This window comes from Georgenia sp. Z1491 (genome assembly GCF_049856175.1).
In the GTDB taxonomy this organism is placed as follows: Bacteria; Actinomycetota; Actinomycetes; order Actinomycetales; family Actinomycetaceae; genus JB111.
Window position 1 is genome coordinate 1 of the sequence record NZ_JBNDNA010000020.1, and the last position, 42,140, is coordinate 42,140.

Genomic DNA, 42,140 nt, shown 5'->3' on the forward strand with positions numbered 1-42,140 from the left:
GTCGTGCTGGTGGGCCCGGGCCAGGGCGGTGATGCGCCGATGTTCCCGGTGCTCATGGGCCACCTGCGCGTCGCTCGCTGCGAGTCGGGCCGGCCCAGGACCCGACCAGAGCGGGTCCGCGGGGACAAGGCCTACTCCTCCCGAGCGATCCGTCACCACCTACGCCGGCGCGGGATCGGCGCTGTCATCCCTGAACCGTCCGACCAGCAAGGACACCGCAAACGCCGTGGCCGCAAGGGCGGGCGGCCCGTCACCTACGACATCGAGGACTACAAGGGCCGCAACGTCGTCGAACGCGCCTTCAACGAGGACAAGCAATGGCGTGGCCTGGCCACCCGCTACGACAAGCTCGCCCTGACCTACCGCGGCGGCGCCGTCCTGCGGGCCATCACCCTCTGGCTCAAACGGTTAGGAGACACGCCCTAGCCCTTCATTCTGCTTCGGGCTGCTCTGTCTGTATGACTCCAGATTACACGTGTGTGACTCCCGTATCTAGTGGTGAGTGGGAGTCAATGCACAACATCTTGTGGATAAGAGTCGAATGGCCTTTCTTGAACCTGCGCTCGAGGGCTACGGTCTAAGGATGGGGACGACACGACGCAAGGCAGCCACCACGCGGCTCGAGCCCGGTGAGCACAGCATCGATCGCAACACCCCGACCAGGCGCACCCTGAAGGGGCGCGAGGTCATGGTGCTTGACTGGAGCGTCCGCCTGCACGACGGACGCCTGCTGCCAGACCGTCGCACGCAGGGCGCAACGGCGGCTGAGGTCCGTCGCAAGGCAAAGAGGCGCGCCGACGAGCTGCTGGCCACCGGTGGGCACGCCGTGTGGAAGGGCTCCGACAAGATCGAGCGCTACCTCGACGAGGTCACTGCCCCACTGATCGAGGACGCCGGACGCCCGGCGACGGTGCTCCAGTACCGCCGGGTCCTGAAGATGGTGCGCTCCCGTCTGGCCGGCCATTCCATCGTCTCCGCGTGGCACTACGACGTCCTGACCAGAGCCCTGCACGCTATCGCCTCCGAGCACGGTGCCGAGAGCGCCCGGCAGGCCAGGTCGGTGCTGGGCAAGTACGTCGGTCAACCCATGCAGCGACACCGGCTGGTCGACAAGAACCCCCTCGAGGGAGCGCGGCTGGATCTGAAGAAGAACGCACGCCCGGTTACCAAGCCGAAGGTTGGCGGTCGCGCACTGAACGCCGCCGAGCAGGAACGGGTGATCACCTGGTTGCTGTTCGCCGATCCAGCCCAGGGCGTCGAGCCGCCCAAGCGGGGGCGGTGGACGCTGGCAGATCGGGTCTCGAAGCGTCGGGGCACCATCGATCTGACGATCCTTCAGGCCGGCACCGGGCTGCGGATCAGCGAGGCCCTGCAGATCACCTGCGACCTGCTCTACGTCGGCGACGACGGGGTGCTGAGGGTTAACGTCACCAAGGAGATCGCCAAGACCGGAGTTGCCCGCCAGACCCCGGTGGCCGACCCGCGCATCGAGGCGCACTTGCTGGCGCGACTCAACCGAGCCAGGTCGCCCAAGGAGTTCGTCGTCGGGTCACCTGCGGACCCGATGAAGCGCTGGAGCAGCAGCGGCAACGGTGGTGCTGGCGGGCAGGTGGCCATTCTCTACCGTCGACTGGCCGAGGAGCTCGACATCCCACTGATGGAGCACGCGCGCACGCACTTGTGGCGCACCACCCTCTCGAGCCGGTACGCCGAGGCCGGGGTCGACCGCGAGGACTACTCGGCGGCGCTGGGCCACGACGAGCAGACCAACGAGGCCTCGTACACCGATCGAACCGACACCAGCGCCCTGGTGCAGGCGTATCGCCGCATCCACGCCAGTTGAACATCTACGGGCAAGACTACGGGCTAGATCAGTAATCTACGGTCAAGGCGAGTCACTTCGAGTAAGGAAGCGTGGCCCGAAAACCGTTGATGTGTCGGGCAAAGATGAGGTGTCGGCTCATCGAGGGGAATATTGGTCTCCTAACCCGGAGGTCGCAGGTTCGAATCCTGTCCCCGCTACCACGCGCAAGGCGCCACGAAGGCCCGGACCACATGGTCCGGGCCTTCGTCGTGCGTCAGGTGCCTGCCGGTCGGGTGCGCGCCACCTGCGGCACAGCCGGGACGCCATGCCCGGGCACGCAGCCTCGGCGTCGGCGTCCCCACCGAGTGGTGAGCGGCGAGCGGCGGCAGCGGCCGACGAGCCGCCGGCCGGCTCACACGTAGAAGCCCTCGCGCAGGTTGATGCCGTGCTCCACCCACGCCTTGAGCGCGTTGAGCATGCTCGTCCAGCCCTCGCAGTTGTCGAAAGCGGCGCGGGCGCCGGCCTCCGTGGGCAGCCAGGACTCCTCGGTGATGGTGGCGAGCGTGCGGGAGCCGCCGTCGATCGGCTCGAGCGCGAAGGTCGTCCGCGTGGCTCCGGAGGTGGTGGTGCCCTCGTCGGCCCCCCACTGGATGACGATGCGGTGCGGCGCCTCGCTCTCGAGCACGGTCACCGGGAACCGCCCGGGGAAGTCGGCGAAGTCCCACGTGACGTCGGCTCCGGCGTCGAGCCGGCCGCGTGCGCCGCCGGTGGTGAAGTATCGAGAGAGCTGGTCGGGATCGGCGATGGCCTCGTAGACCTCGGCGCACGGTCGTGCGACACGTCCGGAGACGGTGAACGACAGGTGCTCGGGCGGGTTCTCCATTGACATGTGATAGTTTTACAACATGTTGGCTCGGCGTGACAAGGGGTTGCCCGACATCCGCGACGACATCCGCGACGACATCCGCGACGACGTCGGTGGCGACGTCGGTGAGGGCACCGGTCACGACGCGGGGGACGCGGCCGACGACCTGGTGTTCAAGGCGCTCGCCTCGCCCGCCCGACGGCGCATGCTGGACGCCCTCAAGGAGGCCCCCCGTACCACCGGCGAGCTGTGCGCGGCCGTGTCCTTCCTCGACCGCACCACGGTGCTGCAGCATCTACGGGTGCTCGAGAGGGCAGGGCTCGTCACGGGACGCAGGGTCGGCCGGGAACGTCACCTCGCCCTCGCGCCGATGCCCATCCGGCGCATCCACGACCGGTGGATCAGCTCCTACATGCGTGCCGCGGTCGACCTGCTCGACGAGCTCGGTGCCGAGTGATCGGGCCAGGCTGCGTGGAGCCTGGACGTGGTTCGTTGCTACAGGCGCCGCCCGCGGAGCAGGCGCGTCACGATCCCGCCGATGCCGCGACCGCCGGCGCGTGGACCACCTGCCCTCGGCGCCGCCGGGCCGGCGCCGGGTCCGGGGCGGGTCGTGCGGCGAAGGAGTCGAGCTATGCGGCCGAGAATCATCGTTCGCTCCGATCAATGGTCGGTGGGGCCCGTGCACCTTAAGCCTGAGGTCCCGTGTTCGGCGCGGTGAACCTGTGCGGGCTGCCTCGGCCACCTGCGCGTTGCCCGCCGTGCGACGAGCCTGGTGCGGCACCTCCGAGGCCGGCCTCGTCGTCGTCGGTCCGTGCCGGCAGCATCTCGGAGATGGTTACCGGAACCACGCCCGGCGCATGAGGCGGGACGTGAACCGGCCGAGGAAGCGGTTACCGATCCGCCGTCCGATCCGGCCGCGCTTCACGGCGTTCACGTCACGGACGGTGCGGTTCGTGAGGTGCAGGAACCGGGACAGCTTGTTGAGGCTCATCGTGTGCTCCGTTCGGGGTGCGCTCTCGCGACCGTATCCGGCATGAGGGACATGGGGAGCGGATGAGTCCGAGATGTCGGGACCTGGGGGTGAGCGGGTGCGCCAGGTCGTCGGCGAGCCGCACGTCGATCTCCGTGACGACCACGCGGCTCACGTGCGCCAGCACGGCGGCGTACACCTGACCCCGCCCATGACCCAGCCGCCCTCGCCGGCGAGGCGGAGCGCCTCGGCGAGATCCGACGTCGCGGCCCTCGAGCGTGGTCAGCAGGATTGGTCGCTATTGACCATCCAGGGGACCTGGACCCCTACCTGCAGCCAGCTACTCCGGGCGCATCCCGCAGCAGGAGCTGACGACTTACCAGCGGGCTGACCGTGATGTCCTGGCTAAGGACCGCCACATACTTCAACTACGCTGTCAGGTGTCGAGAATGTGCATCCGGATGCGGGTGATGTCCTCGACCTTCGTCTCGCGACGGGGGATCTCGTCCAGTACCCGGCTGCCGGCGCGGTCCACGAGGAGTACTCGGTGGGAGTCGATGAGCAGCCCGGGCACCACGAGATCACGGACGTATCCCCTGAGCTGTGCGAACTGCTTCGTGCTTGTCCAGTCGCCGTCCGTGGGGGCTGGGGCCGCGATCTTGACCTCCACCACGGCGAGCGGCTGCTCGTCTCGCAGCACTGCGTAGTCGACCTGCTTGCGGCCGACCCTGAACTGACGAACCAGGTCGAGACCAGTCCCCTCGAGCACCTGCCGGAGCAGCGGCTCGACAACGTACCGTTCGACCGTCGCCTCGAGCCCGAGCGCTCCCGAAGCGATCGTGCGCCACCTGTCCAGGTCGAAGACGCTGGGATCGGGCAGTTCGGGATCGCCGGACGGAGGCCTGATGATCCTCTCGAGCTCAGCTTGGTCCGCAGTCCTCGCGGCACGGAACTGCAGCCGTTCGATGACCTCAGGACGGAGGTACTTGCCGGACTGTCCCTGCATGACGAGGGCGGAGTCCGACGCGCGGCGGAGGTCGGACAGGGGGATCGGCTCGATCTCGACGGGTGCCGTGAGATACGTCCAGTGCTGCGCCCTGCCGGCAGGAGAGTCACCTTCGACCTCCAGGTCGGTCGAGAAGAATGACTCGCTCGCCGTGCGCGCGACGAACCGGACCTCCTTGTACGGAGTGGTGAGGTAGATGAGCGCGAGGTCTCCGGGCTGAGCACGCTGGTTCGAGGTCCACATGAGTTCAGCACCTGCCCGTCGATAGCTGGCGAGACTCCGGGTGTCGAGAAGTGCGTCCGACGCGCCGAGCAGCAGCCAGGCGTTCATGGGCTCGGTCTCGACCGGCGCCAGCGGATCGATGGCCGACCGTCCGCGTGGAGCCCGGCGGACCCGGTTCCCGGTCCGTACGAGACCGTGCTGGTCGTGGGAGTCGGCCAGGCTTCGACGAAGGCGCTTCCTCATGGTGACGATTATTCCTGAGGGGTCTGACATCTGATTGCTGCCAGCACGAGCGAGGCCGTGACGTGGCGAGCGGATGCCTTCAGAGGGATCCACTCGAGCGGTCAGGACTCCACCCGCGCCGAAAGTGGCACGATCACGCCGCCGGGATCTGCTTCCGGAACGCGTTCGCCTGCTCGTAGGACTCCAGGCCGGCATCGGAACCGAGCCCGGTGGCCACGAGCGACCCGCACGCCATGCCCAGGCGAGCGGCCTCAGCGACGGGCTCCCCGTCGAGCAGCCCCCGGATGAATCCGGCGGCGAAGGCGTCCCCGCATCCGGTGGTGTCGACGACGTCGACGGTCGTCGTCGGGTAGCGCACGTCGATGCTGTCCTTGGTGCTGATCGAGACGCCCTCGGCGCCGAGGGTGATGATCGCTGTGCCCACGCCGCGGTCGAGGAACCAGCGGGCGGCGTCGGCGTATGTGTCGGCGCCGGTCAGCAGCAGGGAGTCGTCGTCCGACGGCAGGATGTAGTCGATCAGCGGCAGGATCGGGTCGAGGGCTGCATGGTCGGACTCGCCGCCGTCGGTCGGCAGGAGGTCCACGGTGACGGTGATCCCGCGGTCCTTCACGCGGCGGAGGAACTCGACCGACGCGTCGCCGTCGATCCCGGGCATGAGCCCGACGCCGCCGAGGTGGACGTGCTCGATCCCCTCGAGGATCTCCTCGCCGAGGTCGTCTGGGGTGATGTGACCGTTGGCGCCCACCACGTGCAGGGCCGGGCGCGAGCCGTCGCGACGGATGTTGAGCATCGAGGCGGACGTCGGGGCGTCGCCCGAGGCGCGCAGGCCGCTCACATCGACACCCTCGTGGGTCATCTGATCGCGGACGAACTGGCCGAGGGCGTCCTCGCCGACGACCCCGGTGGTCGCGATCGGTACCCCGAGGCGGGCGAGGTTGACAGCAGGGGCGGCGGCGGTGCCGGCCACCGTCAGCTTGATCTCGTCGAGCAGCGTGAGGCCCTGCCCGTCGGGGATCGCCTCGACGTAGCGGCCGAGGACGTCGGCGATGTGCAGGCCGATGGTGCGGACTCGAGCGGTGCTCATGGTGACTCCTGGGCATCGTTGGACGGAGAATCCGCGCTCTGTGGCGCGGATTCTCGAGTGTACGAGCAGGTCAGCGGTGTGTGGCCGCGCCCACGCTTCGGCTCGTGCCCAGCAGCGTGTCCCGCGCCAGGGCGCCGGCGGCCGCACCGACGGGCCGGTCGCCGAGGAGGCTGCGATGCTCCTGCGGACGGCCCCCGAGGACCATGTTGCGCAGGACCGTCGATGCGGGCAGCCAGCGCACGTCGTAACCGTCCGTCGCGGTGCCGTCGTCGTGGACCCAGCCGAGGTCGCCGAGGAGGGACCCCACGACGTCGTAGGCGGGGGGTCGGTCGGGCGTGGCCGCGGCGTGTGCGAGCAGCAGGAGCGTGGCCGTCGCGTCGAACCCGGTCCCGGCAGGGACCAGACGCGTCGCGAGGTGCTCCCACAGGAGGCGCGGGTCGTTCTGTGCCGCGCGGCCTGCATTCGTCAGGTGCAGCTCTCCATTGACGGTGCGCAGGAGGCCGTGGGTGCGCAGGGTCCGGCGCAGCTCGAGCAGCGGGATCGCGTGGGACTCGCGGTTGTTCGCACCGATCCACTCCCACAGTGTCGGGACCAGAGGGGCCACCGCCATGACGTCGCCCGGCCGCAGGTAACCGGCCGACGTCAGCCGGATCGGCTCGTCGGCCGCGCGGTCGAGGAACCAGCGATGGGGGGTCAGGGCGTCGGCGAGCTGAGCGTCGGTGAGTGCGCTCGGTGACTCCAGCGCGTCGGCGACGGCGCCGGCCAGCCCGCGGGTCGGCGGGAACGACTCCGTCGCCACCAGCAGGTCGACCAGGCGCGGGTCCGCCCGGAGGCCCGTGAGCCGGAGCGGCGGGGAGGCGAACGACGCGTCGACGGCCGCGACGTCCAGGTGATCCGGGTCGTCGAGGACCAGCGCGAGCGCCGCGCGGTCCACGGCCCCACCGGAGTCTTCGGGCGGCGCAGCCCGTTCGCCGTCGACGAACCGGGCGACCGGCGACCCGGGCTCGACGTCGAGGACCGCCGACAGCACGACGGTTACCTCCCACGAGTCGCCGTAGTCGTAGACGTAGCGCAGCACGTCGGCCGGCTCCTGCAGCGTCTCGTCGAGCCGGACGTCGGCCGCCGGGCTCCCGTCGTCGTCGGGCTCCTTCTCCTCGAGGTCGAACGGGCACAGGAACAGCTGGCTGTCGAGGTCGAACGGGTAGCCGCCGAGGGAGAACCGGTGGAGATGACGGTCCTCCCAGCCGAACGCCGCCTGGATCACGCGGTGCGCCGCATCGAGGGTGAGGTCGGACCGGACGTCGACCAGGCGCCAGATCGGTGGGTCGGACTGGTCGAGGTGCAGCAAGAGCCGGAAGGTGCGGGCCTCCTGCCGGGGTGGGCGGCGATGCTCGGGGCGCCCGGTGGCAGGTGCGTCGGGGCGGGGCCGACGGCGGACGGCCTGAAGCCTCGACCGGTCGCCGGCGCGGAGCTGGTCGAGGAGGGTGCTCGGACGGAGGGCATCTGCCATCGCACGAAACTATGCACCAGGGGCGCGCTCTGCCTACCGCCGGTGCAGCTCGCGGAACCGGTATCGCGCGCCCGACGACGACACGTGCCAGCCCTCGGCCGGCTCACGGCGCACCTCGGTCCACTCACCGGGGTCCAGGGTCGGCGCTCGCACGAGCGTCGGGTCGTCGCCGAGCCGCACGTCGATCTCCGTGACGACCAGGCGGCTCACGTGTGGCAGCGCGGCGGCGTACACCTGGCCCCCGCCCATGACCCAGCCGTCCTCCCCGGCGAGGCGGAGCGCCTCGGCGAGGTCCGACGTCGTCGTCGCGCCGGGGAAGCGCGCCGGGTCACCCGAGGTGAGGACGACGTTGAGCCGGCCCGGCAGCGGGCGGAACCGCTCCGGGAGTGAGTCCCACGTGCGCCGGCCCATGACGACCGCGTGCCCGCGCGTGGTGGCGCGGAAGTGGGCGAGATCCTCGGGCACGTGCCAGGGCATCGAGGTGCCGTCGCCGATGACGCCGTCGAGGGACTGGGCCCAGATCGCGCCGAGCCCCGGGGCGGACCGCCCGTCGCCTGTCGCGGCGTGCTCGCCGAGAGACATGCTCAGACGGCGACCGGCGCCTTGATGGCCGGGTGGTGCTCGTAGCCCTCGACCGTGACGTCGCCGATCTCGTGCTCGAAGATCGACCCGCGCGGGGCGAGCCGCAGGGTGGGGAAGGGGTGGGGTTCCCGCGTCAGCTGCTCGGTGACCTGCTCGACGTGGTTGTCGTAGACGTGGCAGTCGCCGCCGGTCCAGATGAAGTCGCCGACCTCGAGGCCGACCTGCGCGGCGACCATGTGGGTGAGCAGCGCGTAGGAGGCGATGTTGAACGGGACGCCGAGGAAGAGGTCGGCGCTGCGCTGGTAGAGCTGGCAGGACAGCTTCCCGTCGGCCACGTAGAACTGGAACATCACGTGGCACGGCATCAGCGCCATCTTGTCGAGCTCGGCCACGTTCCAGGCCGAGACCACCATCCGGCGCGAGTCGGGGTTCGTGCGTAGCTGCTCGAGCACGGCGGAGATCTGGTCGACGTGGCTGCCGTCGGGTGTGGGCCAGGAGCGCCACTGCACGCCGTAGACGGGACCGAGGTCGCCGTCCTCGCCGGCCCACTCGTTCCAGATGCGGATGCCGTTGTCCTGCAGCCACCGCACGTTGGAGTCGCCCGCGAGGAACCAGAGCAGCTCGCCGACGATCGACCTCAGGTGCACCTTCTTGGTCGTGATGAGCGGGAACCCCCGGGACAGGTCGAAGCGCAGCTGGTGTCCGAAGATCGAGCGCGTCCCCGTGCCCGTGCGGTCCGACTTGCGCGTGCCGGTCTCCATGACCAGGCGGAGCAGGTCCTCGTAGGCGGTGCTGACGGTCGAGGGGGCTGTGGTGGTCACCAGTGCATCGTAGGCGCCCGACGACGCCGGCCCACGGTGGCGTGCGCGACCGCGTCGTGCCTGCCGGGGCGCGTGCCCTGGCCGGGCCTCGCGGGGAGGTCCACGCACGACGACGGCCGGAGGCGTGTGCATCCGGCCGTCGTCGTGGAGCCGGGCCGTCCCCGGGGTCCGGGTCGGGCCCAGGTGTGGGCGTCAGGCCCGGGCGTGGGTCAGGCCCGTGAGTGGGCGTCAGGCCCGGGCGGCGGCCGCCTCGGACGACGTGGCGTCGATCGGGGTGGCACCGGCGCCGTGCGTGACGGTGATCTTGCGGGCCCGGTTCTCCTCGGCGACGGGGATCGTCAGCGAGAGCACGCCGTCGGTGTAGGTGGCCTCGATGCGGTCGAGGGCCACGCCGTAGCCGAGCGTGAGCTGGCGGGCGAACGTGCCCGACGGGCGCTCGTGGGTCAGCCACTCGGCGTCCTCGGGGGCACCCGCGGTGCGCTCGGCGCGGACGGTGAGGGTGCGGTCCTCGACGTCGACGTCGATCGATGCCGGGTCCACGCCGGGCAGGTCGATCGTGGCGACGTAGGAGTCGCCCGTGCGGTACAGGTCCAGCGGCATCCCGGGCGAGCTGGGCGACTGGCGCATCGGGTTGAGCATGCGCTCGAGCTCGCGGAACGGGTCTGCGGTGCGGTAGGTGGCCATGAGTGGTGTCCCTCCTTGGTCGGGGCCGGGTGGGTCGCCCGGCGTCATGACTCCATTGTTGCCGCCCTGAGCGGTCCAGGTCAGTAAAGTTGAGCCATGTTCGCTCAAGGCTGACGGCCTGGCTGTGGCACCGTTCGTCGAGGGCGCGGATCGTCGTCGAGGACGCGGTGTGTTTCCCAGGGCGCGGATCGTCGTCGAGGACGCGGTGTGTTTCCCAGGGCGCGGATCGTCGTCGAGGACGCGGTGTGTTTCCCAGGGCGCGGATCGTCGTCGAGGACGCGGTGTGTTTCCCAGGGCGCGGTTGGTCGCCGAGCGCGCGGTCGACCTGCTGAGGGCGCGGTGTGCGGCCGAGCGCGCGGTTGACCTACCGAGTGGAGGTCCGGCGGCCGTCCACTCGGTGCGTCGATCGCGCCCTCAGTGGCAGACCGCGCTCTCGGCGAGGAGTAGGCGGAGCAGGCGGCGCGGCTCGGCGCGGCTCGGCCGGGCCCGGTGGGGGTGCTGTCGGCCGGCGTTACTCCTGATCGGCGAACAGCTCCGGCGGCGGTCCGAACGCGGTGCGGGTGCCTTCGACGACGTCGCGCCCGAGCGCGCGGGCGCCCCGGTAGCCCAGCACCATGCCGACGCCGAACGGGGCGAGGCGGCCGAGGGCGAGCCGGAGGCCACGATTCGCGCCGGCCCGGGCGAGCTGCGCCGTGAGCGCGCGGTTGAGGGACCGCACGCTGCCGGACGAGAGCTGGCCGAGTGCCGTGCGCGCCCAGCCGAGCCCGCTGAGCCCGAGCTCACCGGACACGACCCGGGCCCCCTCCTCGCCGAGCAGGGCGGAGAGCAGCAGGGAGCGGCGCTTCTCCAGGTCGTCGACGTGGACACCGTGCACCTCGGCGACGGCGAGCACGTAGCGCGCCGAGGCGTCGACGAACGCGGCCATCTGGGCGCTCGTCATTCCCACGGCGACGGCCGTGCCGAGGACGGGGAACGCGGCCGTCGCGCCGACCGCACCGCCCAGGCGCGAGACCGACCGGACGTAGTCGCGCTCGAGATGACGCAGCAGCCGCTCGGGACTCGGCCGCCACATGCGCTCGCGCGTCTTGCGCACCTTGGTCCGGGCGCGGCGCCCCTCGACCCGGATCGCGGCGTCGACCATGCGCCGGAAGCGTCCCGGCGTGACGACGTCGTCGTCCGGGGTCTCGACGTCCGCGCTCACGTCGTCGGCGTTCTCGACGTCCGCGCTCACGTCGTCGGGGATCTCGTCGTCGGCGTTCTCGACGTCCGCGCTCACGTCGTCGGGGATCTCGTCGTCGGCGTTCTCGACGTCCGCGCTCACGGCGCCGGGGCCCCTGCTGCGCTGTCGGTCACCGTCAGGGTCGTGCGGGCGCCGGCGCGCAGCGTGCGACCGACGGTGCACTGCCGCTCGATCGCCTTGTCGATCCGCTCGAGGAGCCGGTCGCGCGCACCTTCCTCGAGCCCGCCCACCCCGAGCGCGAGGTCGACGTGCAGGTCGGTGTACCGGTTCTCCGCCGAGTCCTTCTCGCGGCGGACGCGCGTGACGACCTCCGCGTCGTCGCCGAGAGCGTGGGCGATCCGGTGGTCGGCGGACAGCGCCTCGCACGCCGCGAGGGCGATCTGCAGCAGCTCGCCGGGCGTGAAGGCCCCGGGCGCGCCGTCGCCGCCGATCCGCACGCTCGCGCCCCGGGCGTTCGTGCCGGTCGCCGTGCGCACCCCGGTGCGCGTGACCGTGAGGTCCGGGTCGTCGTCGGGCTGTGCCGTGGCGGGGAGGGGATCGGTCATGACGACGATCGTGGCACGCGTGGGCCCGCCGTGCGCGGCCGGGGCTCGGCGCGCTGTGCTTCGTGGGCCCGCCGTGCGCGGCCGGGGCTCGGCGCGCGGCACGTACGCGTGCTCTAGGTTGGTGACGTGAACGTAAGCCGCGCCAGTGCCGCAGACATCTCCACCCCCAAGGCCGTCATCATCGTGCTGTACGGCGCGTCCGGGGACCTGGCCCACCGCATGGTGATTCCCGCGATCGCCGAGATCCGCACGCGTGGACTCATGCCGGAGAGCTGGGCGATGGTCGCCTCGGCGCGCGAACCGCTGACCGACGACGAGTTCCGGGGCCGGGTGCGGGAGAGCCTCGCGGAGAGCAGCGGCGGACTGCCGGAGGACGCCGAAGAGATCCTCACGCACATGTACTACGCCTCGGGCCGCTTCGGCCCGCGGGACGAGTCCGAGCTGCCGGAGATGCTCGACCGCCTCTACCGCGACATGTGGTCCACGGCGGGCCAGGAGCCTCTCGTCATCCACTTCCTCGCGGTCCCGCCCAGCGGGTTCCGTTCGGTCACGGAGGGCCTGAAGGTCCACGACCTCGTCACCGAGTCCACCAGGGTGGTCTTCGAGAAGCCCTACGGGACCGACCTGAAGAGCTTCGAGCAGCTCGACCGGGACGTCAAGGAGGTCCTGGCGGAGGAGCAGATCTTCCGGATCGACCACTTCCTCGGCAAGGAGGGCGTCCAGACGATCTACGTCCTGCGATTCGCCAACCACCTGTTCGGGTCGGAGTGGTCCCGGCACTCGGTCTCGCAGGTGCAGATCGACGTCCCGGAGGACCTCGACGTCGCGGACCGCACGGACTTCTACGAGCAGACCGGCGCCGCGCTCGACATGCTCGTCACCCACCTGTTCCAGGTCCTCGGCCAGGTCGCGATGGACCCGCCGTTCGACATCCGCAACCCGGAGCAGATCCTCGCCGAGCGGGAGCGGGCCCTGCGCGCGCTGCGGCTCGACCCGGCGGAGGTCGTCCTCGGGCAGTTCGAGGGCTACCGCGACCTCGAGGGGGTGCCCGACGACTCCACGCAGGACACGTTCGTCGCGGCCCGCGTCTGGGTGGACACCGACCGGTGGCGAGGGGTCCCGTTCCTCCTGCGCACCGGCAAGCGGATGGCCCTCAAGGCCCAGCGCATGACCCTCGTGCTGCGCCGCCCGGACGGCCCGCTGTTCGACGAGGACCTCGAGCCCAACACGATCGAGGTCAACTTCGCCGGCGCCGGCGCGGTCTCGCTCAACATCGCGGTGAAGAAGCCCGGACCGGAGTTCACCTTCTCCTCCGGCCGCGCCCGTCTAGACCTCAACGACGTCCCGCTGAGCGAGGCGCTGAGCCCCTACGCGTCGCTGATCCACGACGTGCTCACCGGCGACCGCTCCCTGTTCACCACCGCGGACGGCCTGCGCGCCGCGTTCGAGGCCTTCGCCCCGCTGCAGGGCGACGAGCGCCCCGATCCGCAGCCCTACGCGCCCGGCTCGTGGGGTCCCGCCGCCGCAGCAGAGCTCGCCTTCCCCCACCGGTGGATGCTCGGACAATGACAGAGGCAGCCCCGGTCGACGACGCGGTCGAGCTCGCCCGCACCTGGGCCGAGGCGAGCGCCGAGGGGGAGCGTCCCGAGGAGCGGGCCGCCACACGTCGCCTGGCCGACCTGCTCGCCGACCCGGGAGGGCTCGACCTCGCGGTGCGCTTCGTCGACCGGGTCGCCCGGCCCGAGGACGTCACCGTGGCCGCGCGCGAGCTCGCCCGCATCGGCTCCGGGGCGGACGCCGCCTTCCTGTCGGGGTTGGACCGGACGCTCCTGCGTGCCGGGGCCCTCGTCGGCCGGCTCGCGCCCGGCGTCGTCGTCCCGCTCGCCCGGCGGCGCCTGCGCCAGATGGTCGGCCATCTCGTCGTCGACGACACCGACCAGGCGCTGACCGAGCGCCTGGCTCGCGCGGCGGGCGACGGGGAGCGCCTCAACCTCAACCTGCTCGGTGAGGCGGTCCTCGGCGAGGAGGAGGCGTCGGACCGCGCGCGGCGCACCCTCGAGCTCGTCTCGCGCCCGGACGTCGAGCACGTCTCGGTCAAGGTCTCCACGCTCGTCCCGCAGATCTCCACCTGGGACACCGAGGGCACGGTCCAGCGCGTCGGCGAGCGGCTGCGCCCCGTCTACCGCGCCGCGCTGGCCCGGGACCCGCACGTGTTCGTCAACCTCGACATGGAGGAGTACCGGGACCTCGACGTCACCGTGGAGGCGTTCACCGCGATCCTCGCCGAGGAGGAGTTCACCGGCCTGTCCGCCGGGATCGTCCTGCAGTCCTACCTGCCCGACTCCTCGCCCGCGCTCGACCGGCTCCTCGCCTTTGCCCGCGGCCGCCGCGACGCCGGGGGCGCGCCGGTCGGCATCCGCCTGGTCAAGGGCGCGAACCTGTCGATGGAGCGCGTCCAGGCCGAGGTGCGCGGCTGGCCCCAGGCGCCGTTCACCACCAAGGCCGAGACCGACGCCGCCTACCTGCGCCTGCTCGAGCGCGCCCTGCGCCCGGAGAACGTCGGTGCCGTGCGGATCGGCGTGGCCTCGCACAACCTCTTCCACGTCGCCCACGCCCACCTGCTCGCCGGGGAGCGGGGCGTCACCGGGATGATCGACGTCGAGATGCTCCAGGGCATGGCGCCGGCGCAGGCCCGCGCCGTCGCCGCGGACGCCGGACGGATCGTCCTGTACACGCCGGTCGTCGCGCCGAAGGACATGGACTCCGCCATCGCCTACCTCGTGCGCCGCCTCGAGGAGTCCGCCGCCCCGGAGAACTTCGTCCACGCGTTCGCCACCGGCGACCCCGGCGCGCTCGACGGCCAGGAGGACGACTACCGGGCCGCCGCCCTGGCGGCGGCCGCGCCCGCACCGCCACCGCGCCGCACCGGTACCCCCGTCCGCTCCGCGCAGCGGTTCGTCCAGGCCGTCGACACCGACCCGGCGCTCGCCGCCTCGCGGGTGTGGGCGGCCGAGCACGTCGCCGCCCCCCGGCGCGAGCCCACCTCCCCGGTCCCGTCGACCACCGGGGCGATCGACGACGCCGTCGCCCGCGGCCTCGACGCGCGCGCCTCGTGGGCGGCGCTCGAGCCGGGGGAGCGGGCCGCCGTGCTGCGCGGCGCGGCCGACGCGCTGGAGGCCAGGCGTGGGGAGCTCGTCGGGCAGGCGGCCGCCGAGGCGGGCAAGGTGATCGACGAGTCCGACCCGGAGATCTCCGAGGCGGTCGACTTCGTCCGCTACTACGCCGACCGTGCCGAGGACCTCGGGCTGTTCGCCGACCACCTCGACACCGACGGCGCCCGGTTCGTGCCCGACCGGCTCGTCGTCGTCACGCCGCCGTGGAACTTCCCCGTGGCCATCCCCACCGGAGGAATGACCGCCGCGCTCGCCGCGGGGTCGGCCGTCATCGTCAAGCCCGCGCCCCAGACCCCGGTCCTCGCCGAGATCGTCGTCGAGACGCTGCGCACCGCGCTCGCCGACGCCGGCCTGGACCCCGACGTCCTGCAGGTGCTGCGGGCGCGGGAGAACGAGGTGGGCCGGCGGCTCGTCACCCACGAGGACGTCGACCGGGTGATCCTCACCGGCGGTACCGACACCGCGCGGCTGTTCGCCGGCTGGCGGACCGACCGCGCGGGCGGGCACGGCGTGCTCGCGGAGACCTCTGGGAAGAACGCCATGGTGGTCACGGCCTCCGCCGACTACGACCTCGCCGTCGCCGACCTCGTGCGCTCGGCGTTCGGCCACACCGGCCAGAAGTGCTCGGCAGCCTCCGTCGCGGTGCTCGTCGGACAGGCCGGGACCAGCGAACGGTTCCGGCGCCAGCTCGTCGATGCCGTGGGGTCGCTGCGGGTCGGCACTCCGGACGACCTGGGCGTGACGACCGGGCCCCTCACAGAGCCCGCCGCCGGACGCCTCCTGCACGCGCTCACCGAGCTCGACGAGGGCCAGACCTGGCTCGTGCGACCACGGCGCCTCGACGGCGAGGGGCGGCTCTGGTCACCCGGCGTCCTCGACGGCGTCCAGCCGGGCTCCCGCGCGCACCTCACCGAGTTCTTCGGCCCCGTCCTCGCGCTCGTGCGCACCGAGACGCTCGACGAGGCGATCGAGGTCGTCAACGCCACCGACTTCGGCCTCACCTCCGGACTGCACTCCCTCGACGGCGAGGAGATCGAGCGGTGGGCGGAGGGGATCGATGCCGGGAACCTCTACGTCAACCGGCACAGCACGGGCGCGATCGTGCGCCGGCAGCCCTTCGGCGGCTGGAAGGACTCCAACGTGGGCCCGGGCGCGAAGGCCGGCGGACCCAACTACGTCACCCAGCTCGGCAGCTGGGTCGAGGACGGCCTGCCCTCGCGCCTGGCTGAGCCCGAGCCCCGCGTGCGCGCGGCGCTCGCCGACCTCACCGGCATCGTCCCCGTCCAGCCCGAGCGCCGGTGGCTGCGCGCCGCCGTCGGCTCGGACGCGCACGCCTGGGCGAACGACCTCGGCCTCGCTCACGACCCGACCGGGCTGGCGGCCGAGTCCAACGTCCTGCGCTACCGTCCGCTGCCCGTGCTCCAGGTGCGGGCCGGGCCGGACGCGCGGACGGTCGACCTCGTGCGCCTCCTGCTGGCCGGCGAGCTGACGGGGACGCTCGTGCGGGTCTCGCTGCACCCGGACCTGTCCGCCCGGCTCAAGGGCTGGGCCACCGAGGGCGAGCCCGCCCGACGGGCGCTGCGCCGGCTCACCGAGCACGTCTCCGCCGTCGAGACGGCGCAGGACCTCGCCGCGCGACTGGCCGGCGGGCGCGGGCGCGTGCGCGTGCTGGGCTCGGAGCGGGCCGAGCTCGGGGACCTGCTCGCCGACGTCCGGTACCACGTGTCCGTGGCACCCGTGCTGGCGACCGGGCGTCGCGAGCTGCTCGGGATGCTGCGCGAGCAGGCGGTCTCGACCACCCGCCACCGCCTCGGCCACCTGCCCGCCGAGGCGTAGGGCCGCGTCGGCGGCGCCCGGTCCGCGGGCGGCCCCGACGAGCGCGGGAGCGTCCGGCCGGGTCGTGCCCGGCGGGGCCGCGAGCCGCCTCAGGCCTGGTCGTCGGCGCCCAGGCCGCCCTGGCCGCCCTCCTGCTCGGCGAGGTAGGCGAGCCCGACCCGCCGCTCGGCCTCGAGGACCGTGTCGACCGCCCCGACCACGGCCGACTCGATCTTGCGGCCGAGCAGCGGGATCGAGCAGGTGACGTCCCCCCGGTAGTCGAGCGCGGTCGCACCGCCGGCGATCGGACGCAGCGCCTGTGTGCCGTTGACGCGCGCGGGCACGCCGGAGACGTTGAGTCCGAACTCCGCCGTCCGGCCGCCGTCCGCGCCGGGCGCCGACCACTGCTCCTCGATGCGGACGACGAAGCTGTCGCCGACGAGACCGCGGTAGGTCGCCGGGATGATCGTCGTCGGGATCGTGGCCTCGACGTCGAGCAGGAACGAGCCGTCGTCGGACTCCGTGATCGACGCAGTGTGGCGGGTGGCTCCTGCCGCCCGCACGCGGCGGTCGGTGAAGTCGCGGTCGGCGAGCATCCGGGCGACCTCCGTGGGGGAGGCCGGGAACTCGACGGTGTGGTCGAAGCGCATGCGTGCTCCATCTCTTGCAGGGTCTGGTGCCAGCGTAGGCGCAGCGGGTTCGCGGCGCGGTTCGCGGTCGGGCGCGTGGCTTCCGGGCGGCGGATACCCGGTCCGGTGCGCCTGCCGCGCCCCGTACGCTGTGCGTGTGCCGACGCTGTCCAACATCCTCACCGACTCATACCCGGGCTCCTCGGGGGACGTGGAGTGGTTGCACCAGCTCGTGGGGGACTGGCAGGTCATCGCCGACCTCATGTTCGCGGACCTCCTGCTGTGGGTGCCCGACGGCGAGGGGGGCTTCGCGGTGGCGGCCCACTGCCGTCCGCAGACCGGGGCGACGGTGCACTACGACGACGCCGTCCGGTCCAGGCCCGACCGGCAGCTGGCGGACCTCATCGGTCACGCGATGGCCGACGGCGGCACGCACACCCGCGAGGTCGTCCGCGACGACGGCCACCAGGTGCGCACCGTGCTCCAGCCCGTGCTGCACGAGGGGAAGAACGTCGCCGTGCTCGGCCGGGAGCAGGTGGTCTCGCCCGCGATGATGCGTTCGCGCATCGAGGTCGCCTACATGGAGCTCGGCGACGCGCTCGCGGCGATGGTCTCGCGGGGCGAGTTTCCGCAGACCGGCGCACCCACCGGCGACCGGCACGGGACGCCGCGCGTGGGTGACGGCGTCATCCGACTCGACGTCGAGGGGCGGGTGACGTTCGCCAGCCCCAACGGGCTGAGCAACCTCCACCGGCTCGGGCTTATCGGTGACCTCAACGGGGAGGTCCTCGCCGAGGTGCTCACCGACCATCTCGAGGAGGCCGGCGCGATCGAGGAGACGCTCGCCGTCGTCGTCATGGGGCGGGCCGCCTGGCGCACCGAGGTGGAGGCGGGTCGCGTCATCCTCTCGCTGCGTGCGATCCCCCTGACCGACCGCGGCGAGAGGCGCGGCGCGCTCCTGCTGTGCCGCGACGTCTCGGAGATGCGCCGCCGGGAGCAGCAGCTGCTGACGAAGGACGCGACCATCCGGGAGATCCACCACCGGGTGAAGAACAACCTGCAGACCGTCTCCGCGCTGCTTCGCCTCCAGGCCCGGCGCAGTGGCAACGAGGAGACCCGCCAGGCGCTCGGGCAGGCCGAGCGGCGCGTGACGACGATCGCGCTCGTGCACGACACGCTCGCCCAGGGGCTCGACGAGGTGGTCGACTTCGACGAGGTCTTCGGCCGCGTGTTCGCCCTGGCCGCCGACGTCGCGGTGCCTGACGCGCACGTCACCACGCGGATGGACGGGCAGTTCGGCCTCGTACCGGCGGACGTGGCCACGGCACTGGCCGTGGTGCTCACCGAGCTCATCACCAACGCGGTCGAGCACGGGCTGTCCGGCCGGCCCGGGAGCGTCGTGGTGCGGGTGGAGCACCACGAGGAGTCTCTCGAGATCTACGTGACGGACGACGGCGTCGGGCTGGCCGAGGGCAAGGTCCTCACCGGTCTGGGCACACAGATCGTCAAGACCCTCGTGGCCGGGGAGCTCGGCGGCGCCATCGAGTGGCGGGGCGGCACCGACGGCGGGACCGAGGTCCATCTCCGGGTCCGGGTGGGACGCCCGCGGTCACTGGGCTCCGCCCGGACGGACCGGCTGGGCCGGCCGCTGCGCTGAGCGGGTCCGTGGCCCGTGCCGGACGGCGTGGGACGCGCGGGCCGAGACGGCTCCCGCCTGACGGTGTCGAGGCGGGCGGGCGGGCGGTGCGGCGCGGGTCGTGACTACCGGATGCGGACGGGACTGCCGACGCGGGGGGTGGGTCAGCCGGCGCGGCGGGCGCGGGCGGTGCGGCGCTTGAGTGCGCGGCGCTCGTCCTCGGAGAGGCCGCCCCAGACGCCGGAGTCCTGGTTGTTCTCCATCGCCCACTTCAGGCAGGTGTCCATCACCGAGCACGATGTGCAGACGGCCTTCGCCGCGTCGATCTGGACGACGGCCGGGCCCGTGTTCCCTATCGGGAAGAAGAGCTCCGGGTCCTCGGTCAGACACGCTGCTCGGTGACGCCAGTCCACTTGTTCCTCCAAGCACGCACGGCTGCCCGTACCGGTTGTCGGGGTTTTCGTCGTGCGATGTAGTCGCTGCGAGCACCAACAATCCCACGGGCACCATCCGGTCACAAGGCTCGTCCTCGACCGTTGCTCAGGTGAGCGGCGTGGGTTTGCTCACAGCATGATCGTCGTCTCGTCCCTGTCGGGTGACCCCTCGGGCGTGCCGTGGTACGCGCCGTGCAGGACCTAGGGTGGCGCCGTGCCGACCCCGCAGACCCCACCGAGCGTCCCGCTGTCCGTCCGCATCCTGCAGGCGGTGTGCGTGGTCCAGGCGGTGGCGCTGCTCGTGGTGGCGGGTGGCCTCGCCGCCGATCTCCTCTCGGGCGAGGCGGTGGTGCGGGCCACGGTCGTGATGCTCGTGGTCGTCTACGCCGTGCTGGCGGCCCTCCTCCTGCTCGGTGCCCGGGCCGCCGGCCGCGGGCGGGCCGCGGTGCGAGGGGCGCTCATCACCTGGTGGCTGCTCGCGGGCGTCTCGGCGGTGACGATCGACCTCGCGCTCGGTCTCGCCCTCGCTGCCGCGGCCACCTGCGTCGTGGGCCTGGTGGCGATGTTCTGGCCGGACACGCGACGTTTCATGCGGTACAGGCGCGGTCGGTAGCCCGCCGGACGTCCGCGCCCGTCTCGTCGTCCCGGGCACCCGCACTGCCCTCCACGTGCCGGCCTCTGGCGTCGCCCTCGCGCACGATCTGGACGGGCAGGGACCGGCCGGACCGGACGAGCGCCGCCCGCCCGGGGACCGTCGCGGCCAGCGGGTCCGCGCCGGCCCCGAGGCCGCCGGGGACGAGCCGGCCCGAGATCGGCAGGTCGGGACGCAGCACGACCATCGGGCCCGTGATCCAGGTCGTCAGCGGCGCCCGATGGGCGGAGAGCACGGACATGGTGGCCGCCGCTGCGAGGACCCGGGCGCCGCGGGTGGGGAGCTCGACCACGTGGTCGAGCGCCTGAGGTCCGAGCCGGTCGACGTCGTCGGCCACGACGACCCGGCCCGGATCGCCGGACGGGTCAGCCGCTCCGGCGCGCACGACCTCCGCCCCGGCGGCCGCGAGCCTGGCCGCGAGGGCCGCGAGCGTGGCCGTCCGCCCTGACCCCGGCGGGCCCACGACCAGCAGCACGCCGCCCGCAGCGAGCGGCACCGTGACCGGGTCGGCAGTGTCGCCCCCGACGCCGAGGGCCACCTCGGTGCCGGCGCGCTCGCCCGCGGTCGCGGGCAGCTCGGGCGCCTCACGCGGCAGGGGACGCAATGTGGGCGACCGCTCGGTGGGGACGGTGGGCGCCACGGCGGGTGGGACGGGTTCGGCGTCGACGACCTGGACGACCCGCTGTCCCGACGGGCGCACGAGCACGGCCCGCCCGGGGACGGCGGTGCCGACGGACATCGACCGGTCGACGCCCGCGAGCGTGGCCTCCGTCGCGTCGCGCGGACTGAGCACGAGCCGGCTGCGCCCGACCTCGGCCCAGCGCGCCGACGCGCTCGCGGGCGACCCGGCGAGCGCCACGTGGTGGCCCCGGGAGAGCACCCCGCGCAGCGCGGTGGGCAGCGCCGCGAGCGACTGGCCCGGCCCCAGCGCGGCGTCGAGGCGGTCGAGGAGCAGCTCGACGTCGTCGATCAGCAGCATCTGCCCCGGCGCTGCCGCTGCGCCGCCGAGGACCTCGAGCAGGCGCAGGACCAGACGCGGGTCGTCGGGCGGGGCGAGCGTCCCGGTCGCGGCGCCGGATCCCACCGCGTCGTGGCCGCCGACGACGTGCACGGTCCGGCCGTCCCGCGCGGCCGCGGCCCCCAGCGCGCGCAGGGCCGTGGTCCGACCGGTGCCGGGCCCGCCGAGCACGAGCAGCGCCGACCCGTCCCAGCACCACGGCTCCAGCGCGAGCCTGCCCGGCTCGTCGACGAGCGCCACGGCGGTCGACGGGAGCGGCACACCGGTCGCCGGATTGATCCCGCCGGCAGCGACGGCCACGGGGAGCTCGGGGGCCCACGGCACGGCGGGCGCCGCCGTGCCCTCCGCGGCCGCCCGCACCGCGGCCACGGCGTCGGCCGGCAGCCCCGAGCCCGTCGGCCCGAGCCAGGCGACCTGCACCTCGCGCGCCGCATCGGTCCGCAGCACCGCCCGGCCCGGCACCGCGGGCAGCTCGGCGGCCCGCGCCGTGCCGACGACGTCGCGCGAGTCGGCGGCCTCGAGCACCCGCAGGCAGAGCCGCACCGTGATGTTCGCCCGCACGTCCGGCCCCACGATCCCCGACGGCCGTTGCGTGGCGAGCACGAGGTGCAGCCCGAGCGAGCGCCCCTGGGCGGCCAGGCGGACGAGGTCGGCGAGCAGCTGCGGGTGGTCGTCCGCCAGGGCCCGGAACTCGTCGACGACGACGAGCAGGCGCGGCAGCGACCCACCGCGCGCGTACAGCTCGCCGAGGTCCTTGGCCCCGGCGTCCGCGAGCACCCGTTCGCGCCTGCGCAGCTCGGCGCCGAGGGAGGTGAGCGCCCGCACCGTGGCGGCGGGGTCGAGGTCCGTGAGCACGGCGGACACGTGGGGCAGCGGGGCGAGCGGCGCGAACGCGGAGCCGCCCTTGTAGTCGACGAGCACCATCGCGAGGTCCGTCGGCGAGCAGGTGGCCGCGAGCGCGACGAGCCAGGAGGTCAGCGCCTCGGACTTGCCGGCGCCCGTGGCTCCGGCGAGAAGGGCGTGGGGCCCCTCGGCGACGAGGTCCACCTCGACCGGGCCTTCCGTACCCCGCCCGACCGGGACCCGCAGGCCGTGCCCGGCCGACCAGCGCCGACGCACCGCAACCGGGGTCAGGGGGCCGAGGAGGTCGGTGAGGTGCACCGAGGAGGGCAGGGACTCGCCCTCGCCCCCGGCGACCTCGAGGGCACGGGCATGCCGGCCCGCCCACGTGGGCGACACCCCGTCGTGCGGGCCCGTCACCACGATCCTCGTGCACCACGCCGGCGGCCGGTCACCTGCGACGGCGAGGACGAGGTGCCGGCGCCCGGCAGCGGCCTCGGGCGCCCGCGCGTCGGGCCCGGCCGCCACGACCGAGACGTGCCAGGGCTGCCCGCGCGGACCGGGCTGCGCCGCAGCGTCGGACCCCGAGGTCCCCGTGCCCGAGGGGGCCCGGCGCGCGGATGGGAGCGCCCACCCCGCCGGGACGGACGCCGTCGCCGTCGGCTCGTGCGTGAGCACCTGGGCGAGCAGCCAACGGGCAGCTCGGGCGCCGCCCGGTCCGGTGAGCCCGACGACGTCGCCGGGGGACAGCCTGAGGTCCCCGGTGCTCCGGGAGCCGCCCCCGCTCCTGCGCCGGGAGGCACCGCCGCGCCGCGCCTCCCCGCGGCGTCGGGGCTCTCCTCCGGGCAGGTGGCGCCGACCGCCCCGGAGGGCGCGGCCGCGGCGGTGCGGCCCGGACCTGAACCGCAGGACGAGGACGTCGGCGGGTCCGCCGACCGGGCGCAAGCCGGCAGCGGCGAGCAGGAGCACCTCGGAGGCAGCCGGTCGGGGCGGGACGCGGGAGGCCGGGTCCCGCTCGGCGAGCAGCCAGATGCCGACGGCCAGGACCGGGACGCCCAGGATGGCGAACCGCCACGGCCCGGCCGACGAGCCGAGCAGCAGCGGCACCATGACCAGCGGGGCGAGCAGCATGGGGGCGAGCCGGGCGACGGCACGCAGCCCGCGCCGTCCACCGGGCGGCAGCACGACGGGCCGGGGCGCGGCCAGGCTGCCGGCTCCGCCGGTCACCCGCACGGATCCGGCCCCGGCGAGGAGGGTCGTCCCGAGCGCCACCGGCTCCCAGCGCGGTCCGAGGAGGCGCCCACGCCGGCCGGGCACGGTGCCGGCCCTACGTGTGCCGTGCCTGGACCCCGGGTCGCGCGCCTCGACCCGGCCGGAGCGGGCACGCAGCTCGAGGTGGTCCCGCGAGAGCAACGGGTCCTCGAGGTCGACCCGGCCGGGACCTCGCCCGACGCTCACGACCCGTCGGCCCACCGCGAGCACCCGCCCCGCCCCGGGACCGTCGTCGACCAGCGCGAGCTGGTCCGCGGCGAGCACGTCGGACAGGTCCTCGGCGTCGGGCGAGGAGTCGAGCTCGTGGGCGGCCATGCACCCACCGTGCCGGGCGCGGCGGACGGCCGAGGAGACGCCTGTGGACAGGAGTGTGCGGGCGCGCAGGTCACAGGCTCGCGTGACCGGGGATGTCGTCCGGCGTGCCCGCCTGCCGCCGCCTCGGCTACTCGGCGCCGAGAGCCGCCACCGGCGAGACCCGCAGCGCGCTGCGGGCCGGCACCACGGACGCCAGGACGCCCGCGACGAGGGCGACGACGAGCGTGAGGCCGAGCCCGCCCCACGGGACCGCGAGCGCCGTCATCTCGGTGGCCGCGAGCAGACACGTGATACCGATCCACCCCACAGCGAGCCCGAAGGCTGCGCCCACGACCGTCCCGACCACGGTGAGGAGCACGCCCTCGACGGCCAGGGCACCTCGGACCTGGCGCCCGGACATTCCGACCGCCCGCAGCGTGGCGAGCTCCCGGCGCCGTTCGACGACGGACAGCGAGAGGGTGTTCGCCACGCCCACGAGCGCGATGACGATCGATACCGCGAGGAGGCCCACGACGACGACGAGGATCCGGTCGATTGCCTGGTCGTACACGAGCCGCTCGGCCCCGGCTCCCTCGACGGCGACCGACGTCCCTGCGGTCGCCGCCGCGTTCGCGGCCTCACGCACGTCGGAGACGACCTCCTCGGCGTCGGCCGAGTCGTCGATCCGCGCCCACACGTCGGTGGGCCCCGAGGAGGGGTAGAAGGACCGGACGGCGTCCTCGGTGAGCAGCGGCGAGTCGCCGTGGTCCGCGACGATCACGGACATCTCCCGCTGCGTGGACTCGTCGACCTGCCACGTCTCCGGGTCCGGCACGCCGACCGCCACCGTGTCGCCGTCCGCGACGCCGAGCGCGCGAGCCGTGTCCCGCGGTAGCACGATCGTCTCGTCCGTCAGGCCCTCCGGGTAGCCGTCCCGCAGGACGTCCCCGGCGTCGGCCGGCAGCCCGTAGGCGATCGAGCCGATACCGGACCCGTCGCTGTCCGCCGAGATCGACCGCGCCTCGACCATGAGGTCCGCGGAGGTCACCCGCACGGATGCGGACAGACCGGGGACCGACCCGACGGCCGAGGCCACCGGCTCCTCGAGCGCGACCGACCCGTCCGGTCCGTAGGTGGGGTCGTGGACGGCGAGGTCGACGGGGAACCGCGAGGCGAGCTCGACGGCGAGCGAGGCGCGGACCGACTCGGTCCCCGTCGTCACTCCGGTCACGAGGCCGATGCCGATGACCAGGGCCATCGTCGTCGCCGACGTCCGTCGCGGGTTGCGCGTGGCGTTCGCGGTGGCGAGCCGCACGGTGGCGCGGGCCGGGCGCGGGGAGAGTGCGGCGAGCCCCGCACCGAGACCGCGCGCGACGAGCGGGACCACGAACACCAGCCCCACGAGCAGGCCGAGGCCGAGCAGGGCGGCGCCGAGGACGAGCAAGGCGACCATGAGGAGCACGGTGGACTCGGCGGGTGTCCCGGTGCCGAGGTCGGCGGCGACGAGCAGAGCGCCGGCCATCGCGGCCACCCCCGCTGCGGCAAGGGCGATCGCACAGGCCCGACGCGCGGGCGAACCGCGCAGGAGGGTCGGCGCACGCGCGGGCCGCATGGCCTCGACCGGCGCGACGGCGCTCGCCCGCCGCGCCGGGGGCAGCGCCGCGAGCACGGTGACGAGCGTGCCGGCGGCGACGGGGAGCGCGATCGTCGTCGGGCTGGGCCCGACCGTGCCGGCGAGCGGGATGCCCAGGTCCCGGCCCGAGCTCTCCCACAGCCCGAGCGCGAGCACCATGACCCCGAAGCCCAGGGCCGTGCCGACGGCGCTCGCCACCACGCCGAGAGCGGCCGCCTCGGCGAGCACGGAGGACCACACCTGGCGGCGCGTCGCGCCGACCGCACGCAGCATTGCCAGGGTCCGGGCGCGCTGGGCCACGAGCACCTGGAAGGTGTTGGCGATGACGAGTCCCGCGACGACCAGCGCCAGGCCCGCGAAGAGGATCGTCGTCACGGTGATGACGTCCCGGAACCCGAAGGTGTCCTGCAGGCGGGCGTCGACGTACTCGTCGGCCGTGAGGGTGGCGGCGGAGCCCGGTGCCGCAGCGAAGTCCTCGGCGGCGGCGAGCACGCGCGACGCGACGTCGTCCGCGTCGGCCCCGGGCTGAGCCGTCAGCCCGACGCCGTACACCCCGTCTCCCATGTCCTGGTCGAGGAGGTCGAACGCGACTGCCTGCGGCACGTAGACGGTGGTGGTGGGGATGCCGAGCACGGGGCTCGGGTCCTCGGCGATCCCGACCACCGTCATCTCTCTCGCGTCGGTCTCCACCGGCTCGCCGTCCTCGTCGAACGCCTGCCCGACCACCCCGACCGTGTCCCCGATGCGGGCACCGGCCCACAGGCTCGCCTCCTCGCTGAGCACCACCTCGTCGTCGCCGGCCGGCCACGTCCCGTCGACGAGCTCGGCGGGCGGCTCGGCCCCGGGCTCCGGGGCGGCGGCGAGCTGGAGCGCGGTGGTGGAGTCCCCGGTGCCGACGCCGACCCACGTCGAGAACGTCGGGGTGGCCTGCGCGACCCCGTCGACCCCTTCCAGCGTCGAGATGTCCTCGGCGGTCGCGTCGGTGCCGGTGAGGACGATGTCGGACCCGGCCAGGGCCGCTCGCAGGACGCCGCGTGCGCCGTCGTCGATCGCCCGGCCCGTGAGCAGCGCGAGCGTGAGGAAGCACGCCGCGAGGACGATCGCCACACCGGCGGCGACGAGCCGGCCCACGGAGTGCCGTGCCTGCCCGGCGGCGAGGCGAAGCATCAGGCCACCTCGTTCTCGGGACGCAGGGCGTCGAGCCCGGCGAGCACGGAGGACGGCGTGGGGTGGTCGATGTCGCCACGCACCAGGCCGTCGGCGATGAGCACGACGCGATCGGCGTGCGCGGCGGCCGCCGGGTCGTGGGTGACCATGACGACGGTGCGGCCGAGCTCGCGCACCGAGGTGCGCAGGAGGGCGAGCACCTCGCTGCCGGTGCGCAGGTCGAGGTTCCCGGTCGGCTCGTCGGCGAGGACGACCTCCGGGCGCGTGACGAGTGCCCGCGCGATCGCGACCCGCTGCTGCTGCCCGCCGGACAGCTCCGCCGGCCGGTGCGTGAGCCGGCCGCCGAGCCCGAGCACGTCGATCAGCTGCTCGAACCACTGCGCGTCCACCGTCCGCCCGGCGAGCTCGAGGGGCAGGAGGATGTTCTGCCGCGCCGTGTACATCGGCAGCAGGTTGAAGGCCTGGAAGACGAAGCCCATCCGGTCGCGGCGCAGCAGCGTGAGCTCGGCGTCCTTCAGCGCCGTGAGCTCGGTGTCCCCGAGGTGGATGGTGCCCGAGGTGGCGGAGTCCAGGCCGGCGAGCAGATGGAGGAGCGTGGACTTGCCCGAGCCGGACGGGCCCATGACGGCGGTGAACGTGCCCCCCGCGACGTCGAGGTCGACCCCGGCGAGGGCGGTGACTGCCGCGTCCCCGCGGCCGTGCACCTTGCGCAGGCCGCGGGCGCGGAGCACGGCCCCCGGGGCGGAGGAGCCGGTGGCGCCGGCGGGAGTGGTCGCGATCGTCATGACAGTCCTTCTTCGTCCGGCGTCGGGCCTGGTCCCGATGCTGCCCCGAACCTACGAACGCCGGCGCCGCGTCGCGTCGGCCCGACGTCGGGACCTGCCGTCATCCCGTGGTCGTACGACCGGTGGACGGCGTACGACCGCCCTGTCCCTCCCTGCCGGGCCGGACGAGCCCGGTCTCGTACGCGAGCACCACGGCCTGCACGCGGTCGCGGACGGTGAGCTTGGCGAGGATGCGGCCCACGTGGGTCTTCACGGTCGCCTCGGCGACGAACAGCTCGCCGGCGATCTCCGTGTTCGACCGGCCGTGCGCCATGAGGACGAGCACCTCCCGCTCGCGCTCGGTGAGCGCGTCCATCACGGCGGGCCGGGCGAGGTCCTCGGGTGGCAGGAGATCGGCGACGGTCTCGATGAGGCGCCGGGTCGAGGACGGGGCGATGACGGCGTCGCCCGCGTGGACCGTGCGGATGGCGGCGAGCATGTCCTCGGGCGGTGCGTCCTTGAGCAGGAAGCCCGAGGCCCCGGCGCGGATCGCCTGCAGCACGTACTCGTCGAGGTCGAAGGTCGTGAGGATGACGACCTTCGGCGCGGGCTCGCCGTCCGCGGCGCGCTCGGTGACCTCCCGCGTGGCCGCGAGCCCGTCGAGGTTCGGCATGCGCACGTCCATGAGCACGACGTCCGCCGCCACGCCACCGAGCATCCGCAGTGCCTGCGCGCCGTCGCCCGCCTCGCCGACGACCGTCATGTCCGGCTGCGAGCCGATGACGAGCGCGAACCCGGCCCGGACGAGCTGCTGGTCGTCGACGAGGGCCACCCGGATCGGGTCGGTCGGGTCTGCGGGCTCGGTCACGTCGGTGTCCTCTCGGTGGCTCGACGTCGATCCTGCCCGACGTGGGGTCCCGCGCCGGCGTGCACCGGCACCTCGAGGCGCACGCGATAACCGCCGGCCGGCGCCGGGCCGGCGAGCAACGTCCCGCCGAGCACCGCGGTGCGCTCGCGCATGCCCACCAGGCCCTGCCCCTGACCGTCGCCGCGGGCCGCCGCGCCCCGCCCGTCGTCGTCGATCTGCAGGGTCAGGCCGGCCGGTGACCACTTCACGAGCACGGTGACGGCGGCGGCGGGGCCGGCGTGCTTGAGCGCGTTCGTCAGCGCCTCCTGCGCGATCCGGTAGACCATGAGGCCCGCACCGGCGGGCAGTGGGCGGGACTCGCCCAGGCGCACGACCGAGACCCCGAGGCCCGAGCCGCGCACCTGCTCGACGAGCCGGTCGAGGTCCTCGTCGACCGGCTGCGGTACGAGCGCGGCGCCGGCGTCGTCGCCGCGCAGCACGCCGAGGATCCGCCGGATGTCCCCCAGCGCTCCTCGTCCCACCTCGCCGATCGTGGCGAGGGCCCGCTCCGCGGCCTGAGGGTCCTGCGCCGCCGCGTAGCGGCCGCCGTCGGCCTGCGCGATGACGACCGAGAGGGTGTGGGCGACGACGTCGTGGAGCTCGCGTGCGATGCGGGTGCGCTCGTCGGTGACGGCGAGCCGGGCGCCGCGCTCGCGGTCGATCTCGGCGAGCCGCTCGATCTGCGCAGAGCGTGCCCGGTCCTGGATGGCCGTGCGGCGCAGGAGACCGACGCCCCACGCGCCGGCGGCGGCGCCGCCCGTGGCGAGGACGACGGCGAACATGTCGGGTCCCGACCAGTAGCCGGGTGCCCCGAGCGCAGCGGCGAGCACGACAGCTCCCAGCAGGGCGCCGCCGAGCGCCACCCGGTGGCCGACGACGCTCCCATGGGCGGTCACCGAGTACAGGGCCACGAGCACGAGGACGTCGACGGGCAGGACCGGCACGCCGAGGAGCACCACGTGCGCCAGCGCGCCCAGGTACACGGCGACCGCCGAGGTCTCGGGCGACGAGCGGCGCCACGCCAGCGCCGCGCAGATCCCGGCGACGACGATCACGACGAGCGCACCCACGCCCGAGGACCAGAGCCCCGGGGCCCACCCGCCGCCGAGGCTCGCGACCGACAGCGGCCCGAGGGTGAGGCCCGCCAGGACCGCGACCAGCACGTCGCCCCGGCTGGGTCCCGCGCGCGGCGCGACGGGCCGGGTCCGGTCGGGGTCGGCGGGCGTCATGCGCACACCCTAGGGAGGCGGGCACCGGCCGGCGTCAGACCGCCGGGGGACACCCCGGTGCGACCGAGGAACGACGCCGCCTGTGCCACGGGGCCACCACCGGCAGCACCACGCCGCCCGTGCCGCGCGGTCACCAGCGGCAGCCGGTGCCGCTCGGCCGCGGGCGCCCCTACGCGACCGGCTCGACCAGCTCCGCGGAGTTGTTCCGCGGGGTGTTGACGGCGCGGGAGACCGCGTACCAGGTGAGCGCGGGCGTGCCCGTGGCGAGGATCGCGAGCGCCTCGGCGGGGTCCGTGACGGTCGGGTCGAGCCAGAGGTCGATGTCGGAGGGCTCGAGGATCACGGGCACGCGGTCGTGGAGCTCGCGCATGTCACCCTCGGCGGCGGCCGTGAGGATCGTCGTGGTGCACAGCCAGTCGGCGTCGGGCTCGTCCTTCGGGCGCCACCACGAGAACATGCCGGCGAAGGCGATCGGAGCGCCGTCGGACCGGGTGATGAAGTGGGGCGTCTTCGGGCCCGTCCCGCTTGCGGGCGCCCGCCACTCGTAGTAGCCGTCGGCGAGGACCAGGCAACGGTTCGTCCGCAGCGGTGCCTTGAACGAGGCCTTCTCCGCGACCGTCTCGCTGCGGGCGTTGATCATCTTGCTGCCGACCGTCGGGTCCTTCGCCCAGTGGGGGACGAGACCCCAGCGCGCGACCTCCATGCTCCGTCTGGGGCCGGTCGCCTCGCCGGAACCCTCGCGGCCGACGATCCGGCCCTCGGCGTCGACGAGGCGCTCGACGACGATGAGCACGTCCTGCGTGGGCGCGACGTTCCAGGACGGCCGCAGGTCCGCCACCCCGTCGGCGACGGCGTGGACGTCGAAGACGTCGGCCAGGTCCTGCGCCTGCCGAAAGCTCGCGTAGCGACCGCACATGGGCCCAGCCTGCCACGGCGGTCCGACGCCGCGACGGGCCCGCCGGCCATCCGCGAGGCACCCGCCGAGCACCCGGCGGGCCCCCGCCGGTGACGAGTGAGCACGGTTCGGCCCGTGTCGGCGGCCTGCGCAAGGATGGCCACATGAGCGACACCGAGACGGGCGACACCGAGACGGCTCCGGCACGCCCCGAGGACCGCCAGCGCTGGACCGAGCTCGCCGAGCAGGTCGACGCCGCGCGGTGGGCGTACTACATGCGCGATGCACCCACGCTGTCCGACGCCGAGTACGACGCCGCCTACCGCGAGCTCGAGGCGCTCGAGGAGGCGCACCCCGACCTGCGCTCTCCCGACTCGCCGACCCAGTCCGTCGGCGGCACGTACTCCACGGACTTCGCCGCCGTCGACCACGCCGAGCGGCTGTACTCCCTCGAGGACGTCTTCTCCCTCGAGGAGCTCGCCGAGTGGTTCGCCCGCATCGGGGCCGAGGTGAGCGACGCGACCGGGGCCGCGGCCGACGAGGCGCCCGACGTGCCCGTCACGTGCGAGGTCAAGGTCGACGGCCTGGCAGTCAACCTCACCTACGAGGCCGGGCGGCTCACCCGGGCCGCCACCCGCGGCGACGGCGTGACCGGGGAGGACGTCACGCTCAACGTGCGCACCCTCGACTCCGTCCCGCACGTGCTCGACGGCGGACCGCACCCGGTGAGCATGGAGGTCCGCGGCGAGGTGTTCTTCCCCGTCAAGGAGTTCGCCGAGCTCAACGCCGCTCTCGTCGAGGCGGGCAGGGCGCCGTTCGCCAACCCGCGCAACTCCGCCGCCGGGTCGCTCCGGCAGAAGGATCCCCGAGTGACCGCCTCGCGCCCGCTGGCGTTCCTCGCCCACGGTGTGGGCGCCGTCGTGCCGGGGGAGGACTTCGAGGTGCCGACCACGCAGCACGGCTTCTACGAGCTCCTCGCCTCGTGGGGACTGCCGGTCTCGGACCTCACCAGGCTGCTGTCCGGACGGACGGCCGTCGAGGCATTCATCGCCGAGCGCGGCGCCGCCCGGCACGAGGGCAGCCACGAGATCGACGGCGTCGTCGTCAAGGTCGACGACCGCGCGCTGCAGCGGCGGCTCGGCCACACCTCCCGGGTGCCGCGCTGGGCGGTCGCCTACAAGTTCCCGCCGGAGGAGGTCAACACCACGCTCCTCGACATCCGGGTCAACGTCGGCCGCACGGGCCGCGTGACCCCGTACGCCGTGATGGAGCCCGTCCTCGTGGCCGGGTCGACCGTCTCGATGGCCACGCTGCACAACGCCTCCGAGGTCGCCCGCAAGGGCGTGCTCATCGGGGACACCGTCGTGCTGCGCAAGGCGGGCGACGTCATCCCCGAGGTGGTCGCGCCCGTCGTCGACCTGCGGGACGGCTCCGAGACGGAGTTCGTCATGCCCACCGAGTGCCCGAGCTGCGGGACCACCCTGGCGCCGGCCAAGGAGGCCGACGTCGACCTGCGCTGCCCCAACGCACGCTCCTGCCCGGCCCAGCTCACCGAGCGCGTCGAGCACGTCGGCTCCCGCGGCGCGTTCGACATCGAGGCGCTCGGCTACGAGACCGCGCTCGCGCTGACGAACCCGGACGCCACGCGCGACCCGGACGGGCCGGACGGGCCGACCGGGGGGCGGGAGCCGGCGCTAGCGGCCGTCGCCGCCGGGCACGCCCTGGTCACCGAGGACGGCGAGATCACCGACGTCGACGACGTGCCGGCGCCCCAGGAGCCGGTCCTCCCCGACGAGTCCGGCCTGTTCGACCTCACGGCCGAGGACCTGCGCGAGGTGTTCGCCTACCGGCCCGAGCTCGCGCGCGACGAGGCCTCCGGCTCGTCGGCGTTCGTGCCGACCGGCCGCTGGGTGCACCGCCGCGTGTTCTGGACCCAGCGCACCGTGAAGCGGTTCAAGACCAAGGACGACGAGGTGGTGCCCCCGCGGCCCACCGGCACCACCGACAAGCTCATCGCCGGGCTCGAGGAGGCGAAGGACAAGGACCTGTGGCGGGTGATCGTCGCCCTGTCGATCCGGCACGTGGGCCCGACCGCCGCGCGGGCGCTCGCCACGGAGATGGGCTCGCTCGAGGCGATCTTCTCCGCCCCGGTCGAGCGGCTCGCCGAGGTCGACGGGGTGGGGCCGACGATCGCGGCGTCCGTGCTCGCCTGGTACCACGGCAGCCCGGGTGTCACGGCGGACGGAGGGGGCGACGGCGAGGACGAGGCGATCGACGACGCGGGAGCGCAGCCCGTCGTCGACGGCGACGACGTGGCGGAGACCGAGGTCGACGCCGTGGACGCCGACGACGTGGCCTGGCACCGCGAGATCGTCGAGCGCTGGGCCGCTGCCGGCGTGCGGACCGAGCAGGAGGCCTCGGCGGACACCCCGCGTACGCTCGAGGGCGTCACCGTGGTCGTCACCGGTTCCCTCGAGGGGTTCACCCGCGACTCGGCGAAGGAGGCGATCCTCGCGCGCGGCGGCAAGGCGTCCGGGTCGGTGTCGAAGAAGACGCACGTCGTCGTGGCCGGGGAGAACGCCGGCTCGAAGGAGACGAAGGCGCGGGACCTGGGCGTGCCCGTGCTCGACGAGGCGGGCTTCGTCAGGCTGCTCGAGCAGGGCCTCGACGCGGCCGTCCCCGCGCCCTGACCACGTCGTCGAGCGTGCGGTTCCCGGTCGCCGAGAGTGCGGTTGGCCCACCTCGAGGGTGCGGTTGATGGTCGCCGAGAGTGCGGTTGAGCAAGCCCGCCTGCACCGTGAGCGGGCCCGCCCGTCGTCCCCGTCGCCAGTGTCCCGGTGTCAGATCGTTGCGCCGGTCTCACCGCCGCCGCGCACTCGTGCGGCGCCCCTTCGCCGTCGCGCGCTCGGGAGGCATCAGGCCGAGCACCGGTTCGAGGGGCACGAACTCCTCGCTCCCGCCAGCCGACCTGATCGCCGCGCTGAGCCGGGCGATGACGTCGATCGGGTGGGCAGCCGTCGCGGCCTCGAGCCGGGTCACCGCATGCCCCGCAGCAACGAGCGCCTGCTCACGCGCCTCCTGGTCCGCACGGACCGCGCGGATCTCCTCGGCCGTTCCGACGTACTTCACGTGTCCGTCGAACTCGATCACGAGCCACCGCGGCTGGCCGTCGTCGAGAGTGCCGATGCGGATCGCCAGATCGGGATAGCAGGTCCGGTCGTGGCACCTGATCTCGACCTGGGCGACGACGTCGCGGCGCCCCCAGGTGAGGACGATCCAGCGGGTCACCGACTCCCACGCGGACTCGGCCCACGGCATGGTCCACTGCAGGATGTCCAGTGCACGGCGCCTGCCGCGCGCACCACGGGGGAGCCGGCCGAGCGCGAGAAGCAGCTCGTGACGTTCGCGTCCGGCCCGCCGTTCTCCGGGTGCTCGATCGCGCCGGTCGGGCGCGGACACGCGGGCAAGGTGGTGGTCGGCCACGACGAGCGCTGCCACCGGGCGGGTGAACCTGGCGTGGTCGAGAACCGTGCGTCGCGGGGTCGTCACGGGGACGTGGTGCGCGGTGGTGACGTCCGCGGGGTCGAGGACGAACCGGTGCCGCTCGACGTCGTCGGCGGACTCGGTCGCGGCGCCGGGCCCGACGACGAGCTGCACCTTGTGAGGGATGTCGAGCGTACGGAGGCCGAGCAGGATCGCGGCCGAGGACAGACAGAACGTGTGCGGCGTCTTCAGGCGGTCATGAACGGCGTAGATGCGGGCCCGGTGCTCGAGCCTTGCGCGATCCGCTCCCTCGACCGTGGTCGGAAGCCCGACGACGGAGCCCCGCCGTAGGCGGGACGGCACCATTGGCTCCGACTGTCGTGAGTGGCCACCGCCGTCGCTGCCGGTCGAGGACTGTCCGTCGGACGTCCGCCAGGGCCATGCGGGCACACGTGACAGCATCTCGGGAACGGGTGGTGGGCTCGGCTGCGGAGACGCGGTCGTCATGGAGTGATCGTGGCGCCCCGGAAGGACGGTGGCTCGGCAGGACCTGCGGGCTGTGGATGCCGGTGTCCGGACAGTGCCTGTGGAGCGGCCCGCATTCTCGACGACCGTGAACCGCACACTCGACGACCAGCAACCGCACACTCGACGACCGTGAACCGCACTCTCGGCGACCGTGAACCGCACACTCGACGAACGTGGGAGCTAGAGGAGCGGCCCCAGGGGGCGGACAAGGCGCTCGAGCGGCCGGCGCCACCACCCCCGCGCCCGCCACTCCTCGAGCGTCAGCTGCATGGAGTTCGTCAGGTCCGTGTCGAAGACCCGGGCCATGTGCTCGGCGAGCCCGTCGTCGTGCACCTCGAGATTGACCTCGAAGTTGCCCTGCAGGGACATCCGGTCGATGTTCGCGGTGCCGATCGTCGTCCACCGCCCGTCCACGGACATCGTCTTGGAGTGCACCATCGCGTCCTTGAACAGCCACAGCTCCACGCCGGCCTGGAGCAGGTCGTCGTAGTAGGGGCGCGAGACCCAGTCGGCGAGGACGTGGTTGGTGCGGTGGGGGATGATCACCCGTACGCGGACGCCCCGGGCGGCGGCCGAGGTGAGCGCGCGCAGGATCTCCCGGTCGGGGATGAAGTACGCCATCGTGATGTCGACGGTGTCCACGGCCCGGTCGAGCGCGTCGAGGTACATGCCGCGCACGGGGAAGAGCATGCGGTGGGGCGTGTTCGAGCGGGCCTCGATCTGCGCGAGCCACTCGCGGGCACCCGGGTCGGGCAGCTCGGGCAGCCTGCGCGTGCGGTGGTCGTTCCAGAAGTCCACAAAGGCGTTGGCCAGCTCCCACACCGCCGGCCCGGTCACGCGCAGGTGCGTGTCGCGCCAGGTGGTCGCGTAGAGGTCGCCGATGTTGTACCCGCCGACGTAGCCGGTTGTCTCGTCGACGACGAGGAGCTTGCGGTGGTCGCGCCCGGTCTGGCGCATGTTCCCGATGAGCAGGCCCGGCCGGATGAGCGGGAACCGCCGCACGTGCAGGTGGGGAAGGTCCGCGAACCGGTAGAAATGCAGGCCCTGGTTGAGGTTGCCCCACGAGTCGAAGACGACATAGGTGTCGACCCCGCGCCGGGCCGCCGCCTCGAGGGCCTCCTTGAAGCGCCGTCCCGTGTCGTCGCGCTTCCAGATGAACGTCTCGAAGTAGACGGACCGCGTGGCGCCCTCGATGGCCGCGAGCATGTCCTCGTAGAGGTCCTGGCCGTAGGTGAAGACCTTCATCTGCGAGCCGTGCACGTCGAGGTCGACCGGCTCGGTGGCCGGGAACTCGCCGGACAGCGGCTCGCGGAGCTTGCGCAGGTGGTCGACCGCCATGATCCCGCCGGCGGCCGTCAGCTGGGCGGCGGCGGTGACGGCGGCGACGCGCACGCCCGTGCGGAGCAGCGTGTCGAACGTCCTGCGGGGCATGGGCGCCAGCCTAGGCGCACCGCTGATGGAACTAGACTTCCACGCATGCCCTCCTTCGACTCCGCCGAGGTCGCGCGCGTCGCGGCGCTCGCCCGCATCGAGCTGACCCCGGACGAGATCGAGCGTCTCGCCGGGGAGCTCGAGGTGATCACCCAGGCCGTCGAGCGCGTCTCGGAGATCGCCACGCCCGACGTGCCGCCGACCTCGCACCCGCTGCCGCTCGTCAACGTCTTCCGGGACGACGAGCCCGCCGACGGGCTCGACCTCGCCGAGGTGCTCGCGGCCGCGCCGGCCGCCGAGGACGACCAGTTCCTCGTCCCGCAGATCCTGGGGGAGGAGGCGTGAGCGACCTGACCCGCATGAGCGCCGCCGACCAGGCGGCCGCCCTGGCCGCCGGCGAGGTGAGCTCCGTCGAGCTCACGGAGGCGCACCTGGCGCGCACCTCCGCCGTCGACGCCGACGTCCACGCCTACCTCGACGTCAGCGCCGACGCCGCGCTCGGCACCGCGCGTGACGTCGACGCGCGCCGCGCGGCCGGCGAGGAGCTGTCCCCCCTCGCGGGCGTGCCGATCGCGGTGAAGGACAACATCGTCACGCGCGGGCAGGCGACCACGGCCGGCTCCCGGATCCTCCAGGGCTGGCTGCCGCCCTACGACGCGACCGTCGTCACGCGACTGCGCGCCGCCGGGATGCCGATCCTCGGCAAGACCAACCTCGACGAGTTCGCCATGGGCTCCTCCACCGAGCACTCCGCGTTCGGGCCGACCCGCAACCCGTGGGACCTCACCCGCATCCCGGGCGGCTCCGGCGGCGGCTCGGCGGCCGCCGTGTCCTCGTTCCAGGCGCCGCTCGCGCTCGGCTCGGACACGGGCGGCTCGATCCGCCAGCCCGCCGCGGTCACCGGCAGCGTCGGCGTCAAGCCCACCTACGGCGGCGTCTCGCGCTACGGGGCGATCGCCCTGGCCTCCTCGCTCGACCAGATCGGACCGGTCTCCCGCACCGTCGTCGACGCGGCGCTGCTGCACGAGGTCGTCGGCGGGCACGACCCGCTGGACGCCACCTCGCTCACCGACCCGGCGACCGGGCTCGTCGAGGCCGCCCGCACGGGGACGCTGCAGGGCCTGCGCGTCGGCGTCGTGGCCGAGCTCGGCGGAGACGGCTACCAGGCGGGCGTGCGCGCCTCCTTCGACGGGGCGCTCGACGTGCTCCGCGCGGGCGGGGCCGAGATCGTCGAGGTCTCCGCACCGTCCTTCGAGCAGGCGCTCGCGGCCTACTACCTCATCCTCCCCGCGGAGGCCTCCTCCAACCTCGCCCGCTACGACGGCATGCGGTTCGGCCTGCGGGTCGAGCCGTCCGAGGGGCCGGCGACCGCGGAGCGCGTCATGGCCGCCACCCGCGGGGCCGGGTTCGGCGACGAGGTCAAGCGGCGCATCATCCTCGGCACGCACGCGCTGTCCGCCGGGTTCCACGACGCGTACTACCGCGCCGCCCAGCAGGTGCGCACGGTGGTGCAGCGGGACTTCGCCGCGGCCTTCGCGCAGGCGGACGTCCTCGTCTCCCCGACGGCGCCGACCACGGCGTTCCCGATCGGCGAGAAGATCGACGACCCGCTGGCGATGTACCTCAACGACATCGCCACGATCCCCGCCAACCTCGCCGGGGTCCCTGCGATGTCGCTGCCGTCGGGCCTGTCCGACGACGGCCTGCCCGTCGGGCTGCAGATCATCGCCCCCGCGCGGCAGGACGCGCTGCTCTACCGCGTGGGCGGCGCGCTCGAGCGGGCACTGGACGAGACGTGGGGCGGTCCGCTGCTGGACCGGGCCCCGGAGCTGACGGAGGCGCAGCGATGACCGACACCCTCATGGACTACGACGAGGCCGTGCGCCGGTTCGACCCGGTCATCGGCCTGGAGGTCCACGTCGAGCTCGGCACCCGGACCAAGATGTTCGACGGTGCGCTCAACGAGTTCGGCGGCGCGCCCAACACGCACGTCACGCCCGTCTCGCTCGGCCTGCCCGGCGCGCTGCCCGCCGTCAACGGCACAGCGGTCCGGCACGCCGTGACCATCGGGCTGGCGCTGGGCTGCGAGATCGCCGAGTCCTGCCGGTTCGCCCGGAAGAACTACTTCTATCCGGACCTCGCGAAGAACTTCCAGACCTCCCAGTCGGACGAGCCGATCGCCTACGACGGCGAGCTCGCCGTCGAGCTGGCGGACGGCACCGAGGTGACCGTCCCCATCGAGCGGGCGCACATGGAGGAGGACGCCGGGAAGAACACGCACGTGGGCGGGTCGACCGGGAGGATCCAGGGCGCCGAGTACTCGCTCGTGGACTACAACCGGGCCGGCGTGCCGCTGGTGGAGATCGTCTCGCGCCCGATCGTCGGCACGGGAGCGCGCGCGCCCGAGGTCGCCCGCGCCTACGTGCAGTCCCTGCGGGACATCTTCCGGGCGCTCGGCGTGTCCGAGGCACGCATGGAGCGCGGCAACGTGCGCGCGGACGTCAACGTCTCCCTCCGGGAGAGCCCCGAGGCGCCGCTCGGCACGCGTACCGAGACGAAGAACGTCAACTCGTTCCGATCGATCGAGCGGGCCGTGCGCTACGAGATCCAGCGGCAGGCCGCGCTGCTCGCGGCCGGTGGCAGCATCACGCAGGAGACGCGCCACTGGCACGAGGACACCGGCACCACCTCGGCCGGCCGCGTGAAGTCCGACGCCGAGGACTACCGGTACTTCCCCGAGCCCGACCTCGTGCCGGTCGCGCCCTCGCGCGAGTGGGTCGAGGAGCTGCGGGCCGCCCTGCCCGAGCTGCCGGCGCTGCGTCGACGTCGGCTCATCGGCGAGTGGGGCTTCAGCGAGCCGGAGATGCGCGACGCCGTCAACGCCGGCGCGCTCGACCTCATCGAGGCCACGGTGTCCGCCGGCGCGTCGCCCGCCTCCGCCCGGAAGTGGTGGATGGGCGAGCTCGCCCGCACGGCCAACTCCCGCGGCGTCGAGCTCGACGCGGTCGGCGTGAGCCCGGAGCAGGTCGCCGAGCTCCAGGGCCTCGTCGACTCCGGACGGGTCAACGACAAGCTCGCCCGCCAGGCCCTCGAGGGCGTGCTCGCGGGCGAGGGCGGCCCGACCGAGGTCGTCGAGGCGCGCGGGCTCGCCGTCGTCTCGGACGACGGTCCGTTGCTCGCCGTCATCGACGAGACCCTGGCCGCGCAGCCCGACATCGCCGAGAAGATCCGCTCGGGCAACCTGGGCCCGATCGGCGCGGTCATCGGCGCCGTCATGAAGGCCACCAGGGGCCAGGCGGACGCCGCCCGGGTCAAGGAGCTCGTCCTCGAACGCGTCCGGACCTGACGGACCGTCGCGATCCCTTACAGTTTCGTCCACATCACGACCACGGAGGTCCCTATGGCAGTGCCCAGCCCGTCCTACACCACGACCCTGCGGGTGCTCGTCGGCACCTCGCCGCGCGCGACGGCCGAGGTGGTGAGCGCCGTGGTCGACGCCGGCGGCTCCGTCATGGGCGTCGACGTCGTCCACTCCGGGGCCGAGGGGCTCACGGTGGACATCACGGCGGACACGATCGACGGCGAGCACCTCGAGCGGGTGCGCGACGCCATCGAGGCGGTCGAGGGCGCGAGCGTCTCGAAGGTCTCGGACTCCACGTTCCTCCTCCACCTCGGCGGCAAGATCGAGGTGACCTCGAAGGTCCAGCTGCGCACCCGGCGCGACCTCTCCCGCGCCTACACGCCCGGCGTCGCCCGCGTGTGCAAGGCGATCGCCGCGAACAAGGAGGACGCGCGCAGGCTGACGATCAAGCGGAACACGGTCGCGGTCGTTACCGACGGCACCGCCGTGCTCGGCCTGGGTGACATCGGCCCCGAGGCGTCGATGCCCGTGATGGAGGGCAAGGCCGCGCTGTTCAAGGAGTTCGGCAACGTCGACGCGTGGCCGGTCGCGCTCGACACGAAGGACACCGAGGAGATCATCTCCATCGTCAAGGCCATCGCCCCGGCCTACGGCGGCATCAACCTCGAGGACATCTCGGCGCCGCGCTGCTTCGAGATCGAGGCGCGTCTGCGCGACGAGCTCGACATCCCGGTGTTCCACGACGACCAGCACGGCACCGCCGTGGTCGTCCTCGCCGCCCTCATCAACGCGCTGCGCGTGGTGGACAAGAAGCTCGAGGACGTGAAGATCGCGGTCTCCGGCGTCGGGGCCGCCGGGCACGCGATCATCCAGCTGCTCATCGCCCAGGGGGCCCGCAACATCGTCGCGTTCGGCCGCAACGGTGCTCTGCACTCGGGACACCCGGAGTCCGACCCCCACCGCCAGTGGGTCGCGGACAACACCAACGCCGAGGGCTTCTCCGGCTCCCTCAAGGAGGGCCTCGCCGGCATGGACGTCTTCGTCGGCGTCTCGTCGGCGGACATCCTGAACGGCGACGACGTCGCGACGATGGCCGACGACGCGATCGTCTTCGCGCTCGCGAACCCGGACCCGGAGGTCGACCCGGCGGAGGCGTCGCGCACGGCCGCTGTCGTCGCTACCGGGCGGAGCGACTACCCGAACCAGATCAACAACGTGCTCGCCTTCCCCGGGCTGTTCCGGGGGCTGCTCGACGCCGGGGCGCGGCACATCGACTCCGAGATGCTGCGTGTCGCGGCCGTCGCGATCGCCTCGGTGGTGAGCGAGGACGAGCTCAACCCGTCCTTCATCATCCCCGGCGTGTTCGATCCGCGCGTCGGTGAGGCGGTGGCCGAGGCCGTCCAGGGCTACGCGTCCCAGCAGCTGGCCAAGGCGGCGGGCAAGGCACCGACCGCGAAGACCGAGGCGACGCCGCGCGCCCCGTGGGCAGAGGTCGTCTGATCGCGGCCTGACACCGTGCGGCCGCCACGAGCAGCCCGGCCGCCCCGCACGAACGAAGGACCCGCCCCGGAGGGCGGGTCCTTCGTTCGTGCGGGGCGTGCCCGTACGGGCCTGTCGTCCGTGCGTGCCGGCCGTCTGTGCTGGACGGTCGTCAGCGCAGCCAGCCGTTGCCGACGATGCCACCCCACCACTTGCCGATGCCGAGCGTGTCGCCGGAGAGCGTGAGCGCCGGGATGACGACGAGGAAGCCCTCGAGGACGTGGCTGTCGAGGATGGGGTTCGAGGCGGCGTCGACCGCGAACGGGGGCTGGGCCAGGTACATGAAGAGCAGCAGCAGCGCTCCGGAGACCGCGGCGATCTTCAGGCCGGCCCCGCTGACGAGCGCGACGCCGATGCCGAGCAGACCGGCCATGAACAGGATGTCGCCGAAGGGGTTGGCGAACAGCTCGAAGAAGCCGCCGAGCGGACCGTTGACGGCCACGCCGTTGATGTAGCCCTGGGCCGGCGTGCCGCCGTTGATCCACGAGTTCGCCGACTCGGTAGCGAAGCCGAGACCGAACGTCTTGTCGAGGAACGCCCAGAGGAAGTACAGGCCGATCCCGATGCGGGAGAGCCCGAGGAAGACGCGGGCGGACGAGCTCTTGATGATGTCGTCCTGGTAGATGGTGGCGGACCGCGTGCCGGCGGTGGTGGTGGCCATGGCGAGCTCCTTGTGTCGGATCAGCGGGTGGGCCGCTGCTTGGTCGGTACAGGTAGATCGTGCCCTGCCGGAACGCCACTCTCGTGGGCTAAAGGTCCCAATCGGAGAGATCGTTCGGGAGGTCATCCCTGCGGACCGCTCGGGAGCCGTGTCCCGGCCGCAGACGTGGTGCGAGGACGCGTCCCGGCCTCGGACGCAGGTGGCGTGAGCACCTGTCCCGGCCGCGCCCGGGCGGCGCACTCACATAGCGTCCGGCGCACGGATGGTCGCGGAGTCGGCCCGGCACGCGAGACATGCCGACCTGAAGCACAAGATGCTCGACGAGCAGGGCCGCGACCAACGTGGCGAAGCGACCGCAGCGCCGGCAGCCAACGGCAGTGAACCGTTGGAATCTCGGGCGAAACCAGACCTGTGACCGAGCGCACGGCCCGCTGGCTTGCCGATCGCGAGCCGCCCGGCCTAATCTCTACGAGGCCTGAACGGGAGAGACGGACACCAGCTGGTGGCCGGTCCCGAAGGCCACACCGACAACTACCGGCCCATGGCCAGTGCGCGTCGGTGCCATCATGAAGAACGGCACGTCACGAGCTCGTCGAGAGCAGGTTGACAGCCGGGAAACAGATGGTTAAGGTATTCAAGTTGCCCTGATGCTGTGGGCCTGGGTGTTTCTGGGTCTGGGTGTTGTGGGTGGGTTGTTTGAGAACTCAACAGTGCGTGATTGTTTTTGATGCCATGTGTGTGGGGGTGTCGATGCGTCGTGGCCGGCTCGTTGTGGGTTGGTTGGGTGTGTTGGTGTCCTCGCATGTTTTTGTTTGTTTTTTTGGCTCTGCCAGCTTGTTTTTCCTGGGTTGGTGGGGTTGGTTGGGATCGCCTGGCTCCTTGTTGGGGGTTGGGTTGGTCTTCGTATGGATAGTCGCTCGCGCTGGCCTTGGGGTTGGTGTGGGTGCGAAACTTTTACGGAGAGTTTGATCCTGGCTCAGGACGAACGCTGGCGGCGTGCTTAACACATGCAAGTCGAACGGTGAAGCTCAGCTTGCTGGGTGGATCAGTGGCGAACGGGTGAGTAACACGTGAGTAACCTGCCCTTCACTTCGGGATAACCTCGGGAAACCGGGGCTAATACTGGATATGACATCTGCTCGCATGAGTGGGTGTGGAAAGATTTATCGGTGGAGGATGGGCTCGCGGCCTATCAGCTTGTTG

General features: G+C 73.1%; 33 protein-coding genes and 1 rRNA gene. 13 read left to right on the top strand and 21 right to left on the bottom strand.

Annotated features, from left to right (window positions below; genetic code table 11):
• Together ACPYO4_RS14930 and ACPYO4_RS14935 are read left to right on the top strand one after the other, a co-directional pair.
• The coding region (locus tag ACPYO4_RS14930) for a transposase (protein ID WP_425710046.1) at positions 1–426 on the top strand (426 nt) is incomplete at its 5' end.
• Between the two features lie 157 nt (positions 427–583).
• Positions 584–1,843 carry a tyrosine-type recombinase/integrase gene (locus tag ACPYO4_RS14935; RefSeq protein WP_425710047.1) on the top strand — a complete coding sequence of 420 codons (1,260 nt, stop codon included), beginning with the start codon at positions 584–586 and terminating at the stop codon, positions 1,841–1,843.
• A 373-nt stretch (positions 1,844–2,216) separates the two neighbouring features.
• On the opposite strand, the gene ACPYO4_RS14940 is transcribed toward ACPYO4_RS14935, so the two are convergent.
• Positions 2,217–2,693, bottom strand: coding sequence for an SRPBCC domain-containing protein (locus ACPYO4_RS14940; protein WP_425710048.1), 477 nt, complete (start codon positions 2,691–2,693; stop codon positions 2,217–2,219).
• Positions 2,694–2,709: 16 nt separating this feature from the next.
• On the opposite strand from ACPYO4_RS14940, the gene ACPYO4_RS14945 reads away from it, so the two are divergent.
• Positions 2,710–3,126 carry an ArsR/SmtB family transcription factor gene (locus ACPYO4_RS14945; protein WP_425710049.1) on the top strand — a complete coding sequence of 139 codons (417 nt, stop codon included), beginning with the start codon at positions 2,710–2,712 and terminating at the stop codon, positions 3,124–3,126.
• Between the two features lie 378 nt (positions 3,127–3,504).
• On the opposite strand, the gene ACPYO4_RS14950 is transcribed toward ACPYO4_RS14945, so the two are convergent.
• The 9 genes from ACPYO4_RS14950 to ACPYO4_RS14990 form a co-directional block, all read right to left on the bottom strand.
• Entirely contained in the window at positions 3,505–3,660 is a 156-nt protein-coding gene (locus tag ACPYO4_RS14950; RefSeq protein WP_425710050.1) for a hypothetical protein, read from the bottom strand.
• A gap of 415 nt (positions 3,661–4,075) precedes the next feature.
• Positions 4,076–5,110, bottom strand: coding sequence for a hypothetical protein (locus ACPYO4_RS14955; RefSeq protein ID WP_425710051.1), 1,035 nt, complete (start codon positions 5,108–5,110; stop codon positions 4,076–4,078).
• Positions 5,111–5,243: 133 nt separating this feature from the next.
• Positions 5,244–6,194 carry a carbohydrate kinase family protein gene (locus ACPYO4_RS14960; RefSeq protein ID WP_425710052.1) on the bottom strand — a complete coding sequence of 317 codons (951 nt, stop codon included), beginning with the start codon at positions 6,192–6,194 and terminating at the stop codon, positions 5,244–5,246.
• 70 nt (positions 6,195–6,264) lie between these two features.
• Positions 6,265–7,704 carry a plasmid pRiA4b ORF-3 family protein gene (locus tag ACPYO4_RS14965; protein ID WP_425710053.1) on the bottom strand — a complete coding sequence of 480 codons (1,440 nt, stop codon included), beginning with the start codon at positions 7,702–7,704 and terminating at the stop codon, positions 6,265–6,267.
• 33 nt (positions 7,705–7,737) lie between these two features.
• Positions 7,738–8,286, bottom strand: coding sequence for a dihydrofolate reductase (locus tag ACPYO4_RS14970; protein ID WP_425710054.1), 549 nt, complete (start codon positions 8,284–8,286; stop codon positions 7,738–7,740).
• 2 nt (positions 8,287–8,288) lie between these two features.
• On the bottom strand, positions 8,289–9,047 hold the full coding sequence (locus ACPYO4_RS14975) for a thymidylate synthase (protein ID WP_425710078.1): 759 nt from the start codon (positions 9,045–9,047) through the stop codon (positions 8,289–8,291).
• Positions 9,048–9,335: 288 nt separating this feature from the next.
• Positions 9,336–9,791 carry an Hsp20/alpha crystallin family protein gene (locus ACPYO4_RS14980; protein WP_425710055.1) on the bottom strand — a complete coding sequence of 152 codons (456 nt, stop codon included), beginning with the start codon at positions 9,789–9,791 and terminating at the stop codon, positions 9,336–9,338.
• Between the two features lie 511 nt (positions 9,792–10,302).
• A complete protein-coding gene (locus ACPYO4_RS14985; RefSeq protein WP_425710056.1) occupies positions 10,303–11,112 on the bottom strand; it encodes a hypothetical protein in 810 nt (269 codons plus the stop codon).
• Positions 11,109–11,576, bottom strand: coding sequence for an OsmC family protein (locus ACPYO4_RS14990; RefSeq protein ID WP_425710057.1), 468 nt, complete (start codon positions 11,574–11,576; stop codon positions 11,109–11,111). The genes ACPYO4_RS14985 and ACPYO4_RS14990 overlap by 4 nt, the downstream gene beginning before the upstream one ends.
• Before the next feature lie 126 nt (positions 11,577–11,702).
• Between ACPYO4_RS14990 and ACPYO4_RS14995 the strand changes: the two genes are divergently transcribed.
• A complete protein-coding gene (locus ACPYO4_RS14995; protein ID WP_425710058.1) occupies positions 11,703–13,145 on the top strand; it encodes a glucose-6-phosphate dehydrogenase in 1,443 nt (480 codons plus the stop codon).
• Positions 13,142–16,585 (top strand): proline dehydrogenase family protein, encoded by a 3,444-nt coding sequence (locus tag ACPYO4_RS15000; protein ID WP_425710059.1) that lies wholly within the window; start codon positions 13,142–13,144, stop codon positions 16,583–16,585. Before ACPYO4_RS14995 ends, ACPYO4_RS15000 begins: the two co-directional genes overlap by 4 nt.
• Before the next feature lie 89 nt (positions 16,586–16,674).
• On the opposite strand, the gene ACPYO4_RS15005 is transcribed toward ACPYO4_RS15000, so the two are convergent.
• Positions 16,675–17,214 carry a DUF2505 domain-containing protein gene (locus ACPYO4_RS15005; RefSeq protein ID WP_425710060.1) on the bottom strand — a complete coding sequence of 180 codons (540 nt, stop codon included), beginning with the start codon at positions 17,212–17,214 and terminating at the stop codon, positions 16,675–16,677.
• A gap of 136 nt (positions 17,215–17,350) precedes the next feature.
• On the opposite strand from ACPYO4_RS15005, the gene ACPYO4_RS15010 reads away from it, so the two are divergent.
• A complete protein-coding gene (locus ACPYO4_RS15010) occupies positions 17,351–18,850 on the top strand; it encodes a sensor histidine kinase (protein ID WP_425710061.1) in 1,500 nt (499 codons plus the stop codon).
• Between the two features lie 143 nt (positions 18,851–18,993).
• On the opposite strand, the gene ACPYO4_RS15015 is transcribed toward ACPYO4_RS15010, so the two are convergent.
• Complete coding sequence (locus tag ACPYO4_RS15015) at positions 18,994–19,242, bottom strand: WhiB family transcriptional regulator (protein WP_425710062.1); 249 nt, start codon at positions 19,240–19,242, stop codon at positions 18,994–18,996.
• A gap of 235 nt (positions 19,243–19,477) precedes the next feature.
• On the opposite strand from ACPYO4_RS15015, the gene ACPYO4_RS15020 reads away from it, so the two are divergent.
• Complete coding sequence (locus ACPYO4_RS15020; RefSeq protein ID WP_425710063.1) at positions 19,478–19,876, top strand: hypothetical protein; 399 nt, start codon at positions 19,478–19,480, stop codon at positions 19,874–19,876.
• Here ACPYO4_RS15020 and ACPYO4_RS15025 read toward each other — a convergent pair.
• The 6 genes from ACPYO4_RS15025 to ACPYO4_RS15050 all read right to left on the bottom strand — a co-directional run bounded on the left by ACPYO4_RS15025 (position 19,851) and on the right by ACPYO4_RS15050 (position 29,955).
• Positions 19,851–23,360, bottom strand: a complete 3,510-nt coding sequence (locus tag ACPYO4_RS15025; RefSeq protein ID WP_425710064.1) for an FtsK/SpoIIIE domain-containing protein — start codon at positions 23,358–23,360, stop codon at positions 19,851–19,853. The genes ACPYO4_RS15020 and ACPYO4_RS15025 overlap by 26 nt on opposite strands.
• A gap of 127 nt (positions 23,361–23,487) precedes the next feature.
• Entirely contained in the window at positions 23,488–26,139 is a 2,652-nt protein-coding gene (locus ACPYO4_RS15030; RefSeq protein ID WP_425710065.1) for an ABC transporter permease, read from the bottom strand.
• Positions 26,139–26,924, bottom strand: coding sequence for an ABC transporter ATP-binding protein (locus tag ACPYO4_RS15035; protein WP_425710066.1), 786 nt, complete (start codon positions 26,922–26,924; stop codon positions 26,139–26,141). Before ACPYO4_RS15035 ends, ACPYO4_RS15030 begins: the two co-directional genes overlap by 1 nt.
• A 100-nt stretch (positions 26,925–27,024) precedes the next feature.
• Positions 27,025–27,771, bottom strand: coding sequence for a response regulator (locus tag ACPYO4_RS15040; protein ID WP_425710067.1), 747 nt, complete (start codon positions 27,769–27,771; stop codon positions 27,025–27,027).
• Positions 27,768–29,039 carry a sensor histidine kinase gene (locus tag ACPYO4_RS15045; RefSeq protein WP_425710068.1) on the bottom strand — a complete coding sequence of 424 codons (1,272 nt, stop codon included), beginning with the start codon at positions 29,037–29,039 and terminating at the stop codon, positions 27,768–27,770. The genes ACPYO4_RS15040 and ACPYO4_RS15045 overlap by 4 nt, the downstream gene beginning before the upstream one ends.
• A 169-nt stretch (positions 29,040–29,208) precedes the next feature.
• Positions 29,209–29,955 (bottom strand): SOS response-associated peptidase, encoded by a 747-nt coding sequence (locus tag ACPYO4_RS15050; RefSeq protein WP_425710069.1) that lies wholly within the window; start codon positions 29,953–29,955, stop codon positions 29,209–29,211.
• 143 nt (positions 29,956–30,098) lie between these two features.
• Here ACPYO4_RS15050 and ligA point away from each other — a divergent pair, with 143 nt between their 5' ends.
• A complete protein-coding gene (ligA, locus tag ACPYO4_RS15055; RefSeq protein ID WP_425710070.1) occupies positions 30,099–32,624 on the top strand; it encodes an NAD-dependent DNA ligase LigA in 2,526 nt (841 codons plus the stop codon).
• A 169-nt stretch (positions 32,625–32,793) separates the two neighbouring features.
• On the opposite strand, the gene ACPYO4_RS15060 is transcribed toward ligA, so the two are convergent.
• Both ACPYO4_RS15060 and ACPYO4_RS15065 read right to left on the bottom strand, forming a co-directional pair.
• Positions 32,794–33,783 carry a hypothetical protein gene (locus ACPYO4_RS15060; RefSeq protein ID WP_425710071.1) on the bottom strand — a complete coding sequence of 330 codons (990 nt, stop codon included), beginning with the start codon at positions 33,781–33,783 and terminating at the stop codon, positions 32,794–32,796.
• 342 nt (positions 33,784–34,125) lie between these two features.
• Entirely contained in the window at positions 34,126–35,376 is a 1,251-nt protein-coding gene (locus ACPYO4_RS15065; RefSeq protein WP_425710072.1) for a phospholipase D-like domain-containing protein, read from the bottom strand.
• Positions 35,377–35,421: 45 nt separating this feature from the next.
• Here ACPYO4_RS15065 and gatC point away from each other — a divergent pair, with 45 nt between their 5' ends.
• Genes gatC through ACPYO4_RS15085 form a run of 4 tightly spaced genes read left to right on the top strand, consistent with a single transcriptional unit; the run spans position 35,422 to position 40,237 of the window.
• The gene (gene gatC / locus ACPYO4_RS15070) at positions 35,422–35,721 is read left to right on the top strand and encodes an Asp-tRNA(Asn)/Glu-tRNA(Gln) amidotransferase subunit GatC (protein WP_425710073.1); all 300 of its coding nucleotides are present in this window, start codon (positions 35,422–35,424) and stop codon (positions 35,719–35,721) included.
• On the top strand, positions 35,718–37,226 hold the full coding sequence (gene gatA / locus ACPYO4_RS15075) for an Asp-tRNA(Asn)/Glu-tRNA(Gln) amidotransferase subunit GatA (RefSeq protein ID WP_425710074.1): 1,509 nt from the start codon (positions 35,718–35,720) through the stop codon (positions 37,224–37,226). The genes gatC and gatA overlap by 4 nt, the downstream gene beginning before the upstream one ends.
• Entirely contained in the window at positions 37,223–38,722 is a 1,500-nt protein-coding gene (gene gatB / locus ACPYO4_RS15080; RefSeq protein ID WP_425710075.1) for an Asp-tRNA(Asn)/Glu-tRNA(Gln) amidotransferase subunit GatB, read from the top strand. The genes gatA and gatB overlap by 4 nt, the downstream gene beginning before the upstream one ends.
• 54 nt (positions 38,723–38,776) lie before the next feature.
• A complete protein-coding gene (locus tag ACPYO4_RS15085; RefSeq protein ID WP_425710076.1) occupies positions 38,777–40,237 on the top strand; it encodes an NAD-dependent malic enzyme in 1,461 nt (486 codons plus the stop codon).
• A 151-nt stretch (positions 40,238–40,388) separates the two neighbouring features.
• On the opposite strand, the gene ACPYO4_RS15090 is transcribed toward ACPYO4_RS15085, so the two are convergent.
• Positions 40,389–40,937 (bottom strand): DoxX family protein, encoded by a 549-nt coding sequence (locus tag ACPYO4_RS15090; protein WP_425710077.1) that lies wholly within the window; start codon positions 40,935–40,937, stop codon positions 40,389–40,391.
• Between the two features lie 953 nt (positions 40,938–41,890).
• Here ACPYO4_RS15090 and ACPYO4_RS15095 point away from each other — a divergent pair.
• Positions 41,891–42,140: ribosomal RNA gene (locus tag ACPYO4_RS15095) — 16S ribosomal RNA — on the top strand; the annotation flags it as partial.

Bases quoted from the DNA above. Each gene is read 5' to 3' on its own strand.
- ACPYO4_RS14960 (WP_425710052.1), bottom strand. From the start codon at position 6,194: ATGAGCACCGCTCGAGTCCGCACCATCGGCCTGCACATCGCCGACGTC.
- ACPYO4_RS15060 (WP_425710071.1), bottom strand. From the start codon at position 33,783: ATGGTGCCGTCCCGCCTACGGCGGGGCTCCGTCGTCGGGCTTCCGACC.
- ACPYO4_RS14980 (WP_425710055.1), bottom strand. From the start codon at position 9,791: ATGGCCACCTACCGCACCGCAGACCCGTTCCGCGAGCTCGAGCGCATG.
- ACPYO4_RS15035 (WP_425710066.1), bottom strand. From the start codon at position 26,924: ATGACGATCGCGACCACTCCCGCCGGCGCCACCGGCTCCTCCGCCCCG.
- ACPYO4_RS14945 (WP_425710049.1), top strand. From the start codon at position 2,710: ATGTTGGCTCGGCGTGACAAGGGGTTGCCCGACATCCGCGACGACATC.
- ACPYO4_RS15050 (WP_425710069.1), bottom strand. From the start codon at position 29,955: ATGTGCGGTCGCTACGCGAGCTTTCGGCAGGCGCAGGACCTGGCCGAC.
- ACPYO4_RS14965 (WP_425710053.1), bottom strand. From the start codon at position 7,704: ATGGCAGATGCCCTCCGTCCGAGCACCCTCCTCGACCAGCTCCGCGCC.
- ACPYO4_RS15090 (WP_425710077.1), bottom strand. From the start codon at position 40,937: ATGGCCACCACCACCGCCGGCACGCGGTCCGCCACCATCTACCAGGAC.
- gatB (WP_425710075.1), top strand. From the start codon at position 37,223: ATGACCGACACCCTCATGGACTACGACGAGGCCGTGCGCCGGTTCGAC.
- ACPYO4_RS15065 (WP_425710072.1), bottom strand. From the start codon at position 35,376: ATGCCCCGCAGGACGTTCGACACGCTGCTCCGCACGGGCGTGCGCGTC.
- ACPYO4_RS14940 (WP_425710048.1), bottom strand. From the start codon at position 2,693: ATGTCAATGGAGAACCCGCCCGAGCACCTGTCGTTCACCGTCTCCGGA.
- ACPYO4_RS15030 (WP_425710065.1), bottom strand. From the start codon at position 26,139: ATGCTTCGCCTCGCCGCCGGGCAGGCACGGCACTCCGTGGGCCGGCTC.
- ligA (WP_425710070.1), top strand. From the start codon at position 30,099: ATGAGCGACACCGAGACGGGCGACACCGAGACGGCTCCGGCACGCCCC.
- ACPYO4_RS14955 (WP_425710051.1), bottom strand. From the start codon at position 5,110: ATGAGGAAGCGCCTTCGTCGAAGCCTGGCCGACTCCCACGACCAGCAC.
- ACPYO4_RS15005 (WP_425710060.1), bottom strand. From the start codon at position 17,214: ATGCGCTTCGACCACACCGTCGAGTTCCCGGCCTCCCCCACGGAGGTC.
- ACPYO4_RS14935 (WP_425710047.1), top strand. From the start codon at position 584: ATGGGGACGACACGACGCAAGGCAGCCACCACGCGGCTCGAGCCCGGT.
- gatC (WP_425710073.1), top strand. From the start codon at position 35,422: ATGCCCTCCTTCGACTCCGCCGAGGTCGCGCGCGTCGCGGCGCTCGCC.
- ACPYO4_RS14990 (WP_425710057.1), bottom strand. From the start codon at position 11,576: ATGACCGATCCCCTCCCCGCCACGGCACAGCCCGACGACGACCCGGAC.
- ACPYO4_RS15045 (WP_425710068.1), bottom strand. From the start codon at position 29,039: ATGACGCCCGCCGACCCCGACCGGACCCGGCCCGTCGCGCCGCGCGCG.
- ACPYO4_RS15085 (WP_425710076.1), top strand. From the start codon at position 38,777: ATGGCAGTGCCCAGCCCGTCCTACACCACGACCCTGCGGGTGCTCGTC.
- ACPYO4_RS14950 (WP_425710050.1), bottom strand. From the start codon at position 3,660: ATGAGCCTCAACAAGCTGTCCCGGTTCCTGCACCTCACGAACCGCACC.
- ACPYO4_RS15000 (WP_425710059.1), top strand. From the start codon at position 13,142: ATGACAGAGGCAGCCCCGGTCGACGACGCGGTCGAGCTCGCCCGCACC.
- ACPYO4_RS15025 (WP_425710064.1), bottom strand. From the start codon at position 23,360: ATGGCCGCCCACGAGCTCGACTCCTCGCCCGACGCCGAGGACCTGTCC.
- ACPYO4_RS14970 (WP_425710054.1), bottom strand. From the start codon at position 8,286: ATGTCTCTCGGCGAGCACGCCGCGACAGGCGACGGGCGGTCCGCCCCG.
- ACPYO4_RS14975 (WP_425710078.1), bottom strand. From the start codon at position 9,047: ATGGAGACCGGCACGCGCAAGTCGGACCGCACGGGCACGGGGACGCGC.